We start from the raw sequence: 55,734 nt of genomic DNA, 5'->3' as shown, positions 1-55,734 counted from the left end.
AGGGAGCAAGCTCCCATCTGTCCGCTCGACTTGCATGTATTAGGCACGCCGCCAGCGTTCGTCCTGAGCCAGGATCAAACTCTCCATGAAGTAATGGAGCGCAGATTAAGTTCATCACATCCTGTGACAACATCTGCATGACCTGCATTGTGCAGGCCCCTGACTACGCACATCTCTGTGCGTTTTTTTTAAAACTGAATTAACAGGTGCGTTTTGTCTTGTTTAGTTTTCAAAGATCATTTTGTTTCGTTTGCCGACTTCGTTTGAGCGACTTTATTATTATAACTCGATGCCTAAGTGAAGTCAACAACTTTTTTGAATTTCTTTTTTTCGTTATCGCCTTGTTTAGCGGCAACGAATAATAATATACCACCTTATAAATAATAGTGCAATAGTTTTTCAAAAGAAACATTTAGAAATTTAAAAAGAGCGGATCCCTTCATTGAGAAAGGATGCGCTCTTCTTTATTAGCGTTGTCTCATTTGCGGGAATAATAGCACGTCGCGAATAGAAGGAGCGTTCGTCAGCAGCATAACCAGTCGGTCGATACCGATACCTAAGCCTCCTGTTGGCGGCATTCCGTATTCCAGTGCTTCTACAAAGTCTTCGTCCATTAGATGAGCTTCATCATTACCGGCTTCACGCTCTTTCAATTGCTCTTCAAAGCGTTCTCTTTGATCAATAGGATCATTTAGCTCTGTAAATGCATTTGCATGTTCACGGCCAACGATAAACAGTTCAAAACGGTCTGTAAAACGCGGGTCCTCTGGATTTTTCTTCGCTAGAGGAGAAATTTCTACAGGATGACCATAAATAAATGTCGGTTGAATAAGCGTTTCTTCAATTTTTTGTTCGAAGAATTCATTGATAATATGACCTACTGTCATAGAGTCTTTAATCTCGACGCCATGCTCTTTTGCATACTCACGCGCCTGCTCAACCGTAATCTCTTCCCAGAAATCCACACCGGTTGTTTCTTTAACTGCGTCAACCATATGAATTCTTTTCCACTCAGGTTTAAGGTTGATTTGTTCTTCACCATATTGGATTGTAGTTGTTCCAAGAACTTCTTGGGCGATATGAGCAACAAGGTTTTCAGTTAAGCTCATAATATCTTTATAGTCCGCATATGCTTCATATAACTCAATCATCGTGAATTCAGGGTTATGGCGTGTAGAGACACCCTCATTACGGAAAACACGGCCGATTTCATAAACTTTTTCTAAGCCGCCGACGATCAGGCGCTTTAGGTGCAATTCGATTGCAATACGCATGTAGAGCGGAATATCTAACGCATTGTGGTGCGTAATAAATGGACGGGCAGAAGCTCCCCCAGGAATGCTGTGCATAGTCGGTGTTTCTACTTCTAAGTATCCATGATCATCAAGGTATCTTCTCATAGCTTGAATAATCTTGCTTCGTGTGATGAACGTATGTTTGCTCTCCGGATTTACGATAAGATCCAGATAACGCTGACGATAGCGCTGCTCAACGTCTTTTAGACCATGGTATTTATCAGGGAGCGGACGAAGTGCTTTTGTCAGCAATTCAAAAGAAGTTGCTTTAACAGACAATTCGCCTACATTTGTTTTGAAGACTTTTCCAGTCACTCCAATAAGATCGCCGAGGTCTGAAGACTTGAAGATTTCGTATTGTTCGTCACCAACACTGTCTTTTCTTACATAGATTTGGATTTGACCCTCTAAATCTTGAAGATGCGCAAAGCCAGCTTTTCCCTTGCCGCGTTTTGTCATCATACGGCCTGCGATTATGACTTCAATCGCTTTTTCTTCTAACTCTTCTTTTGTTAGCTCTTGATATGCTGAAATAACTTCCTGAGACTGGTGAGTTCTTTCAAAACGCGCGCCGAATGGATCGATGCCGTTATCTCTCAGCTGATTCATTTTTTCTCGTCTGACTTGCAGCTGGTCGTTTAATTCTTCATGGTTATGCTCTTCTTGACTCATTATTATCACTCCATTACAGATATTGTACATAAAAAAAGCAGAAAAACTGCCAGCGCAAAAACTGGCAGTGAGCAGCAAACAGAGATGAGTATTAACCTACTTTTGCTTCTTGAAGCTCTTTTGCCTCAGCTTCAACCACAAATGCATCTAATAGCTGTACAAGCTCTTCTCTTGTCTCGCAATGATTGATTCCATTACGAACCTCCGCATTGCCTCTAACGCCTTTCAGATACCATGCAGCATGCTTTCTCATTTCTCTTACCGCTACGTTTTCACCTTTTAAGTTAATCAGGCGGTCAAGGTGCAGTTTACATACCGCCATTTTTTCGCGTACTTGCGGCTCTTCTTTTAATTCACCTGTTTCCAGGTATTGAACCGTACGGTAAATCATCCACGGGTTGCCCAGTGCGGCGCGTCCGATCATGACACCGTCTACTCCTGTTTCATCGAGCATACGTTTAGCATCCTGCGGCGTCTTGACATCGCCGTTTCCGATAACCGGAATCGATACTGATTGTTTTACTTCTTTAATAATGTCCCAGTTTGCCGTTCCTTCGTACATCTGAACTCTTGTACGGCCGTGAAGCGCCACTGCTTTTCCGCCCGCGCGCTCTACAGCCTGTGCATTTTTCACTGCGAAAACATGGTCTTCGTCCCAACCCATTCTCATTTTCACTGTAACTGGTTTATCAACGGCATCCACTACTGCAGAAACCATTTCGTAAATTTTATCAGGATCGAGAAGCCATCTGGCACCCGCGTCACATTTTGTAATCTTCGGCACAGGACATCCCATATTAATATCAATAATATCAGCAGTTGTGTTTTGATCTACAAACTTGGCCGCTTCCACAAGGGTATCTTTCTTCCCTCCAAAAATTTGAAGGCTGAGCGGTTTTTCACGTTCATCAATGTAAAGCATGCCCATGGTTTTTGCATTGTTGTAAAGGATTGCTTTATCACTGACCATTTCAGCGCATACCAATCCGGCTCCAAATTCCTTTACAGTCAATCTGAATGCTGAATTGCAGACACCAGCCATAGGGGCAAGCACAACCCTGTTTTTCAATTGAATATCCCCGATTTTAAACATCTTTGACCTCCCTTCATTTATTATCTTTTTCTGGCGGCGCAAATTCGTCCGCGCTTATATTTAAAACATCTGCTGCACCTTGAATGATGGCAGCTGACGGCAATCGGTTTCCGCGTTCAATTTCGCCGAGAATAGAAACTGATATACCTAACGCTTTTGCAAATCCTTCTTGAGTATAACCTTTCAGCTTTCTGAATGCACGAATTCGTCTACCCCAGATTTCTGCCTCCATACTCTTACACCTTCTTGGTTTGTTTCCGCGCTCGTTGCCTCTGCTTCAACCTGCGGGCATATCTCCGCAAGCGGCGCAAGGACAAACAAACGCTCATACATTCTCGGATGCGGAACTATTAGTTGCTCTGTTTCAATATTTTCACGATTAAACAGCAAAATGTCAAGGTCTGCCGTCCGCGGTCCCCATCTTACTTCTCTTGTTCTGCCTAGTTCATTTTCTATATGCTGGGTCAGTTCAAGAAGTTCAAAAGGGTTCAGCGATGTCTTGATTTCAACAGCCATATTTAAGAATTCATCTTGGTCTTCGTATCCGACCGGGTCAGTTTCGTAAATGGACGACACTTTAGTGACTGTCACTGCATCATGCTGATGCAGCAATGCCACCGCTTGCCTTAAATACGTTTCTCTATTTCCAATGTTGGATCCAAGTGCAATATAAGCTATGTTGTTCATGATTTTTTTCTCGTGATTTCAATTGCTACTGATTTATAGTGTCCGGGAATCGGCGGGTCTGGCTTAATCACTTTCACAGTACATTGCTGCACTGGCTGAAATTTTTTGAGCACCGTGTCTGCAATGCGTTCTGCCAGCGTTTCTACTAATTTTACAGGCTCCCCTTCTACGATATCCTTACATACGTGATAGAGCTCAGCGTAGTTAATTGTTTGTTCAAGGTCATCTGTTTGTCCGGCTTTGCTTAAATCCAGCTCAGCAGTTAAATCCACTTTAAATCGCTGCCCTAGCTTATTTTCTTCTTTGAATACACCGTGGTATCCGTAAAACTCCATGCCTTCTACGTAGACTTTATCCATGGTGCACCCCTCCCTTATTCAGCATTACGTCCATCATTTTCGCCATTCTGGCAATTTGTTTCACATCATGGACCCTGACAATGTCGCAGCCTTTTTGAATGCCGAGACACACAGTTGCACCCGTTCCCTCAGCCCTCTCCTCGGGCGGAAGATCAAGAACATGCCCAATGAACCTTTTTCGGGAGGTTGCCAGAAGAACTGGATACCCCAGTCCGCTCAAAATCTCGAGCTTGTTCATCACTGCCAGGTTATCATGATAGGTTTTCGCAAACCCAATGCCCGGATCAAGGATAATGTTTTTCTCCTCTACTCCCGCCTCAACAGCGATTTTTACACTCTCCATTAAGTCCGACAGCATATCCGGTAATAAGTCATCGTAATTTCTTTTAGGGCGGTTATGCATGAGTACAATGGGAACATTGTGTGCGGCTGCAACGGAAGCCATTTTCGGATCATGTTTCGCACCCCAAATATCATTGATGATGGATGCGCCGGCTTTCACAGCTTCATCTGCGACAGAAGCCTTGTACGTATCTATAGAAATCGGCACGCCCAGTTCTTTTGTGATCCGCTCAATCACCGGGATGACTCTGGACATCTCTTCATCCTCAGTCACGAATTCAGCGCCAGGCCTTGTCGACTCTCCTCCAATATCAATAATATGAGCACCGTCATCGATCATCTCTTGCGCGTGCAAGACTGCCTTGTCCAAGCTGTCATATTTTCCGCCGTCCGAGAAAGAGTCAGGCGTTACGTTTAAAATCCCCATCACCAGTGTCTTCTCTTTATATGATAAAGCGCTGGGTCTTGTCTGGATTACTTGTGTTTGGTCTATCGTTTGCTGCGCCATTCTCTTCCTCCCTTTTCATAAATCATGTTCTTTATTTCTTTTTTATATAGCGTTTGAAGAGCAGAGACTGCTTCTCCGCTTTGGCCCGCATAATTTGCTTCGTCTATTTTAGTGAACGGGATGATTTCAAGAACCGAGTTCGTCATCCACGCTTCATCAGCTGCCAAAAGAGATTCTTGCTCATATCGTCCCGTTTTGAGATCGAGCCCTATCTTCTTAGCATTTCCCATAACAAAACGTCTTGTGACACCGTCCAGAATACCTGTATCAAGTGACGGGGTATAAATACAGCTGTCTTTCCGCCAGAAAACATTTGATATGATGCCCTCGGCAACAGCTCCATCCTCCGTTAAGAAAATCCCTTCAATACGAGGATCATTTCCGATTTCTCTTTTCGCATACATATTATTTAAATAATGATGAGATTTTAACCGAAATGGCCCCTCTGGTGTGTTTCTCCGTAACGATAAAATCTTTCCTTCTTTTTGCGAAGGAAGGCTTTCTGGTTTCAGCTGGTTCATAAAGCATAAAACGGTGGGCTTATCATATGTCTGGGAGACAAAGCCTTTGTCACTGATCCCGGCTGATATGTCCAGTCTTACGCGGGCATTGCCATCCTTGATATCATTCAGTCGAAGCAGCTTGTCCAGCATCTCATGAATCTCATGCTTCGAAACAGTATATTCAATTTGCAGATCGTTAAGCGCCCGCTCAAGCCTTTTTATATGCCAATCAAATAAAAATGGACAGCCCTCGTAGAGCCTGAAGGTTTCGAAAACACCGATCCCATATAAAAATCCATGGTCAAAAGGAGAAAGAACTGCATCTTTCTCCTCTATATACCGGCCGTTCATATATATCATCACGCAATAACATCCTTGCGGTATGTCTCAATGAAATTTCTGAGCATTTCTTTCCCAAAAGAAGTCATAATAGACTCCGGGTGAAATTGCACACCCTCAATCGGGAGATCATTGTGGCGAATCGCCATAATTTCTCCTTCTTTCGTTTCGGCTGTTACTGTAAAGCAGCTTGGCAGGGTCTCAGGTTTTACGATCAGCGAGTGATAGCGAGTCGCGACAAGAGGGTTTTTTAAACCTTCAAAAATCGTCTTGCCATCATGCTTAATATCAGAGGTTTTCCCGTGCATAAGCCGTTCTGCCCTAATCACGTCACCGCCAAACACTTGGGCGATGGACTGATGTCCGAGGCATACACCAAAAACGGGAATTTTCCCTGCAAAGTGTTTAATAGCTTCAAGGCTGATCCCCGCCTCATCAGGACTGCACGGACCAGGTGAAATCATTAGAAAGTCCGGAGACAGTTCTTCAATTTCTTCGATTGTGATTTCGTCATTGCGTTTCACAATCAATTCTTCCCCGAGCTCGCCCAAATACTGTACCAAGTTGTACGTGAATGAATCGTAGTTATCAATCATTAAAATCATTTCTCCGCTCACCTCATCTAATTTTTGTCTCTTCTTTGCTCAGCTTTAACGCCTTTTGCATCGCAAAAGCTTTTTTGAACGATTCTCTGTATTCATGCTTTGGAACGGAATCAATCACTACTCCTGCGCCGGACTGCATAAAAGCCTTTCCTCCGGTTGCGTAAATGGTTCGAATGACGATATTAAACTGCAAATCATGATTATATCCGAACCACCCTATAGATCCAGTATAAAGCCCTCGGCGTGTCGGCTCAAGTTCTTCTATAATTTCCATCGTTCTTACTTTGGGAGCACCTGTAATGGTCCCGCCGGGAAATACGGCGTGAATAATGTCTACAGCATCGTATCCGTCCTGCAGTTCGCCTTGGACGTTAGATACAATGTGCATCACATGCGAATATTTTTCAATCGCCATGAACTCGTTCACACGCACAGACCCGTAACGTGATACTCGTCCCAAATCATTTCGCTCAAGATCAACCAGCATGACATGTTCAGCACGTTCTTTTTCATTATGGATTAATTCATTTGCCAGTGCTTCATCTTCTTCATCCGTTACCCCTCTGGAACGGGTGCCCGCAATCGGCCTCGTCTCTAATAGCTTGCCTTTTTTGCTGACAAGCAGTTCAGGCGATCCGCAAATAATTTGGAAATCAGGTGTTTCTAAATAGGCCATGTAAGGAGAAGGGTTTACTGCTCGCAGGGTCTTGTAAATTTGATATGGATGGGCAGACAGTGACTGGGACTGCCTTATTGATAAATTGACTTGAAAGACATCTCCGCTGGCAATGTACTGTTTGATTTTCTCTACAGCTTGTGAAAATCCTTCCTCAGTAAATGGCGCTGCAAAGGAGCCATCTATTTCATTGTTCCTCTCTCGCGAAGAGACAGCAGGAATCTCAGACAGCCACATTCGTTCCAACTCGTTTAACTTCACATCAGCAGAGTTGTTATCAGTGCCATTCATATGAGTAATCAGCCATAGAGTCTCTTCTTGATGGTCATAAACTGCTATATCATCAAAAACAAGAAAATAAATATCGGGTGTTTCAAGATCATCTAATGAAAGCATTTTAAAATTTTCAATGTAACGCGCGTAATCATAGCTGAGAAACCCGATTGCCCCGCCTTGAAAATCCGGAAGCTCGTGATCTGTTTCTGTTTCCAGCGTTTGAAACCATTTGTGGAAGGCGCGTAATGGATCACCTTCTTCAAAAAGCACTTCGCCTCCATGCTTAATAGTGGTCATTCCATCTTTACCTTTTACAGTTGCAATTGGATCAAGACCGGCTATGCTGTATCTGCCGCCTCTTGCGCTTTCAAGAAGCACATGCTGTTTTCTGGATTGTGCAAGTTTTTCAAATTGTTGTAAGAATGAGTCTTTTTGAAAGGTAATTTTTTTGCCTGCCGGTCTGCGTTGTGCCATTTATATCATTCCTCTATTTTCTTTTTTCTTGTTTTTTATTGTAAAGCAATCTTGTTAGTGAAAAAAGTGAATTTCTTTTCCAAGAATAACATTCGTCGCAAACAGGACATATTTGATGCACAAATATAAAAAAACTCCCGGCGGGCCGGGAGTTTGCTTTTTAATCGAATTGATACAGCGGCGTGCTTAGATAACGTTCGCCGTTACTTGGAAGGATGGCTAAAACCTTTTTGCCTTTTCCGAGTTTTTTCGCTACTTGAAGAGCCGCATAAATTGCTGCACCTGATGAGATGCCTCCGAGAATTCCTTCTTCACGTGCAGCTCTGCGTGCATACTCGAATGCTTCTTCATTTTTCACAGGGAAGATTTCATCATATACTTCAGTGTTTAAGATGTCCGGCACAAATCCAGCTCCGATTCCCTGAATTTTATGAGGGCCCGGCTTTCCTCCTGAAAGCACTGGCGAGTCTGACGGTTCAACAGCGTAAATTTTGATGGAAGGATATGCTTCCTTGAGAACTTCGCCCGCTCCCGTAATCGTTCCGCCTGTGCCGATACCTGCCACAAATGCGTCAAGCTGGTCATCACCGAATTGCTCAACGATTTCTTTACCTGTGGTTTGGCGGTGAACTTCTGGGTTAGAAGGGTTATTAAACTGCTGAGGCACAAAGTATCCGTGCTTTTCAGCAAGCTCTTCAGCTTTCTGAATCGCGCCTTTCATGCCTTCCGCTCCAGGAGTCAGCACAAGCTCGGCACCGTATGCGCGAAGAAGGTTGCGGCGCTCCATGCTCATTGTATCAGGCATAACCAAAATGGCTTTTAATCCTTTAGCAGCAGCAACCATCGCAAGCCCAATTCCTGTATTTCCGCTTGTCGGTTCAATGATTGTATCACCGGCTTTTAATTTTCCTTCTTTTTCAGCGGCTTCAATCATAGCTAATCCGATACGGTCTTTTACGCTGCTTCCAGGGTTCATGTATTCAAGCTTTAGGTATACATCCGCACTGTTTTCGTCTGCTAGGCGATTTAATTTAACGATTGGTGTATTCCCAATTAATTCAGTAATGGAGTTTGCTACACGTACCATTCTCGACACCTCAATTTCCGACTATTTGTATTGGTATTATGTATATAATCTATCAATTTCAAAATTTTTTGTCAATCACTTAGTACTTTTTTCCCCATAAAACCATGATACATCGGCTTCTTTCCAAAGAGTTTTGACGGTCGCCTTATCGCCTAGCTGATCCATTGCGATTTGCCTTCTAATCTGATCCTTTACTTCATCATATGAGAATGTTCTTGCCTTTAGTTTTTCTTTCAGCTGAATCACAGCATATCCGTTACTGACTTTTATCGGTTTTTCGGACCATTCATCCGCTTTGAGTGTTTTTGCTTCTTCAATATATGCTGATGGAATGTTGTCTGATGCTTCTGTGACAAAGCCTAAGTCTCCGCCGTATGATGAGGTATACCTATCTGTAGACCTTTCTGCCGCGATAGCTTCAAAGCTTGATCCGCCTTTCAGCTCTTTCAAAACCTCACTCGCTTCTTCTTCATTTTTCACAACAATATGCCGAATTCGATACGAATCATCAAACTGATACAGTTCTTTATTTTTATTATAGAATGATTTCAATTCTTTGTTTGAGATATCAATATCCCTTGTTAACAATTCTTCAAGGAGGATATTATAACGAATTTGGTCTTTCCACTCTTTTCCGGTTGTGTGTTCGTCTTCGTAAAAGGAATTGTTGACTGCTTTAACCAACAAAAACTCACGATCAATTTCATTTTTAGATACTTTAAGGTTGTTCTTTTTGGCTAGCTGCTCAACGACTCGGACATTAATCATATCTTCAAGCGTCGACTTTCCATATTGGTCTTCCATTTCTTTCAGCCATTCTTCTCTTGTCACGCTTTTGTCTCCGATCGTCGCAATAGACTCACCGGACGGCGATGCGCCAGTTTGGGATTTCGTCAGCGTGTATGCAACTGAAATACAGCAAACTAACAGCACCCCTAAAATAATGGTCCAGATTGTTCTTGATTTCAAACCTGCTCTCAGCCCCTTCTCTTCATTTCAAAAAAACCCGCTAATGAGCTTAGCGGGTAGTTTGGTCACAAAGCCCTTCCAGCTCTTCTTTTGTAAATAAGTACTTTTCATTACAAAAATGGCATACTGCTTCGGCTTGTCCATCTTCTTCTATCATATCTTGAATTTCTTTTTTGCCTAGTCCTAAAATGGCTGTTTCGAAACGTTCTTTTGAACAAGGACAATGGAATGAAACAGGCATCGTTTCCAAAATCTCAGGCTTCTCGCCTAGAACCTCTTCTAAAATTTCTTCCGGTGTCAGCCCTTTTTGGATGAGCTTTGAAATTGGCTCTACTTGAGATAGGCGCTGTTCAATTCTTGTGATGGTTTCATCGTCAGTTCCCGGCATAAGCTGAATAATAAAGCCTCCTGCCGCAAGAATCGAGTTATCAGGATTTACGAGCACACCTACACCCACTGATGAAGGAACCTGTTCAGATGACACAAGATAGTAAGTGAAATCATCTCCTAGTTCTCCTGAAACGATTTCTACCTGTCCTGTGAAGAACTCGCGCAAGCCTAAATCTTTTACAACGCTTAATGTGCCGCTAGTTCCAACTGCACGTCTGACATCAAGCTTACCCTGTTCATTTAAATCAAAATGAACTTGCGGGTTAGAGACGTATGCTCTGACTTCCCCTTTTGCATTGGCATCAGCTACAATGGCTCCGATCGGTCCTCCGCCCTCGATTTTCACTGTCAGCTTATCTTCGCCCTTCAGCATAGCACCGAGCATAAGTGAAGCTGTCATTGTCCGTCCCAGAGCAGCGGATGCTGTCGGCCACGTACCGTGGCGTCTTTGTCCCTCATTTACCATATCTGTTGTTTTCGCTGCATAAGCGCGGATTTTTCCGTCATACGCAAGTGCTTTTACTAAATAATCCATTACAAAACCTCCTATACACTTCCTACGCGGTTTCGTTCGTAAATCAATTCCAGCCCTTTTAAGGTTAAGAAAGGATCCACGATGTCTATACAATCTGATTCGTTTGCAATGAGCGGCGCAAGTCCTCCCGTCGCAATAACCTTTGGTTCCTGCTTTACCTGCCATTTCATCCGCTTGACGATTCCTTCTACTTGACCGACATAGCCAAATAAAATCCCAGATTGCATCGCGCTTACAGTGTTTTTTCCGATAATATTGTCAGGCCGGGTGATTTCGATGCGCGGAAGCTTTGCCGCACGTGAATAAAGCGCCTCTGTCGAAATCGTAATCCCAGGAGCAATCGCCCCGCCCATGTATTGTTTGTTTTCATCAATATAGCAGTACGTTGTGGCAGTTCCGAAATCGACAACAATTAACGGATTGCCGTATAAATGTATCGCCGCAACTGCATTTACGATTCTGTCCGCTCCCACTTCTTTGGGATTATCATATTTTATGTTTAAACCTGTTTTCACACCCGGACCGACAATTTGCGGTTCGATATGAAAGTATTTTGTGCACATTCTTTCTAAAGCAAACATAATCGGCGGCACTACTGACGAAATGATAATGCCATCTATCTGTTCAAACATAAGCCCGGAATGCTCAAATAAGGAGCGCAAAACCATTCCAAACTCGTCCTCTGTTTTATGCCTGCTTGTTTCTATACGCCAGTGATATTCTAATTTTCCATCATGATATACACCAAGTACAGTATTGGTGTTCCCCACATCGATAACCAGCAACAATCTCTATCACCACTTTTGAATAGTTTCTCTCTTTACTTTTTACAAACATTCTACAATACAATACACGATCAGCGGCTCTTTTGTAAACAAATCGATACCAGAATTGGATGATTGTAAAAGGCGCAGCCAACCGCATAATTCGCATAAAAAAACTGCCAGCGTCAGCCGGCAGTTTTTACAAGGAAAACAGATTACTCTTTTGTATCTTCTTTCTTTTCTTCTGTTTTTGTCAGAATGTTTACTTTTACCTCATCGTTCTTTTCATCATCAGAGAAATTGCGTTCAGGCAATGCTCCATGATCGACAAGGTGTTTGATTTGTTCAGCGTCAAGCGTTTCAACTTTTAGTAGCGTTTGAGCAATCAATTCAAGCTTATCACGATTTTCAGTCAGAATTTGTTTCGCACGCACATAACATTCTTTAATGATACGCTGAATTTCCTGATCAATTTCGTAAGCGATTTGATCACTGTAATTTTGCTCGTTGTTGAAATCACGGCCTAAGAATACCTGACCGCCCTGAGACTGTCCAAATTGAAGAGGTCCCAGTTTTTCTGACATACCGAATTCTGTAACCATTCGTCTAGCAATATTCGTCGCACGCTGGAAGTCATTGTGCGCTCCTGTGCTGACTTCACCAAAGATAATTTCTTCAGCGACACGTCCGCCCAAGAGACCGACAATTTTATCAAGCAGCTCCGGCTTTGTCTGGAAGTAACGATCTTCTCTTGGAAGCATAACCGCATAACCGCCAGCTTGACCCCGAGGAACAATCGTCACTTTATGAACCATATCAGCCTCATCTAAAACGAGTCCGATCACGGTGTGTCCGCCTTCGTGATAAGCCACGATATTGCGTTCTTTCTTGGAGATGACACGGCTCTTCTTAGCAGGTCCGGCAATGACACGGTCCGTCGCTTCGTCAATATCACGCGCATCGATTTTTTTCTTGTTTTGACGAGCCGCCACAAGTGCAGCTTCATTCAATAGATTTTCTAAATCTGCGCCTGAGAAACCTGGTGTTCTCATAGCAATTGATTTCAAGTTAACCGTTTCATCCAGCGGTTTATTTCTCGCATGGACTTTCAATACAGCTTCACGGCCAATAACATCTGGTCGATCTACTGTAATCTGACGGTCAAAACGTCCCGGACGGAGTAAGGCTGGGTCCAAGATGTCCGCACGGTTCGTCGCGGCAATGATGATGATTCCTTCATTGGCGCTGAATCCGTCCATCTCAACAAGCAATTGGTTAAGCGTTTGTTCACGTTCATCGTGTCCTCCGCCAAGGCCCGCGCCACGTTGGCGTCCGACCGCGTCAATTTCATCGATGAAAATCAAACAAGGCGCATTCTTCTTCGCATTTTCAAACAAATCACGCACACGGGAAGCACCGACACCTACAAACATTTCAACGAAATCAGATCCGCTGATGCTGAAGAAAGGTACGCCAGCTTCACCCGCACAAGCTTTTGCAAGCAATGTTTTACCGGTACCCGGAGGTCCGACTAAAAGTACACCTTTTGGAATTCTCGCACCAAGCTCAGCAAACTTGCGAGGGTCTTTTAGAAAATCAACAACTTCAACGAGCTCTTGTTTTTCTTCGTCAGCCCCTGCAACGTCTTTAAATTTGACGCGTTTCTTTTCCTCTGTATACAGCTTCGCCTTGCTCTTACCAAAGTTCATGACACGGCTGCCGCCGCCTTGAGCCTGATTAAGCAGGAAGAAAAACAGAATGAAGATAATGACAAACGGGATAATGGTCGTCAGGAATGTCACCCATCCGCTTGTTTCTTGAGCGGGCTCAACCTTTACGTCTGTCTTTTTCAAAGCATCAAAAATCTGGTCTGACCCCTTTCCTTCAGGAACATGAGTCAAAAAGTATTGATCTTTGTCGTATTTTTTCAGCTGTCCTTTTACCTCATAAACACCTCTGACAGGCTGAACCGATACGCTATCAACTTTCCCGTCATCCAGGTTTTTGATAAACGTACTGTACGACATATTTTCTGTTTTCGGATTTGAGGTCTGGAAGTAGCTCACAACCCCGATTACTACTAATAAAATAAGTAAATAAAAAATGGTATTACGGAAGACCCGATTCATTCCTTACCTCCTCCCACAGTAAGCACAACTATGTTCAATAGTACCATAGAAAATCATTCCAATACAAACAATAACCATCTCGGAAGCAGGCTGCCGATCAGCTTTCATAAACTACCGGTTTTAACACTCCGATGTAAGGCAGATTGCGATAGCGCTCAGCATAATCAAGTCCGTAACCCACTACAAACGCGTCGGGAACTTCAAAACCTACAAAGTCTGCTTTGATGTCCGCTTTTCTTCCGCTCGGTTTATCCAAAAGGGTAACAATCTTAATTGATTTTGCTTTACGGTATCGGAAGAGCTCTACTAGATAACTTAAGGTTAACCCACTGTCGATAATATCTTCAATAATTAAGATGTCCCGGCCCTCTACAGATGTATCCAAATCTTTAATGATTTTTACTTCTCCAGAAGAAACCGTAGAATTTCCATAGCTTGATACATCCATGAAATCCATTTCCAAATATGTATCAATATGCTTGATAAGATCCGCCATAAAAGGAAGCGCTCCTTTTAACACACCGATTGCCAACGGAAATGTATCTTGATACTCGCTCGTTAACTCTGTGCCTAACTCTTTTACTTTCTCCTGTATCTCTTCCTCTGAGATCAGTACTTTTTCGATATCATGTTTCATCATGATTTTGCTTGCCCCCTACACTTTTCATGCTGTCTATATTGTAATACAATGCGGTCGCTGTTTGGAATCACAAGATCTTCAAAAATTGATTTTTTCAAGCCCGGTATCCAGATAATTTCACCGCTTGCATCCGTTACAATCGGCCAGTTGTCTCTTTCTCGGAGAGGCACTTTCTTATCAATAAATATATCCTTTACCTTTTTTGAGCCGTTCATCCCTTTTAGTTTGATCCGGTCTCCAGCTTTTCTCATCCGGATCGTTAAGGGAAATCGCACCTTTTTTTCACTTGTAATAAAAACAGCATTCCCATGTTCTTCAGGCGGATCCGCATAACGCTTAGCCTCTATAAGAAATCCATTGGGGAGCACTGCCGTTTCATCAGCAGCTCCGCTTAATTGGTATTCAAAGGGAACATTTTCACACTGCCATTGTTCAAATGTAAACAAACATGTCTGATATGATTTGACCACCTTCAGTCCTTTCGGAAAGTCTAATACTCCTGAAGGACCGCCTTTTTCCGCCCAATCGAGAAACTGCTGAATGTGATGAGCCGAAAAGGATGATGGAATGTTTTCATAAAGATAGTTTAATATTAGTTGAACTCCTCTTCTTTGTAAAGGCATCGGGAGGGCAAGCAATTGAGAGGAATTGATTTCAACTGATGTATTAGACTGGCTTGTGATTACTTTATTCATTTCATCTTTCGTTAATGACTGTAAGAATTGCTCATCTTCCGTCAGTGCTTCACTCACTTTTTGAAACCTTTTATGCACATCCGGCGATTCCTGTTTTAAAAACGGGAGCACGGTTTTTCTGAATCTGTTTCTTGTGTAGTCATCTTTGGCGTTGCTTTCATCTGTCCGGTAGCTCAAGCCGTTAACACGGCAGTAGTGAAGGATTTCTTCTTTTGTAATGGTTAAGAACGGCCTCATGATCTGCCCCGGCCCAAAACGTCTGACAGGCTGCATTCCCGCAAGCCCTGCTCCAAGCGTGCCCTTAGCCACTCTCATAAGCATCGTTTCAACCTGGTCATCACCATGATGCGCAAGCGCCAAATAGTCGGCTTGATGCATCAACATGATGTCCTCAAAAAACTGATAGCGGCAATCACGTGCCGCTGCCTGCTTATTGAGGCCTTTTTCCCGCGCGTATTCGGTTACATTGATTTGAGCCGTTTCGCACGTGAGCTGTTCAGCCTTACAATAAGCTTGGACGAAACGCATGTCTTCCTCGGATTCTGCGCCCCTGAACCGGTGGTCGACATGAGCCGCAATGATATTTGCTGAATCGCCGCATAACGTATGCAGTACGTGAAGAAGAGCCATTGAGTCCGGACCGCCGGAAACGCCTACAATAATTGTCGCCCCTTTTAACGTAAGATTGTGTTTGTTTAAAAAATCTTTGACACTTTTCACAATGTCCTCCTCACAATGAGCAGGTTTTTTAAAGATATTCATATCCTATCACTTTCAATCCTTCCAAGCAAAGAAGAAGCATAGGTCTTGCAGATTGCGCGATTCAGATTAAGAAAAAGATAATATAGGCAAAATAAAGCGCCAAAACGCTGATTACGATAAGTGTTGTTTCAAATACCCCCCCCGATTTAGCCTGCTTCTGTTTAGGGGTGTACCGCGTCTTCGCTGCTTTCCCTTGGCGCGGCTTTTGCGGCCTGTGTCTGGTGGCGGGCTGTGGGGCTGCTTTCACACCTTGTTTTCTCTGTGCTGGCATTTGTCCCGCGTCAAGCATATCCTTCTTCATTTCATCCGCGGATTGATAATCTCCCTTCAGTGCTGAAAAAAGCACTTTTTTATACTTTTTCAGAAGCGGATGTCCTTCGATTAGGGAGCTAAGTTGTTCCTTAGGCTGGTTTGTTTTCTTGAATTCTTTTTTATGCACACTGTTAATCATAATCATAGCAACTGCAAACAGATCGTAGGAAGGCGCTGCTTTTCTTGTTCCATACCCCCAATAGCCTCTGTCGTAAAACTCGGTATACTCTTTTATCGCTCGGCCTTCCTTTGTCGTCCCGCCTACATCAACACAGCGAATTCTTGCGGGCGGCCCGGTTACGATCAGATTGTCAGGTTTAAGATCACCAAATATCCATCCTTGCTGGTGAAGCACCGATAAGCTGGACAACAGCTGAACCATCAATACCGGTATCCATTCTGCTCCTTTCTCATTCACATAATCCAAAAGCAGCGGTCCTTTTATGTATTCCATTGCATAAAATGAAACTTTTATATTGGCACTCGGGATATAAGCATCATCCGTATCAAAAAAAGAAGGCCCCATCGTGACAGACTGGGCCTTCGAGAAAGATTTCAAGACATTCACTTCAGACGTAATAGACAAGCTGTCATCACTCACCTTTAAGGCAACATGTCCATCTGACGCTTCTGCCAAATACACAATTCCATTGGCCCCTTTTCCAAGCTGTTTACGCAATGTATATGTGTTACCGTTCCATTTGCCTTTGAGTGTCACACCCGGCTTGAGGCTATATGCCAAACTCGTCAAAGCGTCGTTCATCATCTGCCAGCATGCTCCTTCTTGAGCGAATTTTTTCAAATTGCATTGTCGCTTCACGTATCGCCGGACCTGTTGGCGTGATGCCGCCTGTCGAAAGCTTTGCAAAGAGTGTGGAAAGAGATTGCAGCTTCGGTGTCCAGTTCAGCACAAGTTCAACTTCTTGTTTTTTCCCGGGAAATATACACATCGCAAATTCGTTATTCCCGATTCGGGAATTGAGACTGACAGACAAATCAATCAGTGCCTCTTTTACTGTAGGAAGCTTAGGCGCCATACTTGCACTTGTATCAACAAGAACTAAAACCTGAAGATGCACCGTTTCTCCAAGCTCATCTACCACTTCCATGACTTCACCGCGTTTTTCTGGCGAAAGCTCTTCCATTTCCATATTCTTTCCAAGAATTTGTTTCAGTTCTTGATTGACTACACCTTGCAAGGTTTGCGTCATCGCTTTTTTTGTTACCATTTGAACGGTTTGCGAGAGCTGAGATGCATACACGACCTGATGCACGCCGCCTCCTGCCAGGGCAATCCCTTCGACTTCCTTGATTGCTTCAGAGTCAATTTGGTTTTCTTCCATTATCCCTATAACATTTACCGTAATCCCCTGCTCTTTAGCAAAAGCAGCCATTGCAAGAGGGTCTTCCCCATGGTTCGAGCAGCCATCCGTTATCAGTAAAATTTGATTTAAATGTCCGTTATTCACATTCATTCCTCCTGGAGAATACGAGGATTCTCAGATTCATATATTCCCATCTTCGCCAGAAGGAATTTGATTTATACGAATGCGTTATGAAATTTCTTGTTTGTTTTGAAAGATGGCTGGAACAGGAATGGATGCCCACTTTGGTGTATTATGGTCAATCCGGACTGCAACCACTGTCATATCATCCTCAATTTGGCCTGATCTTGTACGAATGACTTCCTCCATGAGCAAATCAGCAATCTCCTGCGGGTCATTTGTTTTTAACCCTTTCATTTTGCGTTTCATCCATAAATCATGATTTTCTACATGCTTAGGACCCTCAAAAATGCCGTCACTCATCATAATCAAAAGATCGCCCGCTTTCAGCTGCTCGCTCACAACCTCCACATCAAACTCATTAATAATACCGATCGGCAGATTGCTCGCCTGAACTTTCATTATCTGATCGCCCCGCTTGATAAAGCTTGGCGTCGATCCGACCTTCAAAAATTTACAGCTGGCATCTTGAAGATCGATAATAGATAGGTCAAGTGTGGAATATATCTCGTCAGTTGTCCTCAAGGACAGTATGCTGTTGATCGTTTTAATAGCTATTTTTTCATCAATGCCGGATTCAAGGATTTTTTCAAGAAGCTTGATCGTTTCATTGCTTTCAAAATGCGCTCTTGCGCCATTACCCATTCCGTCACTGATTGCCGCTGCATATTTTCTGGCTCCTAGCTCCATCATGCTGTAGCTGTCGCCGGAGACAAGGCCGCCGCCCTTCGCAGCGTGGGCCGCACCTGTAGATACCCTGTATGATTTTGTTGATCCAAAAGCGACATGACTGTATCCATTCGGATGCGGAGAGTGCTGTTCGGCTTTCACAAGAATTTGCTCCTCCAAAATATCAGAAAGCATAGGCGCGATGATTTTTTCACTTTCTCCATGTCCGCTAAATGGTATGGTCATTTCGATATCGATATTTCCTTGTTCGAGACTATAGATCTCCACGTGCTGAATCTCGATTCCAAAATGCTGAAGCGCCTCTATGATTTGTTCTTCTTGAAGAAAGTGCTGTTCACGCTCTCTTTTTATTTCCCGAGAAAAGTCTGCCATGACCTCAGAAACACCTAAAAGCTGTTCAGCTACCAGACGCCTGCTGTCCTGCACTTTTTTCTTAAGCGTCAAATGGGCATGGTGATGCGCGAGTTCATCCTCAATCAGCTCTTCAACCTGCTTTGATTTAGAGCAATGCTGATGAAACTCTTTTTTCAGCCTTCGGTTTGATGCATATCCTTTTTCTTCTGTTTCAAGCATAACTTGTTTCATTAAGTCATATGTTTTATCAAAGTTCTGTACCCAGCACTTGTTTTTCTTGTAGCACGTCTGACAGGAGTGCTCCGTGATCTTGCTTAAAAACAAATCAACTTCACCATCACCTGTCTGTTCGTCTGATGCTTGATAAAAGGTTGCAAAGCTTTCAGACAACGCGTGGAATACATTGGAGAACTGATCTACCTTTTGAGCAGTAACGTCTCTGATTTTTCTAGCATATTGCTGCTGCTCTTGAAGATGTTCCACAGTTCCCGGGATATATCTCGCCACTTTTTTTGTGATTGATTGAGGTGTAAGCAAAAACAGGCCGACTGCGATTAATGACTCATAAAGTGTGGTCATCAAACCGGCAGAGCCTTCACCATATAAGGAAATAAGAAGTGATCCAACGATCAGCCCGATTGCCGCGCCCGCTTTTTTCCCTTCCTTCAGCAATCCGCCTAATAAACCGGAGAAAGCAAGGAGGCTCATTTGATAGAGGTTTCCGATATTTGCCAAACCAAGAATTAGACCAGTCACGACACCAACCGTACAGCCAATGCTCGCTCCGCCAATAAAGGAAAAACTCAATACAACATAACGCGCCAGTATGTGTTCTGCCTGCATTCCTTGGTAGGACAAGCCGGCAAGCCCTGTCAAAACGGAAGCAATAAGGATCATAAAGCAAATGATTTCTTCTATTTTTAATGACTGTTTTACCTTTTTGACAGTGAAAATCGGAAGACTCTGAAGAAAAATAAGCGTTAAAATAAAGGATAATCCAGCTTCAACGACAGCCATCACATAGTCATATGTAGTAAACGCGCCATTTTGAGCGTAAACAAACCCAGCTCTTGCTGATGTCATGGAGAAGAATACGACAATCGGAAGTGCCTTCACGCGATCGTCGGTGATGAAGGCGGCTACTTTGGAAAATATGAAGAATGCCAACAATGCCGCTAATATGAGCAATGAGTGTTTAGGAGAAATAGTAAGTGCACCTGTAAGCACAGCCAGCACTGCATAAAGCGCCTTATCTCTTCTGATTAGAAGCATCGCGCCAAAGAAAGGCAGCGCAAAAGGAAGCACCTCGGATAGTATGAATGCCCGTCCAAGCAAAAAACCGATGACAACATAAATGAACCCTTTATAGAAAAACAGCGAATGCGAATATTGAGTCACCAGCTTCGCGCTCCTGTTGAAAAACGATTGGAGTTTTTCCAAAGCTTGTCCCGCCATTGGCCCGTTCACTCTTCTTTCTGCTTTTTCCATTCCTCTCATCTCCTACCTGTTATATTCGTTGCCTGTCATTATAGCGAAAGTACAGATAGGATTTTGTCAAAAGAAGGTAACAATACTAAAGAAATCTTCGACGGTTTCTGCCTAGATATTCATTTATCAAAAGAATTTCTGGAATACTGTCTAAAAATGAAAAAATCGGTTTCTGCAAGAGAAACCGATTTTTTCTAGATGACCCGTACGGGATTCGAACCCGTGTTACCGCCGTGAAAGGGCGGTGTCTTAACCGCTTGACCAACGGGCCAAACAAATATGGTAGCGGCGGAGGGGATCGAACCCCCGACCTCACGGGTATGAACCGTACGCTCTAGCCAGCTGAGCTACACCGCCATAATGTTTGGTGCTTTTAAGCACAAGATATATAATACAAAGGTTTGTCCCTTTCGTCAACAGAAACTTTAATGTTATAATATTCTGATTTTTTCTTAGGTGAGGATAATAAAAAAAGCACCCGTCGGGATGAGCGGATGCTTCATTTATTTATAGAAAGCAGCAAGTTATCCTCTTCTTGCTCCGCGCCCTCCACGTTTTGATTCCGTATTGCGTTTTAAAGATGACAAGCGATCTTCGCTGTCTTTTAAAAACTTATTCATTTTCTGTTCAAAAGATTCTTTCGGACGGAAATCATTTCTAGGTCTGGCTTGCGGACGGTCTTTAGCTTTTTTAATTGATAAACCAATTTTCCCGTCTTTTTCAACGTTGATGACTTTCACTTCAACTTGGTCGCCGACTTTTAAGTGATCATTAATGTCTTTGACATAGTTATCAGCTACCTCACTGATGTGAACGAGACCGGTTGAGCCTCCAGGCAATTCAACAAATGCTCCAAAATTTGTAATACCTGTAATTTTCCCTTGCAACTTGCTGCCAACTTCAATCGACATAAAAAAAGTGCTCCTCCTTAGGCTTATAAAAAGATCGTTTGCTTAATTATACCTAAATAAAAATTTAAGTGTCAACAAGGCTACTTGCTCTTCTTCTCCACATTGAAGATAATTTCCCCATCTCCAGACATGAATAAGTCTCTTCTGGCAAGCTCTGTGACGTAATCTTCATCTTTCAATTTGGATATTTCTTCTTTTAAATCTATTTGTTTTGTCTTTACATTTTTCAGCTCTTTTTCAAGCTTTTCTTTCTTTTCTTCTTTTGCGCTAAGGGAAGATGTTTGGGACCATACAGAGCTTGCGAGCACAATTGCCGTCAGGAATACTAGAGCGCCGAATACGGTCAACCGTCTGTACAGCCCTTTTCGTCTTCTTTTCTTCAGCTGATTCTGCCGCTCTACTTGTTCTTTATAGTCGTTTTGTATTTCAGTTATCGTTCGTTCTCTGGAAAAATTCAAACTAGACGGTCCTCCTTTCATCTCTTCAAAAAACGTGTAATGGTCGTTCTTATGGTTACCAATACTTTCTTCTTCTTTTTGAGAAATCCTGCACCTTTTTCAAAATAACGTCTGAATATTAGACGCAATCTCACAGGAAGAAGTTTCAGACACTGTTTTACGATAAACAGAATTGGAAAACACAGAATCTTGGCTATTTTATATAGACACAACAGGAGAAAAACGATTAGGCGGTTTGTTTTCTTTAATACAAATAACGTCAGCCACATGATCACTCCGCATGTCCACACAATAGGACGAAATAACACGTGCTGAATGAGTTTTTTAAAGAATTGATAAACAGAAACAGCAAGGTAAATGACGAATTTAAGTATTTTTATATAGATTCGTTTGCAAAGACTCTGATACGTCGCAACGCCAAGCAGAACTGCCAAAAAGATATACAGCCTAAATTCTCCCTCATTTACATGAAGCAAGACATAAAAGAAAAGCAGCCCCTGCACAATCCAGAAAAGAATATCATGAATGAATAATAGCCATCTGGCTGTCTTGGCACGAATGACAAAGAGCCGGTATGTATCCAGCGATGCCCCAAGCCAGAGGCCCATACCGGACATCGCCAGCATTGTATAGAATTGTGTCGTCAGCGTCATTTAAACAACTTGCTAAAAAACCCTTTAGCTTTATCCCCTTGTTGTTCGTCTAAGTACACTAAATCAAATACCCTGCCTTTAATAGAAACATGCCCTTTTTCAACATCTAGATTTTTCATCTGAAGATTTTGGCCTCTGACTGAGAGCATTCCCATCACCGTTTCGAGCAGGAACTCTTCATTATCAAAGCTCTCCACATGCTTCACTCCAGAAATATCTAAATGCTTCCGGCCTTTCATTGTCACATCATGCTGTTCCGGAACAGACGAAGAACCTTTTTGATCATAGTTTGAATTCATCTATTCAGCCCCCATATCCTCGATACTTTTAGCATTATTACTGCATTGTATGAGGCGGGGGATTTTTTTAGAACAAGCCTATTCGCCGAGTTTCTCTTCTTTTAGGATTGTATACATATTTGCTGCTTCTTCTTTTTTTGTCGTGTCTTTCAACTCATTTACTTGAACCGTTACAAGCTTTTGGCCGAAACGGACCGTTAATTCATCACCCGGTTTTACGTCAGAGCTTGCTTTTGCCTGGTTACCGTTAATAGCGATGCGTCCCTGATCAGCTACTTCTTTTGCTAGTGTACGTCTCTTAATCAGCCGTGATACTTTCAAAAATTTATCTAATCTCATATTGATGATCTCCTCTCAGTTTCTTTTGCTTCATTCCACAGGTTGTCCATGTCCTCAAGAGACATATCAGCCAGCTCGATTCCCTTTTCCTTCGCTGTTTCCTCAATGTATGAGAAGCGCCTCCGGAATTTGTCATTGGTCATGGTCAGCGCTTCCTCAGGTTCTATTTTATAGAAGCGGGCCACATTAACCAACGCGAACAAAATGTCGCCAAACTCAGCCTTGAGATTGTGTCCATGAGGATCTTCAGAAATCTCAGATGAAAACTCCTTCATTTCCTCGCTTACCTTTTCCCAAATATCGCTGACGTCTTCCCAATCAAAACCAACCTTTGCGGCTTTTTTCTGCAGTTTAGCAGCTTTTGAAAGAGCTGGGAGGGTTTTCGGCACGCTGTCTAACAAGGATGCTTCGGATGTGTTTTTTTCGGTCTTTTTTATATCTTCCCAATTCGTCAAAACATCGTTTTCATCCTGAACCTTAACATCTTTAAACACATGGGGATGTCTTCGGACCATTTTTTCACTGATTCCTTTTATGACATCATCGATTGTGAAATAACCTTCATCTTCACCGATTTGCGCGTGAAGCAAGACCTGAAGCAAAACGTCACCAAGCTCTTCGATCACATGATCTGTGTCTTCTTCGTCAATTGCTTCGAGAAGTTCGTAACATTCTTCAATCATGTATTGTTTTAATGATTGATGTGTCTGCTTTTTATCCCACGGACATCCATTAGGTCCGCGAAGCTCTCTAATGATGCTTCGGAACGCGGAAAATTCGTGATAAAGCAGCTTCTCTTCTTTAATCGGCGGAATATACACACTTGTTAAGTTATTCAAGGCGACATTGCGGTCCAGCTCAAATAAAGGCACTGTCCGGATGTCCTCGTCACGGCTTCCGGCCGCAGTTACAATCACAACTTCATACTCATCAGGCAGCTTCTCCATCAACGTCAGCTTGACTTCAGAGGCGGTCATTTGGTCGTAAACCTGACAAATGATCAGATGATGTCTGAGCTCAAGCTCATCCACGGTCAAAGTGCCGGCATCCACAAATTGAAAACCTTCTATCGGATCGATTTGCAAGGCATTAAATGTGGCATCAAGAAAGCTTTGGCCTCCCACAACTTTTACGTGAATGTTTTTCTCTTTCTGCCGCTCCGTCAGCAGCTGTATTGTTTTTTCCGCGACAAAAGGGTGTCCCGGCACAGCATAAACCACGTCCTCATGCTGCGCCTCTTCAAAGAGAATCTCAGCAATTTCTTCATATACGGCGTCAAACTGGTCATGCTTTTCATATATATCGTCAAAGAAACGGATAGCCTTCGTCTCTTTCTCAAGCTCTTGAATTAAAGGATGATCCTTTGTTCTGACGTACAACATATCTGCTTTTGTCAGCAGCTTGTGTATACCGATTGTCAACTGGTCCATGTCTCCGGCACCAAGTCCCACGACTGTAATATTACCCGCCATTTTTTTCTCCCCTTCTCATGATTTTGCTTAATTTGCTGCCAAATGGCACACTGTCCAGCTCCTCGTCTGTAAATATCTCCAATTTTATCACACAATAAATAAACACAGCACCGCCAATGGCGACTGCGGAAAGACTTTCAATCGCAGCCGCTCCTCTTCCTGTTTCAGGAAACAAGAAAGTCCAGAGACGCATATACGCAAACAAGACAGCTGACATCAAAAGAGAAGATCCAATAGTTGGAGCCAAAATGACACTCAGCTTATCGAGCCAATTCTTTTTCCAAAGCCGATAAAAGTTAAGCCCGGCGACAGCCGCAAAAGAAGCAGCTGTTGCAAACGATGCACCTTCAATTCCATAGCGCGGAACCAAAAGAGTATTTAACACCCATTTCATCACAACACCGGCGCCTACCGCTATCGCAGGAAAAATGGTGTATCCCGCGCCCTGCAAAACTGCAGCTGCTGTAACTGCCAAGGATACAAACAAAATGGAGCAGCTGAATACTTGTAAAGCAGCTGTCCCTTCGCCATTTTGGAACAGCATGATATTGACCGGCTCAAGAATGCAAATCAATCCAGCCGACGCCCCCGCCCCTAATACAAGGCATAGTTTTAAAGAAGATGTGACTTTTTCTTTCATGATCTTCAGCTCATTATTTTTTACGGCCTTAGAAATATACGGAACGAGTGACGTCGCAATGCTTACCGCGAAAACTGAACCGAGCTGCAGCAAGGGCTGTCCTCGATCATAAACCCCCTTTAGGCGTTTCGCTTCTTCGCTTGCCTCACCGTCTGAAAGCAAAGCATATAAATTCAAAGCATCAACAAGCTGCATAAACAAAAGCAGCAAACTGCTTACACAAATGGTAACCGAATAGAGAAGCAGTTTTTTCATCAATTCTTTTATTGTAATGACATTTTCATTTTTCCAGTCTGTTTGATTGCCTCTTTTCACTTTGAACCAAAAAAACCCGAGTATCATCAACGCAGCGAAGCCCCCGGCAAGAGACCCAGAAGCGGCTGCAGCACCTGCAGTATAAAGTGAGGCTCCCTTTTTGACGAGCCAAAGCGATAAGCCCAAGAGGACTGCAACACGCAGAAGCTGCTCTGTCATCTGTGATAAGGCTGACGGGAGCATATTTTGCCGCCCTTGAAAACCGCCTCTAAGCAACGCGACAAACGGGAACAGCAGAAATGCAAACGCAGTCACTTGAATTAACACAGAGAGGTGAGAATCCCCCATAAAAAGTGCGATTGGAGCAGCACCCACGTATAAAGAAAGAAATAAAAAAACACCGATCAAAGATAAGAACAACGCTGATATTTTTAATATGGTATGATGGCTTTTTTCACTATAATCATTCATCAGTTTTGAAATAATGACCGGAAATCCCGATGTGGACAGCATGACGGCAATACCTAGAAAGGGATACACCTGCTGATATATATAAAATCCAACATCGCCAACAATGTTTTGAAACGGGACCCTGTAAACGGCGCTTAATATTTTAGAGATGATGCCTGCCAGGATTAAAACAAAAGCCCCCTGCCAAGCCCAATGCCGTTTAACGCCTATTGAATCATCCATCCAAGAGCTCCTTCCGAACGCTAGAGGCAATACAGTTCGTATTACCGCGGCACAAATAAAAACGAGGTTATTATACCACATCCCAGCCCTTGGATTCCTTTTTGGGCATGCATGAAAAAAGAACAGCATCCCAAGGAGAGCTGTTCTTTTTCGCACCTATTTTCAATAAAAGAAATAAGACCTATTGTTCCATTTGACGAGCCAAAAATCCAGCTGCTGTCTCAACGGCTTTATGCTCTACTTCGCCCATTGTCTGATCCTTAGAAAAAATCACCACAGCGCCTATCGGATCGCCATTCGCCACAATCGGCCCTACAGTATAAGAATTCATGTCCTCATCTATGCCATTCACAAGCTGTACTGATTTCACATCACTCTCAAGCGCGGAGCTGCGTTGATCCATTGTTTTTTCAAGCATTTCGCTGATTGGCTTGTTTAAGTAGTCTTTTTTCGAACTGCCAGATACGGCGATATATACATCACGATCACAAATCAGAACGGAATGACCGAGACTGTCGTAAAGCGCGTCTGCATACTCCTTTGCAAAGTCTCCAAGCTCACTGATCGGAGAGTACTTTTTCAAAATCACTTCTCCGTCACGATCCACAAAAATCTCAAGCGGATCGCCTTCCCTGATTCTAAGAGTTCTGCGAATTTCTTTAGGAATTACGACCCGACCTAAGTCATCAATACGACGTACGATACCGGTTGCTTTCATCTCTGGTGCCTCTCTTTCATTTGATGGTATATACATGTAGGAAAGACCTAAAGCAGTTACTTTATGTACCTTCCGCCTCGCTTGAAATTAGTATCCGTCACATCAAATGTAATATACACCAGAGAGTAACAAAAATTAGGTTGATGAAATGGTTTGCTTTTTCACATCTTTTAAGCCCTTCAGCATGCCCAGCACGGTGTCGAGCCATTCATCAGCACTGCGGCCTTTCGTCTGTATGGAAATTTTGAGCTTTTTCCCTTCCATTCCCAGTCCGATTTGTCTGCCGTATTTATTGCCAAGCTCAAATAGCTTTTGGCCGTCAATTTCTGCACTTGCTTCTTCAGAAATTGTTAACCTGACCGCATCTTTATCCTGTTTAACCAGTTCAACACGCTCATGTTTCGCATAAACTTTCATTTCAGCAACAATAAATAAGTACTCAACTTCTTTTGGATAGTTTCCAAATCGGTCAATCATTTCGTCTTGAAGTTCATTCTTTTCTTCGATTGTAGCCACAGACCTGAAGCGTTTATACATATCAATTTTCTGTTTGCCGTCTTGAATATAGGTTTCAGGAATATACGCATCAAGCTCGACATCAATTTCTGTTTCAAACTGGACTGTCGTCGCTGTATCTCCTTTACGCTCTTCAATGGCCTCCTTCAGCATTTGTGAATAGAGGTCAAACCCGACCGAATCGATGAAGCCGTGTTGCTGGGCGCCAAGAAGATTCCCAGCCCCGCGAATCGTTAAGTCGCGCATTGCGATTTTAAACCCGGAACCAAGCTCTGTGAACTCTTTAATAGCCTGCAGCCTTTTTTCAGCCACTTCTGTCAGCACTTTATCCCGGCGATACGAAAAGTACGCATACGCCACACGGTTAGAACGGCCGACACGCCCCCGCAGCTGGTAAAGCTGTGATAGACCCATCTTGTCGGCGTCAAATACAATCAGCGTATTGACGTTCGGAATGTCTACGCCTGTTTCAATAATGGTTGTACTGACGAGAACGTCTGATTCTCCTTCAAGGAAATTCAGCATGACGGATTCTAATTCATTTTCTGTCATTTTCCCGTGCGCATACGCTACCTTCGCGTCAGGGACAAGCATTGAGATCTCATCCGCTTTTCTCTCGATATCCTCTACCCGGTTGTACAAGAAATAGACCTGTCCTCCGCGTGCAAGCTCACGTTCAATCGCCTCCCTGACAAGGGCGCCGTTGTATTCCACCACATACGTCTGTACGGGGAAGCGATTTTCCGGCGGAGTCTCGATAACTGAAAGATCCCTTACGCCAAGCATGGACATGTGCAGCGTACGCGGAATAGGTGTTGCTGTTAATGTTAATACATCAACATTGGCTTTGATTTGCTTGATCTTTTCTTTATGAGTGACACCAAAACGCTGCTCTTCATCAATGATAAGAAGTCCTAAGTCTTTATATACGACATCTTTTGATAGCAGCCTGTGCGTTCCGATGACGATATCAACAGTGCCGTTTTTCAACCCTTTGATCGTTTCGTTCGCTTCTTTTCTCGTTCTGAATCTGCTAAGAAGTCCGATATTAATCGGATAGTCTTGAAAGCGTTCGGTAATGGTTTCATAGTGCTGCTGTGCCAAAATAGTTGTCGGTACGAGCAGCGCTACCTGCTTTCCGTCACCGATCGCCTTAAATGCGGCACGTATGGCAACCTCTGTTTTCCCATAGCCTACATCTCCGCACAGTAAGCGGTCCATCGGTCGTTCTCTTTCCATGTCCTTTTTGATTTCGTGAATGGAACGGAGCTGATCCTCAGTCTCTTGATACGGGAACGCCGACTCGAATTCACGCTGCATCTCATGATCAGGAGAAAACGCATAGCCCTTGCTTGCTTCCCTTTCGGCATACAGCTTAATCAAATCATCAGCAATATCCTGAACGGATGTTTCTACTTTTTTCTTGACCCGCTTCCATTCACTTCCGCCTAATTTATACAGCTTCGGCTCTTTTCCTTCGGAGCCAACATATTTTTGCACCTGATCAATTTGTTCTACAGGGACGTACAGCTTGTCGCTTCCCTGATAATGAATATTTAAATAGTCTTTATGGATTCCATTGATTTCAAGAGTTTCGATCCCTAAGTACTTCCCGATCCCGTGATTAATATGAACGACATAATCACCGATTTGAAGCTCGGAATAGCTCTTAATACGCTCTGCATTCGTAAGCTTCTGTTTTCGAGGCTTCTTTTTCACACGATTTTTGAACAACTCTTCTTCCGTAATAACGGCGATCTTCATTAACGGAAGCTCGAATCCCGATTGAAGTTCACCTTCCATGATGTAGACCTGTCCTTGCACAAGCGCTTTTTTGCTGTCTGTCATGGCGGCTTCAATTTCATAATCAGCCAGAACTGAAGACAGTCTCTGCGTGCGTTCCTTATTTGCTCCTAAGAATACAACGGTGAAGTTGGATTTTTTAAAACGCTCTATTTCACCTGCAAGTACATTCATTTGGCCATGGAAACTTTGCATTTGTCTGCTTGATACATTAACGATATTTTGCGGGCTCGTATGGTGTACATGCCGCAAAAATAAAGAATAGTACAGCAGAGGACGTTTTTGTTCAACCACTATTTTTTGGAAGCTGAATGACAAACTGATGTCATGCAAAATCTTCCCTTCCTCAAGAAGGTTTGTTATGAACTCCGCTTCTTCTTTTTGAAGCTGTTCTTCCATCTCATGAATTCGGCTCACTTCGTCCAAAATCAGAAGTGTATCCTCAGGTGTATAATCTAGTAAACTAGCAGGTTTTTCATAGAAATAGGAGAGGTACTTCACCAGCTCCTGATCTGTTTGACCTTCAGACAAGCGTTCTTTATCGTGAGAAATATTCGCATGCAGAATTTCTTTTTGGTTATCAGCCTTTAATTTCTTCAGGCTTGCGGCAAGACCTTTGTCGATTTTCTCCATCGCCCGCGCTTTTTCTTCAGGTCTGATAATTAATTCTTTTGCAGGACCGATATTAATCGATGTAAGTGTCTCAATTGACCGCTGATCATCTGAGTTAAAGCTGCGGATTGAATCCACTTCAGTATCAAAAAGCTCAATTCTCACCGGATGCTCTGAAGTCAGCGGATAAACGTCAATGATTCCTCCGCGAATGCTGAATTCCCCGGGTGATGAAACCATATCAGTCCGCTCATAGCCTACCTCTACCAGCCGTGATGCAAGCTGGTCAGGTTCGATGTCATGACCTACTTGAATGGACATTTGGCTGTTTTTCCAGATCGCTACAGGCGGCAGCATTCTTCTGATTGCCGCTACAGGAGCAACAACAATTGGTGCTTCTCCATTCGTTAATCTATTAATGACATCTAATCGCTGCGCCCTCAACTCCGGGCTTGCGACTGCAATTTCTGATGAAATGAGTTCATTGACGGGGTACAAAAGGACAGACCGATCCTCAAGAAGTGAAGTCAGGTCATCCGTTACTTTTTGGGCTTGATATAAGTTATGGGTGATGAGAAAGATTGGCTTATTCGTTTCATTAGCCAGGGCAGAAGTAAAAACAGAACGTGCAGAACCCGACAGACCCGCAAGCAGCTGTTCCTTCAGTCCCTCGTGTAAACCATTGATGATGGATTTAAAGTCATCACTTTCTTTTATAAAGGTTTGAATGTTGTCCATACGGCCCCCTCCTCTCTGTTTCCTGTAAGAACAGAAAAACGCTTTGGTCTAGTCTCTACACCAAAGCTTTTTATTGAATAAATGTGTGATGTTCGTGGTAATGCGGATTTCGGTCAAGCGCCTCTTGGCAATCTTCACATATCGTCGAAACATGGACATCTCCATTTTCTTTATAAGAAATCATATCGTTTCTTTCCTCGTTTGTTAAGTGCTGAAATCCAAGTGAACCAGTCGATACCGCAGAAGATTCGAGACTGCCTACTTTCACTCCGCAATGACGACAATAATAATGTAAAGCCATACAAGGGACCTCCTGATGAAAAAGTCTTTTGGTGTAGTATGGACTTTGTTGATTCATTTTATACCTTCGCGTTAAATTCGTTCATGACTTCTAAAAACGGCTTGCTCAGAGAAGCTTCACAAGCTTTCACAGATTTATCGATCGCTCCGCTAATGTCTGGCGCTTCCTCCTTGGTGAATGAACCCAGTACATAATCAACGACCTTCATGCCGTTTACAGGCCGGCCGATTCCGATGCGGATGCGGTCAAACTCGGATGTTCCAAGATGCTGAATCAGCGATTTAATGCCATTATGCCCTCCAGCGCTTCCTTTCGTTCTTAAACGGATCTTGCCAGTCGGAAGATCAAGATCGTCGTAAATGACGGTTAAATCTTCGTTATCGATATCATAATAGTCCATTAAAGGCCGCAAACATTCTCCTGATAAATTCATATATGTAAGCGGTTTAACTAGTAGAACCTTTTTGCCGGAAACAAATCCGGTTCCGTATAATCCGTTAAATTTATTTTGGTTCAGCTCAATATTCCATTCCTTTGCAAGCTGATCTATCACCATAAACCCGACATTATGCCGTGTATTTTCATAGTTCTTCCCCGGGTTTCCGAGACCGGCGATCACAAGCATGGCGAATCCTCCCTTAGTTACAATAACTCCCGCCTGCGTATGCGGGCTATAATTCTTCTCATTCTAGCACAAAAGACGTAACCGCGGGAGGGTTACGTCTTAAGCTATTATCGTTCTTTGTTTTAACCTTCAGGCTGAGCATCGGCAGATTCTTCTTCATCCACCTCAGCTTCTTTCTGCTGCTGCGGAGGAAGGATAGAAGCTACGACCTCATCTGACTCATGATTAAAGGAGTAGTCACCGCCAGCAGGCAAATCCGCAATCGTCAGCACTTCATTTACATCAAGGTTTGATATATCTGCCTCAATCGTTTGCGGAATGGCTTTTGGCTTAGCCTTTACAGTAAGTTCATACAGCGGCTGCTGCAATACGCCTCCGTTTTTCACTCCTATGGCTTCTCCGGTCAGATGAATCGGAACTTCCGCTTCAATGTCTTCGCTCATATTGACTACTTGAAAGTCAGCATGAGTGATTTCATTTTTCAGCGGATCCGTTTGCAGGTCCGTTACCATGACAGAATGCTGCTCCCCGCCAATATCAAGCGTGAGGACTGTATTTTTCCCTTCGTCTCTCAGCGTTTTGATCAGCTCCACACTGTCTAATGATACAGGTTTATTTTCCGTGTCTTTCCCATAAATGATACCTGGAACATGTCCTGAAGTACGGATATTCCGAAGAGACGAACGAGTAAAGTCCGTTCTTTCTTTTGCCGTTAAAGTTGCCATATTCAGCACCATCCTATTATCGTTTTATCGTCCTATTACAAACAATACCCATAACGATAAGGATTTAAACCTCAAAAATCGATTTAGCTGAACAAATAGCTGACTGATTGCTGCTCATGAACGCGAATAATCGCTTCAGCCAAAAGCGGTCCGACAGAAAGCTGCTTGAACCGATCAATTTTCTTTTCTTCAGGAAGCTTGATGCTGTTTGTCACAACAAGCTCTTTAATTTTAGAATTATTAATACGATCAACTGCTGGCCCTGAAAGCACAGGATGTGTACAGCATGCATATACTTCTTTCGCTCCATTTTCAACTAGCGCATTAGCAGCAAGAGTAATGGTGCCTGCAGTATCGATAATGTCATCGATAAGGATAGCGGTCTTCCCTTCAATATTACCTACAATATTCATGACTTCCGCCACGTTTGGACGCGGACGGCGTTTGTCGATAATGGCAATCGGTGCTTTTAGTCGGTCAGCCAATTTGCGGGCGCGTGTTACACCGCCGTGGTCTGGCGAAACAATGACGATATCTTCAAGGTTTTTGCCTTCAAAATATTCTCCTAAAATCGGAACACCCATTAAATGGTCAATCGGTATATCAAAGAATCCTTGAATTTGAGGCGCATGCAGATCAAGCGCAATCACACGAGTTGCACCGGCTGTTTCAAGCAGGTTAGCGAAGAGCTTTGCTGTAATCGGCTCACGGGATCTTGCTTTTCTGTCTTGTCGCGCATAACCGTAATAAGGAATCACAATGTTAATCGTTTTTGCAGAAGCGCGTTTTAACGCATCTACCATAATCAGCAGCTCCATAATATGCTCGTTAACAGGATCACTTGTAGACTGGATGATATAACAGTCACATCCGCGAATACTTTCTTCGATATTAATTTGGACTTCCCCGTCACTAAACCTTGTGACTGAACATTTCCCTAATTGAACTCCAACGATATCTGCGATTTCTTTTGCAAGCTCTGGATTCGAATTCAAAGAAAAAATCTTTAAATTCTTATCTCCGTATTGATTAGACATGGATAAACCTCCGAATTTAGGATTATTTTTTATGAATGTTTTTCACATAATCGTCTTTATTTACTTGTCTCGCTCTGGCAATAGCAAGCGCTTTTCCAGGTACATCTTCTGTAACAGTTGAACCTGCAGCTACATAAGCGCCTTCTCCGACTGTGACAGGCGCAACCAAGTTGGAATTGCAGCCGATAAACGCACCGTCTTCAATTTTCGTCAAATATTTATTCTTTCCATCATAATTGACAGTTATTGAACCGCAGCCCAGGTTTACATCTGTACCTACCTCAGCATCACCGACATAGCTTAAATGAGAAGCCTTGCTTCGGTCTCCGAATTGAGTCTTTTTGATTTCAACAAAATTTCCGATCTTCACTTCATTCCCGATGACAGAATCAGGTCTGATGTGAGCAAAAGGTCCTATGTTTACATCATTCCCCACTTCACTGTGATTGACTACCGATTGTTTAATAACCGTACGGCTGCCAATGGAACTATTCATAATCTCTGTATGAGGGCCGATAATCGTATCTTCTCCGATTTGCACCTCACCTTTCAACACAGTTCCAGGATAAATCACAGTATCGCTTCCGATAACAGCGTCAGGAGAAATATATGTGTTCATCGGATCAATCAGCGTTACGCCATTTTGCATATGCCGTTTATTAATACGCTCCTTCATAAATCGTTCTGCCTGAGAAAGAGCAACTCTATCATTAACTCCGAGCGTTTCTTGGAAATTACCAGTCTGGTAAGCGGCAACAGTTTCGCCTTCGTTTTTAAGTATTTCTATGACATCCGGCAAATAATACTCGCCCTGCACATTATCATTGGACACCTGATCAATAGCCCGGAACAGCGCTTCGTTGTCAAAACAATACGTGCCGGTATTAATTTCAGTTACAAGACGTTCTTCTTCCGAGGCGTCCTTATGCTCAACGATTTTTTGAACCGCTCCGTTACCGCCGCGAATAATACGGCCGTATCCGGTTGGATCTTCTGCAACCGCAGTTAAAATCGTAGCTTTCGCTTCTCTCTGTGTATGTTCTTTCAGCATCTGTTCCATTGTCTCTGCTGTTAAAAGCGGCGTATCTCCGCAAATGACGATTGTGACACCTTTTTCGTCAGCAAGAAATGGCTGTGCTTGTTTTACAGCATGAGCAGTGCCAAGCTGTTCAGCTTGAAGCGCGTACTCACTTTTATCACCAAGTTGCTTTTTCACTTCTTCCGCACCATGTCCGACAATCGTGACAAGCTTTGATAAAGTTAACTTTAAGGCTTCGTCTACGACGTGCTCTACCATAGGCTTACCGCAAACTGGATGAAGGACTTTATAAAGCTTTGATTTCATTCTCGTTCCTTGTCCAGCTGCTAAAACAACTGCAAACCGCTTATCCATTTATTGGCCTCCAATATCCCTTTTATCCATAGAAAAATATATCCTAAATATCTTCTGATTTCAAGGAGACTTGATCAAGTGCAAGAATTTTCTATTGAGTGCAATTAAGTTTGAAAAATCAGAATTAAAAAAGGACTGCCGGCAAAAGGCTTGTGTCAGCCCTTCCAGCAGTCCTTGCTATTTGGTTATTTTTTAAGAAGCCCCAGCTTCTTCAAATTCTAATGCTTCAGTGTCACCCAAACGATGATACTCATTTAACACGGCATCTTGAATCTTTCCTCGTGTGCTTGAATTAATCGGATGAGCAATATCGCGGAACTCTCCATCAGGGGTGCGCTTACTCGGCATCGCAACGAAAAGACCATTGTTTCCATCAATCACACGAATATCATGAACAACAAATTCGTGATCCAGCGTGATGGATGCAATCGCTCTCATGCGACCATCGGTATTCACGCGGCGTAATCTTACGTCAGTAACTTCCACAGTAGTTCACCACCTTTTCCCTATATAAAAGCATTAGTGTATCAATTCCACGATTTTCTCTGGAATCCTGCTCGTTTTCAAAATATTTTTTGAAAAAATAGGATATAGTTACACAATTAGGTCATAATGCTTTTGTTTCAGGCATAAGGTAAATAAAAAAGTGATTCCGGTTTCTCCCAGAATCACTTTTTCTTATTATTTTACTAATGCAATTACTTCGATCTCGACTAGCGCATCCTTCGGGAGTCTCGCGACTTCCACACAAGATCTCGCTGGTTTATGAGTGTCGAAATATTGTCCGTACACTTCATTCACTTCCGCAAACTGCTCCATATCCGCGATAAATACAGTTGCTTTTACAACTGTTTCAAAAGAAGCACCCGCTTCTTCCAGCACCGCTTTTAAGTTGCTGAATACTTGATGAGTCTGCTCCTTGATATCACCTTTCACCATTTCGCCTGAAGGAGTCAAAGGAATTTGGCCTGAGCTGTAAAACATATTATTTACGATAATCCCTTGTGAATAAGGTCCAATTGCCGCTGGCGCATGTTTTGTGTGAACTGCTTTTGTCACGATTCCATCTCTCCATTCTTTAAAAGATCGTCTTTAAAAAAACGCAGAAAATTGCCATTCTGAATTTCAATGGACTTCTCTTTCATGTTGATGGTTGAAAGAGTAAGCAGGGACATATATTCATCAACAAGACGTTCATTTACTCCTTCGGCTTCAACCAAGACGCCGATTCCCGCCACATTTGCGTTAAACTCATCCAACAGGTTAATCATACCATTAATTGTGCCGCCCGCTTTCATAAAATCATCAATAATGAGTACATTTGAACCCGTTTTCATGCTTCTTTTCGCAAGTGACATCGTTTGAATGCGGTTTGAGGAGCCTGAGACGTAATTAATACTGACTGTAGAGCCTTCTGTCACCTTGTTATCTTTTCGAACGATGACGACAGGAACATCCAGATAGCTCGCAGCTGCGTACGCCAGAGGAATTCCTTTCGTAGCAACGGTCATGACAACATCAATTTCGCGCTCTGCAAACACAGAAGCAAACAGCTTCCCTACCTTGGAGAGTACAGATGGCATTCCTAAGATATCCGTTAAGTATACATAACCGCCCGGAAGGATACGCTCAGGATTTGCCAGCGACTGCCCAAGTGTCTGCACAAACTCTTCAGCTTCAGCCTGCTTCATTTTCGGAATATATTTGACGCCTCCTGCAGCTCCGGGAACAGTTAGCAATGTGCCAATCCCCTGCTGCTCAAAGGTTTGTTTAATAATTGTTAAATCTTCACTGATCGATGATTTTGCAGATTCATACCGCTCAGAAAAAAAGGTTAGCGGTATCAACTCGTGCGGATGGGTTAACAAGTAATTTGTTAAGTCCACCAATCTGCCGCTGCGACGAAACTTCATGAACTTACCCCCAAAATCCGAATATTTTAAGATCAATATAACTTAACATACGGATTTAATCAAGGATGTTCTGTTCGCCGATCATTCTCACTGCATAAACCTGATCACAGAAGCCTCTCAACCCGTTATAAATTCTCTGCACCTTCGACTCATACTGAACCAAGCCAAACACGGTCGGGCCGCTCCCGCTCATTAACACGGCATCTGCGCCAAAGCGTTTCATCTGGTTTTTGATCATTGCGACTTCAGGATGCATATCAAGCGTTACAGATTCAAGCACATTGCCTAAGCGGCTGCACATCTTTTGAAAACTCTTTTCTTCTATAGCTTCAATCATGCCATGAACGTCAGGATGCTCTACATCATTCACCTTCAGCTGTCTATACACTTCTGCAGTTGAAACGCCGATTGTCGGCTTTGCTAAAATGACCCAGCAATGCGGAGGCGTGCTAATGTGTTTAATTTTCTCGCCGCGTCCTGTTGCTAATGCAGTTCCGCCATAGACACAAAATGAAACGTCAGAGCCAATTTCTGCTCCAAGCTCAGCAAGCGTTTCTGCAGAAAGATTTAAATCCCACAGTCTGTTCAGCCCTCTAAGAGTCGCCGCCGCATCACTGCTTCCGCCAGCGAGACCGGCAGCCACCGGAATCACCTTCGTAATCATGATGGAAACTCCCTTTTTCACATTGTATCTGTCTTTGATCAGCTTAGCCGCCTGATAAGCTAAGTTTCTTTGGTCATCAGGCACAAAACGATTGTGGGAGGAAACCCTCACTTCATCCTTTGCCAGTTCCGTCAGCTCAATCCGATCCGCTAAATCAATCGTCGTCATGATCATTTCGACTTCATGATAGCCATCTGGGCGTTTTCGGGTGACGTCAAGTGACAGATTGATCTTTGCTGGCGCTTTTTCTAAAATACGCATAGCTTCACCTACTTCTCCATCTAAACATAAGTATGAACATTGTATCACATTTGAAGTACAGGATGAACATATCCATATTGCAGCCCATTATGTATTTATATCCAACACAAAAACCGGGGAACGGCATGTCCCCCGGGTCACATTATCGGTTATTTTGATTCTGAGCCATCTGCTGTTCGGCGATTTCAATGGCGCGCTTCACCATGTTACCGGCATCGCGAGCCCGAATTTCACCCCAGCCGCCATTTTTGACCGTGTCATAAAAACCAAGGTCTTTAGCGAGCTCATATTTAAACTCATCTGACATAACTCCACGACGTCTGCCCAAACGAAACAACCCCTTTTTAGAAGTGATAGCCATTCGTGCACGTCACGATAAGATGTGACCGTTTTATCTTTTGTTAAATCAGATGGAACTTTCGCTAAAATTACTGGAAACCAAAAAAAGGCAAAACAAAAAGCAGTAAACAAAAGGTTCACTGCCCGTTAAAACGCTACTGAGCTTGCGGTGTCATCATTAAATGTCAGTTCAACAGTCTCAGTCAAAATATCAGCATAACTGTATGAAACTCTTTCAAACGAGTTCTCGTCTTGATCTAGTTGTATCACAAAAACAGAAGGGTACGTCTCAGCTAAAATGCCCGAACGCTCAATCGTTTTTCGGCGGCCACCGTTTGCTTTTAACGTCAGCCTTTTACCTAAATTCCCATCAAGCGATCTTTTAATATCGGACAACGTCTTCGCCATTGCATCCACCTCACTACATTTATTGTACAACACGAGCCCATTTTTGTCAAATAAAATTTAAATTATATCAACGTTAATCAGACGTTGTCAACAAAATTATTTTGACAAAATTCTACGATCCCTCAATTATTTTCTTCATGTTTCGGTAAATTATGTATCATTATGCAAAAATAAAAAACCTGCATAGGTCTTCTATGCAGGTTTTCAGCCGTTAATTAGACTTATAAGGCATTCCAATTCTCAGCACTCCTCTTGTTTCAATACCGCCAAGCCCTTTCTCTCTTGTCAGCGTATTACGGAGCACTTCCCATACATTGATTCGTTCCATAAACGGCGTGAAGCTGATTTTCGCTACGATATATACCGGATCAAGCGCATGAATATTGACTCTTGATGGTGAGCTCGCGAAATTTGCTCCTGCTCTTATGAGTGATTCAAAATGAGATTGGCAGGCCCCTGCAAAAATAACAAGCTGATCTAAGTGAGGGATCTTTTTCCGAGCATTTTGAACTGTTTCTACAAAGTGCTTTGAATGTCTGTACGCGTTCAAATCATCAACGTTTCCCTTTTGCTTCGAATATGCATCATGCCCCGTTATCACTAGAATATCGGGTCGATATTTGTCGAGCAATTCTTCGATTGAAGCAGACATTTTCTTTTCATGGCAATGAATCCCGTAGACAGGCACTCCGATTTTTTTATAGACATTCAGGCATTTTTTGAGATATGCTTCATCACCATCCAGATGAAGCACCTTGCCTGGCATATGAAAATAATGCTCCTCATGCTGATATTGGCTAGTCGCATAGTATTCCTGCTTTTCTCTGAGCAATTTATAATCCTGGCGAAGCAGTTCAAGCGATTCGTTCATTCTGCTCTCATCTTTCTTTTTTCTCATCATCTGCTCATCTTTTTTCACTGCTACCAGATCAGAAAAATCCGAATCAGCAATCAGCCTGACTGCATCACCATGCAAAATAGCGATTGTATTTCCTTTGCTTGTTTGCTCTATTCCTATAATGCGAAACAAAACATCCATTTGATAGGATTTCCTGGCTACCATATCCCCTATTTGAAATTGCACGTTCCTCACTCCACACATAGACTAAGCCTCATCATGAAAGAAAGAGCCTTGAGAAAGCGCCTTTTTTCGCTGAGTCCAAGTTTTTCTTATCATTGAATGAAAGGTCCTTTTCTAGCCTATGTAGCGGCAGTCCAAGTGGTGCGCAAAACAAAAAGCCCTTTTCAAAAAGGGCTTTCCGATTGTTAAAAAAGCGATAACGCCGATTTTATTTTTAGAAAAGAGTTTTATACAATCCGTTAGACAGCGTTGCAAACTCCTCGATTGACAGGGATTCACCCCGGCGCTTGCCGTCAATATTTGTTTCTTCCAGCACTTGCTCAATTTTTGGCTTTCGCGCTTTTCCTTCAGGCAGGTTGTTGACTAAGTTATTAAGCAGTGTTTTCCGGCGCTGAGCAAAGCTTGCCTTAATTAACTGAAAGAAAAAGGCTTCGTTCTCCACGTCCACTGCTGGGCCGTCGCGAAGCATCAGCCGAATGACTGCGGAGTCTACATTAGGCTGAGGAACAAACACGGTTTTCGGAACAATCATTACTGTTTTCGCTTCTGTATAAAATTGCACCGCGATTGAAAGCGAACCGTATTCCTTAGATGATGGGTCTGCCGCCATACGCTCAGCCACTTCTTTTTGCAGCATGACCACAATCCCTTTCAGCGGAAGGTGTTCTTCAAGCAGTTTCATGATAATCGGGGTTGTCACGTAATAAGGAAGGTTAGCTACAACCATGATCTCATCGCAATCTTGAAATTGTTCTTCAATAACCGATTTGACATCAGCTTTTAATACATCCTGATGAATGACAGCGACATTGTCGTAAGGAGACAGCGTATCATTCAGGATCGGCAATAATCGCTGATCAATTTCAAATGCCACGACCTTTTTTGCCCGTTTGGCAAGCTGTTCAGTCAACGCCCCGATTCCCGGGCCAATTTCAATGACACCTGTTTTCTCCGTCACTTCCGCATGATCAACGATTCTGTTTAAAATGTTCGTATCAATTAAGAAATTCTGCCCTAAGCTCTTCTTAAAAGAAAAACCGTATTTCTTCAGTATCTCTTTCGTTCTAATCGGTGTCGCAATATCTTTATTCATTCTGTTCCTCCCGCATAACGGTATCGAGTGCGCTCATAAAATCACTTTTTTTAATTTGAAACATTTGAAGCCGTTTTTGAAGCTGCTTGCCGTTTGTATAGCCGATTTTCAATAGATCACCCAACCGTTCGCGGCGGCGTTTGGCCGCAGGTCCGCCGATCAGTCCGGCATAAATCAGATCATCAGCGGAGATGTCACTCGGCTGCGCTTCCATCTCTTCATGTATGTTTTCTAAACATGCCCTAATGCTTTCAATTGATGCGTGCTCCACACCAATTCCCCGTTTGTTTTTAGGTTTGGCAAGATGCTTTGGCAAAAATGCATGCTTACACCCGGGTACAGCCTCTGAAATGGTTTTGCGGATCTTCTCTCCCGGGAAGTCCGGATCCGTTAAAATGATAACCCCTCTGGTTTTCTGTGCTAAACGGATTTGATCAATCACATGATTATCGATGGCTGAACCATTTGTTTCGATTGTGTCTGCATCAACAGCCAATTTGATGCGGGCCGTATCGTCACGTCCCTCGACCACAATGATCTCTTTAATTTTCATTATTTCCTCCAAGACAAAATAAAAACTTTTGCATATTTATGAAACTTTTTTCTTATGTCGAGCGTCTAATAAGCAGAAAATACACTTTGTTTATTATAACGAAAAAAACAGAGGGCGCAAAACCCTCTGAATACTTAAGCATATATTAATTTAGAATTTTAATTTTAACTGTCTTATTTCCCCATCGGTACGCTGATGACTTTTCCGGGAAAAAGACGTCTATTTTGTTCCCTTTAATCGCTGAACCAGTATCTGCAGCAACGGCATATCCATAGCCCTCAACATGGACTTTGGAGCCTAGCGGAATAACATTTGGATCTACAGCGATCACTTTGGCATTCGGATTACTTTTCAAGTTAACGCCAGTAGCTGTATGTCCTGAACAACCTCTGCAGCTTGCTGTATAAGCCGTAGAGGCTACAGTCATGGCTTTTCCTGTTGATTCATTGCTGCGGGACACAACTGTTTTTGAATCACCGGATGCACTGACTTTTTCAATCTTTGGACTGCTTTGCTTTGTGCCGACAGCAACCACTTTGTTTTTGCTTTGTTCAGATGTTTCTTCTTTCACAAGCTCTCTGACCACTTCTTTGCCGTTTTCTTTAATAACCTTGAAGTGTTTTTTAAGCTTGCCTTCTTTTCCTTTTTGGACGACCTTTTCCTTCCCTTCTTCAAGAGAAGCGTCTTCTTGCTTTTTCACATCGAACGCAATTTTCTCTTCAACTACATCGGTGACCTTTTCGATACGAGTAATTCTAATATCAGCCTTTCCTTTCGTCAGCTTTGCATCTAACGCAGGCTTGATTTTATCATCGTCTTTTATGTTTATCTTTTGCTGTTTTAAAAAGTCAGCGACCGTAGTCGAAGTCGTCCAGGTCTTCTTTTGTTTTCCTGCATCCTCCACAGTAACCTGAAACGCGGGTTCTATGTTAATCTTCATGTCTTTCGAAATATCTGTATCTATTGCGGGATCAATTTGATCGTGTTCTTTCACATCAACATCTTGTTCGTCCAGTAATGCACCGACTGTTTTTGCTGTTGACCATAATGTCTTTTCTTTCCCGTTTATTGTAAGCTTCACAGGTTTCGCAGCCTCATACACAACGTCCATATCTGCTGTTATATTTGTCTGCTTAGCAGGTGTGATCTTGTCTTCGCCTCTTGTTTTTATATCAAGCGTATCTAAAAGATCACCGACTGTTTTGGCATGTGTGCGTATATGTTTCTTTTCGCCATTGATAGAAACTGAGACTGATTGTTTTGTCAGCTCATGAGCTGCGTACGCGGTCCCGCTTCCTGCCAAAAGCAAACAAGCAGCAATCAGAATGACTTTGCTTTTGCTAAGCTTTACGGAAAACAGCTTTTTCATTTTTTGTGTGATGAAAAACGCCTCCTTCTCCTCGGAGAGATTATATAGAGTATATAAAAGGCTGTCAACCCTCCCCTCTTTTTCTCTCAAAAGCGCAGTGTCTTTCTTCATTATCCTGAATTACACTGGGAAACGGAAGAAAGACTTGTCGACAAACCTATCCTATGAGGAGAAGAAAGCATGTAGAACTTTTAAAGAAAAACGCTATAAGGGACAAGCTCTTACAAAACCCGCCAGCATTTTTTGTCAGTTTATACGGAAAAGTCTTTTTGCATTTTCGGTTGTGATTGATGCAATCTCTTCAAAAGTCATTTCTTTTAATTCAGCGATTTGCTCTGCCACATATTTCACATAGCTTGGTTCATTTCTTTTCCCGCGATAAGGATGAGGTGTGAGAAACGGGCAGTCCGTTTCAATCAGCAAACGGTCATTCGGGATTTCCTTTACAACTTCCTTCGGCTTCTTCGCATTTTTGAATGTCACCGGTCCGCCAAATGATAAATAAAAATTCATTTTCATGCATTCTCTTGCCACTTCCGCACTTCCTGTAAAGCAGTGCATAATTCCGCCCACAGCTTCTGCGCCTTCCTCTTTTAAAATTGTCATAACATCCTCTGTTGCATCACGATTGTGAATAATAATAGGAAGATTGACCTCTTTTGCTACGGCGATTTGTTTTCTAAACACCTCTTTTTGAATATCTTTAGGAGATTTATCCCAATGATAATCCAATCCCATTTCACCTATTGCTACCACTTTTTCATGGGCAGAAAGCTCTTTAATCCACGCTAAATCTTCCTCTGTCATATCAATTGCATCAACAGGATGCCAGCCAATGGCTGCATAAATAAATTCATATTCCTCAATCATTTCCATCGCACGGGTAATGGTTGGACGGTCAAATCCAACTACGACAATTCGCTCTACCTTTTCAGCTTTTGCCCGTTCAATCACCTCTTCTAAATCAGTATCATATTGTTCTGCATTTAAATGCGCGTGTGTGTCAAATAACATATGTGAAAAACTCCCTTCTTGTCGAAACACAAAAGGTGTTCGACGAATTGTTACACGTGAAACACCTTTTGTCTGTTATTATTTAATTCTTGTTCCTTTTGGTAATGACTGATCGATAGACACGACTTGTAATACACCGTCTGCTTCCCCGGCAAGAATCATTCCTTGAGAAAGCTCGCCTCTCAGTTTAACCGGTTTTAAATTTGTTACACAAACGAGTTTTTTCCCAACAAGCTCTTCAGGCGTGTAATGCTTCGCAATACCGGATACGACTTGGCGTTTTTCAAAACCAAGATCCAGCTGCAGCTTCAATAAGCGGTCCGCTTTTTTTACAGGCTCTGCTTTAATGACTTCCGCCACCCGAAGTTCTACATCCATGAACTGATCAATCATAATTTCAGGCAAACGATCAACCTCTTGCGGCTCTGCTTCTTTTGTTTCTTCTTTAGCCGGTACTGAACCCTGCATCTTGCCTTTGATGTAAGCAATTTCTTCTTCTGCTTCTAAGCGAGGGAATAGCGGCTCACCTTTTTGTACGTTAGTATCTTTCAGCTGGCCGAAAGCTGTAATACTCTCCCATGCTTTTAGCGCTTCATCAGTAATGCCCAGCTGCTCGAACATTTTTTCTGGTGTCTTTGTTAAGAACGGCTGAAGAAGCACAGCTGAAATACGCAATGATTCAGCAAGGTGGTACATAACGGAACGCAGCTCTTCTTCTTTTTCCGGATTTTTGGCAAGCACCCATGGAGCTGTCTCGTCAATATATTTATTTGTGCGGCTGATCAGCTGCCACAATGTCGAAAGAGCTACCGAAAATTCCATGTTTTCCATCGCTTTCTCGTAAGCCTTCACGGTTTCTTCAGCGACTGAAGTGAGTGGCTGGTCAAATTCAGTTACAGAACCTTTGTAAGAACTGATTTGTCCGTCAAAATACTTATTGATCATCGCAACCGTACGATTCAATAGGTTTCCTAAATCATTAGCCAAATCATAGTTAACCCGCTCAACAAACCCTTCAGGCGTGAATACCCCATCAGATCCGAACGGCACTTCGCGGAGCAGGTAATAACGAAGCGCGTCTAAACCGTAACGTTCAATTAAAGTAACAGGATCTACAACGTTTCCTTTTGATTTCGACATTTTTCCGTCTTTCATCAAAAGCCAGCCATGTGCAAATACTTGCTTCGGCAGCGGAAGATCCAGCGCCATCAGCATAATCGGCCAGTAGATGGTATGGAAACGCACAATCTCCTTACCGACTAAATGAACATCGGCAGGCCAATATTTTTGATAAAGCTTATCATTTTCTGTATCATAACCGAGTGCTGTTAAATAGTTAAATAGCGCGTCAATCCAAACATATACAACATGCTTTGGGTTTTCCGGCACCTTTACACCCCAATCAAACGTGGTGCGTGATACAGCCAAATCTTCAAGTCCAGGCTTGATAAAGTTATTAATCATTTCGTTTTTGCGTGATTCCGGCTGGATGAATGTCGGGTTCTCTTCATAGTATTTCAGAAGACGATCTGCGTATTTCCCCATGCGGAAGAAATAAGATTCCTCTTTTATCAATTCAACCGGGTGACCGCTGTCAGGGCTTTTTCCGCCGATGACCTCTCCCTTTTCATTCCGCTCGATATCAACCAGCTGCGTTTCCGTGTAGAATGTTTCATCCGGGATACTGTACCAGCCTTCATACTCATCAAGATAGATGTCCCCGTTATCAAGAAGTTTTTGGAACACCTTTTCAATCACAACTTTATGTCGCTTTTCTGTCGTACGGATAAAGTCATCGTTTGAGATTTCAAGCTGTTTCCATAGCTTCTGAATATCTGCGGCTGCACGATCCACATACGCCTGAGGTGTAATGTTTTCCTGTTCAGCTTTTTGCTGGATCTTTTGTCCATGCTCGTCCGTTCCTGTTAAGTAGCGAACATCGTACCCTTTTAATCTTTTGTAGCGTGCCATTGCATCTCCCGCGACTGTCGTGTATGCATGGCCGATATGTAATTTTCCGCTCGGATAATAAATCGGTGTTGTAATATAAAACGTATTGTTTTCTTGCGGCATCTTGAAACCTCCCAATCAGAATGTCAAAAAGCTCCCGCCCAAAGGACGAGAGCGGCGATAAGTGCAAATCATATATGAATATTATTTATATTTATCCTTTATCTATGATACCATCTTAGCCTTTAAGATCAAGAATATATACGTATACCCTGCAAAAGAATAAACAAATTAAAAATATTTAATGAAAGTAAAAAAAGTCTGTTCATGTCGAATTTTGTCGTATATAATCAAATAAAATTAAAAACCTTAGTTCGAAAGTCTTGATTTAAAAGGATTTTTAATAGGATAATAGCTTTATTGTTTATTTATAAAATGCTGTTATCTCAGTAGTTTCTAAGGCTTTACTGACTATAAGAACTAATTCTTACAATCAATAGTAAACAAAAGGATTGACGATTATTGGAAACCTTGTTATGCTAGGAAGGTAAGGATTTTGTCGAATAATGACGAAGAAAAATATAATTCAAACAAATAATTATCTCTCGGGAGGAGAAAGTTTATGAAATCTACTGGTATTGTACGTAAAGTTGATGAATTAGGACGTGTAGTTATTCCTATCGAATTGCGTCGTACTCTTGGAATCGCAGAGAAAGATGCTCTTGAAATTTATGTTGATGATGAAAAAATCATCCTTAAAAAATATAAACCAAACATGACTTGCCAAGTAACTGGTGAGGTTTCTGATGATAACCTTAAACTTGCAGGCGGCAAATTGGTTCTTAGTAAAGAAGGCGCTGAGCTAATCATCAACGAAATCCAAAGCCAGCTTCAAAACAATAAATAATCATTTCATGCACAAAAAACGTTCTTGTTATGACACAAGAACGTTTTTTTTATTGCTGAATATGGTAAGCATCGTACACTTCACGTTTTGGAACATTGCGATCGACAGCTGCTTTTTTTATGGCTTCTTTAGAAGTAGCGCCTTTCGAGATGTAAAGCTCGACATGTTCTTTCGCAGTGAGTGTTTCCCACCATTGTGCTTCTTCATCTGATTCTTCATTTTTACTGCCTTCTACAACGAGGCAAAACTCACCGCGTATCTGATCCTCGTTTGCCCATTCAATGACCTCGGATATCGTGCCTCTGATGAATTCTTCATATTTCTTAGTCAGTTCACGTGTAACAGCAATTTCCCGATCTCCTAATATCTCTGCCATCACTGACAAAGTTTCCTTTAATCTGTGTGGCGCTTCATAAAAAATGATGGTTTCCTTCCGTTTTTTAAGATCTTCAAGTTCCTTCTTCTTTTCTTTTTTCTGTCTGTTGAGAAAACCGTAAAAGAAGAAGGGCTGTGGTACAAGCCCTGAAGCGATCAAAGCTGTTAATGCGGCATTGGCTCCCGGCAGCGGAACAACATAACCGCCTATCGCTGTAAAGTCTTTCACAATTTCTGCCCCAGGATCGGAAATCGTCGGCAGGCCGGCATCACTGACAAGAGCGATGTTTTTTCCCGATTTGAGCCATTCAATGATTTTGTGCCCGCTGCTTTCTTTATTATGTTCGTGATAACTAACGAGCGGTGTGTCAATTTCATATACATGACAAAGTTTTTTCGTTTGTCTCGTATCTTCCGCAGCAATCGAATCCACTGATTTCAACGTTTCAATCGCCCGGAATGTCATATCCTCTAAATTTCCGATTGGGGTTGGGACCAAATAAAGAATCCCCATGTCCGACTTTCCATTAAAACTCTTTTGGCGCCTTAACATATACAGCCTCCTCGCTGTTCCGCTTTTCTTCTATATAAAGCTCTTTTTTCTTTCGAGTCAGTTTCTTGAAATAATATTCTGCCTGCATGGCTTCTCGTTTTGTAGTGAAAGCTTCAGCAAAAATTAATTCAACCGGACGTCTTACTTTAGTATACTTTGCGCCCTTTCCATCATTGTGTGTTTTTACCCGTTTTTGCAAATCGTTAGTATACCCGGCATACCAGCTGTTGTCCTTACATTGAACGACGTAAAAAAAATGGTTATTTGTCTCCATATAAAATGGTCCTGATCTCTTTTGTATATTCATTTTTTTCGTCATAAACGAACAGCGGGGGAAGAACTTTCAAATCTGGACGTCCGCCTTTCATGCCTTCAACCAGAATGGTATTAGCTTCTTTCCCTTGTTTCGGATAAACGAATTGCACACGCTTTGGCTCAATTTGATGTGCTTTCATCAGTTCGAAAATCTCCAAAAGACGTCCCGGCCGGTGAACAAGAACTGCCTTACCTCCTTGCTTAAGCAACTTGCTGCTGACTGAAATGACATCTTCCAATGTGCAGTGGATTTCATGTCTTGCGATTCTGAGGTGTTCATTCATGTTTTGTTCAGTTTGTTTCGGCGTTTTAAAATAGGGCGGATTGCAGGTGACAACATCGTATCGATTATGTCCCAGCTTTTCTGGCATATTTTTCAGATCATCATGTATGATCTGAATATGATCCTGCAGTTCATTATACTCAACACTGCGAACAGCCATATCATGAAGTCTTTCTTGAATTTCGACTCCAAGAATATCTGCTTTTGATCTTGTAGTAAGCAGCAGCGGCACAATGCCGTTGCCAGTGCACAAATCAACGATTTTTCCTTTTTGAATTGGAACGTATGCAAATTTGGACAGAAGCACAGCGTCCAACGAAAAAGCAAATACCGTTGGGCTTTGTATGATTTTCATATCCTCTGCCAGCAAATAATCTAATCTTTCGTCATCACGTAATGAAACCATCTTCTTATCCTTTCAGCACCTTTGAAAAAGGCTCCCGTCGTATGCGGAAGCCTTTTTCCTTATTTTTTATTTAAGAAGGACAGACAGAAAAGACAATCTTCTTTTCGAACACTTCCATAGTGGACATTGCAGATATGAAATCCTTCTTGGTACAGGCGTGCCAGATTATCATACCCTTCTCCTATATCAGTTTGCTCTGTCTTCTGTGTTTTTGATTCTTTTTTATCGGCCTTGAACTTTTCAATCTGCTCCGTCGTATTGTCGAGCCGTTTGCGCAAATGTTTGTTTTCAAGCTGTAAATGATGATTTTCCTCAATCATCTCACCGATATGCTGCTTCAAATCTCCCAGCTGCCGGTACAGTGAGCCAATTTGTTCTTCTAAGTTAATGACTGTATCAAATAACTCTTTTTTATCCAAGGTTCCACACCTCGTTAATCTGTGGTTTGTGCGGATACGACGCCCTCTTCCAAGAGCTCTTCCCAAGTATATTCTATCACTTTTTCACGGTTTATCAGTTCCACCTGAAGCACCCGTTCCAGAATATTAAGTCCAACGACTTTTGCAGGACCGCTTGCTGTCGTAATCATTTCTCCAATGTCCGGAAGCTGTTCTTTTGCCGTCTCATATTCATCGTTCTCATATTTTAGACAGCACATCAAGCGTCCGCAAAGACCTGAAATCTTCGTAGGATTTAAAGACAAGTTTTGATCCTTGGCCATTTTAATGGAAACGGGTTCAAAATCTCCAAGGAACGTTGAACAGCAAAGCATTCTTCCGCAAGGACCAATTCCTCCGAGCATTTTTGCTTCATCCCTTACGCCGATTTGGCGCAGTTCAATTCTTGTTTTAAAGATAGAAGCCAAATCCTTTACAAGCTCTCTAAAGTCTACTCGGCCGTCAGCAGTGAAGTAAAAAATGACTTTATTGCGGTCAAACGTAAATTCAACGTCGACCAGCTTCATATCCAAGCCATGTTCAACTACTTTCTTTTGGCAGACGTCAAACGCTGATAAAGCTTCCTGTTTATTTTCTTCTACGATGAGAAGATCGCGCTCTTCAGCCACACGTATCACTTTTCGAAGGGGCAGCACAACATCATGCTCATCCACCTGTTTATTTACAATCACGACCTGACCGTACTCAACGCCTCTGACAGTTTCTACAATTACGCAGCTGTCATGTTCTATATGAAATCCATTCGGATCAAAATAATATATTTTACCCGCTTTCTTAAAGCGGACACCAATTACATTGTACAAGCTTATCCCTCCTGCAACATTAACACCAAGTGCTCCATTAATCCTTGTACATTCACATTGGAATGAAGCCGTTTCTTTGCTTCTAAAACAGCAAGTATCTGATTCGTAACGCTTTGTTGTGTTGATTGTAGCGCATGCTGTTTTATTGATTGGAATAAGTCTTGATAAATCAATTTATCTTCATTTCCTATTTGGATGGACAACACATCGCGATATATCAATAAGAGCATATCAAGACCCATTTCTTGATGGGTTTTTTCTTTGAAAAAGGGCATCCATTGATCTTGAATAAAGAAAAAAGCATGTCCTTTCCGCTGGTGTAGGACTTCATATAATTTTATCACTTTCGCTCTAGACTCTGCAAACTCATCATTTCGACTTAATTCGACTGCTTCTGATACATTGTTAGTCATGTTGGCCAGAAGTCTTGCCATATGAGCCGAAACGTCCTGTTCGATCAATCTGTCTTCAATTGCTTTCGGCTGCAACGGCTGGAAAGGAAGGGTTTGGCATCTTGAAATGATGGTGTCCAATAACCTTTGGGGCTGCTCTGTGATGAGGATGGCCATTGTATCTTTATTCGGTTCTTCTAAAAATTTCAGCAGGCTGTTCGCCGCATTTGCTGTCATTTGATCTGCATGCGAAATAATATACAGCTTTTTATGCGATTCTAGCCCTGTCTTAGAAAACTCCTCTTGCAACGCTTGAATTTGCGCCTTTTTGATCGATAAACCATCAGGCTGAACAAGATGGAGATCAGGATGGTTCCCCGACTCTATCCGTTTGCAATTTCGGCAGCGCTCACAAGGCTCCGCGCCCTCCTCCAGGCAAAAAAAACTTTTCGCAAGAAGCAGCGCGGCATCAAGCTTACCTGTCCCTTTTTTCCCCTCAAACAAATACGCGTGTGATAGTCTGTCCTTCTCAATACTATTATATAGAAGCTTCATCACTCTTGGTTGAAGCTCATTCATTTCCTTCCAGGATATTGCCATTGTATCACTCTCTATGTGTAAAGGTTAATCAATAAACCTTTTATTTCGCCAATACGCTCCAGCAAATTAATTGCCGGTTTTTCCTGATCCATCATATCTTCGGTAAGCTGTAGCAATTTGTCATCTATTTCTTTAACAAGCCCCAATGTTTTGCTGTTTCCATACAGGTCAAAAGTTTGCGACGTTTCATGTGAAAGACCGCTGTCTACAGCTTCCTTCACAAACCGTTTCACAAGTCCTTTAAATCTCGCTAAGTCCTTAAAATTCCGAGATTTTGTCAGTCTTTTTCCAAATGCTTCTATATCCGATAACAGCCTTGTAAGCTGATCAAATTTCAATTTACTGCTTTGATGTTCCATTGACGATTTAAACGACGCTGTGGTCTCAGACGTTTTCACAGCAGGAAGCTGTTTATTATCTATAAATGTACGTATATCTTTATTAATTTTCACAGTTTCAAATCCTTAAAATTGATGAAATTCATCGACTGGAAGGACAAATACTGTCGCTCCGCCAACTTCAACTTCGACTGGATAAGGGACATATGAATCGGCATTTCCGCCCATTGGAGATACAGGGGCGATCATCTGATCCCGTTTCTGTCCGTTTTCTTTAATAAGGCTCAATGCTTTATCAACGCGTATATCCTCGACACCAATCATAAACGTTGTATTGCCTGATTTAAGAAATCCTCCCGTCGTCGCAAGCTTTGTCACTCTAAAGTTATGATCTGTTAAAGTTTTCAAAAGTCGGTTGCTGTCCTGATCTTGTACAACTGCCACTATCAATTTCATGTGTGTAGGCCTCCTTTAGATTGGAAACAACAATGATCTCGTTTACATTATTATATCAATTATTGGGAAACTGGTCACAATTGAATTTTTTTCAACGCTTCATTGACCACTTTTAGGACATTATGAACAACTATGTCTTTGGATTGGCTGGCATCAACCGAGTGAAATCTTTTTGGGAACCGCTTCATCAGCTCTTGATACCCTTCCTGTACCTTTGAATGGAAGTCTAATTTTTCTAAATCGAGCCTATTTTTTTCCCGTGAGCCATTTGCGTAAATACGTTTCAGCCCTTCTTCCGGATCAATTGAAAAATAAATCGTTACATGGGGCATCAAATCTCCGATGGCAAACTCATTAATTGACAAAACCTCATCAATCCCAAGCCCTCTTGCGTATCCTTGGTATGCAAGCGAACTGTCTATGAATCTGTCACAAAGAACAACTTGCCCCTGTTCTAAGGCTGGTTTTACTTTTTCGACTAAATGCTGGCGCCTTGCAGCCGCATATAAGAGAGCTTCTGTTTTTGGGTCCATTAATGTGTTGTTCTCATTCAGAATAACCTTTCGAATTTGTTCAGCAATATCTATACCGCCTGGCTCTCGGGTTGCCGTAACTTGAAGACCCTCTGCTGCCAATATGTTTTTGATTTCCTGGAGAACAGTCGTTTTTCCCGCACCTTCCGGGCCTTCGAATGTAATAAATAAACCGCTCATGATTTCTCCTCTTCTATATAAACAAGTAATTGTTTCTGTTTGATTTTCATATTCCCTTGAACATGCGTTTTCATGCTGATCAAGCGGCTGAGCTTTTGCACACTTTCTGCCGTTATTCTTTCTCCCGCCATAATCAACGGGATACCCGGGGGATAAGGAATGATATCCTCTGCGTTCACCCGGCCTGCTGCTGCGTCAAAGTCCACATATTCTTTCTTAAACGTTTGTAAAACCTTTTTTCGAAATGGTAAGACAGTAACAGGCTGCGCACTCCATTCTGCAGAAGTAAACATCTGATCCGGAGGTGTTTTTTCAATCTCTTCATCAATGCTTTTTATCGTTTCAATATTAATGCCACGTTTTCCTCCCAGCGGAAGAACGAGCAGCACTTGATTTTCATCAGCAAGCTCAGTGAATACGTTGACACGCTCTAGTATGTTTTGCAGCGTATACCCAGAATGTCCACGTTTTGATCGAATACAGAGTTTCAGCGGATCCATTATCATCCGCGGGTCGTCCGGTTTTACAGCTTCAACATGTAAAAGTGAATCAAACGTTTGTTTAAGTGATTGTATTCGTCTCAGAATGTCAGAAAGCTTTTGTTCTTCTATAATATGCTGTATATAAGCGCGGGCAATGTCTAAGGAAGCCATAATAGGATAAGACGGGCTGCTGCTCTGTAATCGATTTAAATACTCTGCCACCAGATTCCGTTCAATTCTGCAACTGCTGTTAAGATGCAAATAAGAGCCCATCGTCATGGCAGGCAGCGTTTTGTGAGCCGACTGAACAACAATATCTGCTCCCATTTCTAAAGCTGAGACCGGAAAAGGCTTCCCTAAAACAAAATGGGCCCCGTGCGCTTCATCCACCAAAACAGGGATCCCATAATGATGAGCCTCTGAAATGATTTCAGTCAAATCAGCACTATGTCCGTAATACGTCGGATTGGTCAGCACTAAGCCTTTTGCATCTGGATAAGCTGCCAAGGCTTTTTTAATAGTATCAAGCGGAACATGCGTAGGCACGTGCATCGCTTTATCAATGTCAGGTGTGAGATAAACCGGCTCTGCTCCAGCCAAATCAACAGCATGAAATACAGATTTATGACAGTTTCTTTGAACCAGGATTGTTTCACCCTGTTCACAAACAGATAAAATCATCGCTAAGTTCCCTACAGTCGTTCCATTCACCAGAAAAAAACTTTCCGCTGATCCATATAATTGACTGACAAGCTCTTGGGCTTCTTTAATCACCCCTGAAGGATGATGGAGATCATCCAATCCTGCCAGTTCAGTAACATCAATGGTGAGAAGTGGATCAAATATCGACTTAGCGTCATCAAAAAAGACATCTCCATTGTGATGTCCCGGAACATGAAATGAATGAGAATTTCTTTTCGCGTGTTGAATCAATGCTTTATATAAAGGTGTGTTCATGAAAACAATCCTTTGAATGTGGCTTCTTACCTTTATTATATCGTGCATCTGACAGAACTTAAAGCGCGACTTACTGGTAACTAGACTTACTGGTAACTATCCTTTATGGTGAGCAGTTTCTGCTTCAGATCGCCTTCCATTGCCATAAGCTCTTCTTCTGCCTGACGGCGTTTGATTCGGCCTTCTTCTTGTATGGTCAGCGTTTCTTCGAGCGTGCTGATTAAGCTTTCCTGCACCTTTTTTAACGTATCGATATCAACGAGACCTCGTTCATTTGCCCGCACTGTCTCAATTGTATTGGTTTTCAAAAGCTCCGCATTTTTCAATAATAGCTCGTTGGTGGTATCAGATACTTTCTGTTGTGCATCCACTGCATTGCGTTGCCTTAAAAGCGTTAGCGCAATCGCCACTTGGTTTTTCCAAAGGGGAATCGCTGTCACAATAGATGACTGGATTTTTTCAGCTAATGCTTGGTTTGTATTCTGAATCAGCCTGATTTGCGGAGCGCTTTGAATGGTAATTTGCCTGCTCAGCAGCAAATCGTGCACCCTTTTATCTAAACGATCAGCAAATTGAACCAGATCGTTCACTTCTTGAACGGCCATTTGGTTATGTTCACTTGATTCGGCCTGCTGCTTCAGTTCAGGAATCGTTTTTGTTTTCAATTCCTCTAGTTTCAGTTCTCCTGCAGCAATATAAATATTCAGCGCTTCGAAATACTCTTTGTTTTTTTCATATAATTGCTCTAATAGCTTATTATCACTGATTAAAGCATTTTTGGCATGCTCCAACTTCAAGCTGATTCTGTCTATCTGCACACTGGTCTTCTGATATTTAGACAGCACCTCCTGAAGAGAATTCGCTACTCTTCCAAACACGCGTGCCAAAAAACCCTTTTTCTTAGAATGCAGCTCATCGGGGTTTATCTGATCAAGCTTTTTCATCAGCTCTCCAAGAATTTCGCCGATCTCACCGACATCCTTCTTTTGAACATGATCAATCATCGTATGAGAGAAATTTAACAATTTAGACTGAGCTTGCGAACCATATAAAACAATACTTTGCATACTTTTATGATCAATCTGTCCAGCAAGCTGAATGGCTTTTTCCTTGTTGTCCTCAGGAAGAACATCAACAAGACGTACTTGCTTCTTCTCTTCTTTTACAGCCCCCGCCCTGGGTATCTCTATATCACCAAAAGGGTCAGCCAATAAATCATCTATATGAAGATCGCTTTGATCTCGGTTCATCGCTCGTCCCCTCTTCCGTTATTTCTTTAATGAATGCTTTACTGCATCCAATTCAAAGTTCAATTCATTAATTTCATTACCCATAGCTTGAGTTAAGTCTTCCTCTAAACGCTTAGTTAATTCAGCAAGCGTAATACGAGCCTCACTCAGCGACATCGATAGTTCTTTGCTTTTTTTCGGATGGGATGATAGAAAGGCATACTTCTCTGACAATTCAACGACCGAATCGAGAGTTTGATAAAAAAAACGCTCGGCCTGATAAAAACGCTTTGGCTCTTTTTTGGTGAGGATATAAATCCTTCTGATTAATCTCAGCATTTCTGCATTTTGTTTGAACATTTGTATGCTTTTTGCCTGAAACAAATCTTTCCGAAGACGAATGATTTTCTGCCTTGCTTCCTCGAGATTTTTCTTAATGTAAGCATATTCTCTTCCTGTCAGTGCATGCCTTTTAAGAAATAACCGTCTGGTATTCCAAATGCCGGCTGTATATACCGTTGCTCCTGAAGCAAGCCCATAAACCAAAGACATGAAAAACGACTGATTTAAACCGAAAAAGCTCAATACCCCTATAAAAACAAAAGCCGAACTGCTTGTAAAACTCCATATTAAATAGTGAAGAAATTTCTGCATGAGAAAATCGACTCCTGTGTATATACTCAGTTTTAATATTATTATCTCCTACGTTCAATTCCTAAACAAGTTTCATCTTCTTTTCCTTACCCTATTCCTTATGAAAACATATAAAAAAAGACCTTTTCAGGTCTAAGAATATAATGGCGGTGTATGAATGCTCTTTAGCTTTTTTACATAAAAGGCATAGTCAGGGTCAGATGTTGATGTAGAAATTACTTTTCTCTCACAATCTAAGCATATGAATTTTTTATAAAGATGAATGCCTCTATTTTTCTCTTGATCACAAATCACACATGTATGATTAGGTTTAACAGTTACGTCCATTATCCCCACCTCCGTACAATTAGCCTTCCCTTAAACCAGATATTGTATACACTATTTAGATCTTTTCGAAACTTGGAATCAGTATATGGGCTATATAAGCTATCGGTGTTTGTATTTATTTGATTTCAACGACTTTGGATAAACAAAAAACCCAGCTCATTGAGCTGGGTTTTACCTTGCTTGGCGGCGTCCTACTCTCACAGGGGGAGACCCCCGACTACCATCGGCGCTGAAGAGCTTAACTTCCGTGTTCGGCATGGGAACGGGTGTGACCTCTTCGCTATCGCCACCAAACAAATGCCTTCAGGATGAAGGTACTGGGCGTTTCTCACAGGATGTGAGAGCCCTTAGCGGAGTTTCCTTGCTTTTCCGCCTAGAGAGATGTTCTCTCAAAACTAGATAACAGATGTAACATCATTCAAATGTGGTTAAGTCCTCGATCGATTAGTATCTGTCAGCTCCATGTGTCGCCACACTTCCACCTCAGACCTATCAACCTGATCA

The 55,734-nt window shown here is 42.3% G+C and carries 59 protein-coding genes, 2 tRNA genes and 2 rRNA genes; 1 reads left to right on the top strand and 62 read right to left on the bottom strand.

Going from position 1 to position 55,734, the window contains the following annotated elements:
- The 48 genes from AAGG74_RS23240 to metG form a co-directional block, all read right to left on the bottom strand.
- Positions 1-90, bottom strand: a 16S ribosomal RNA gene (locus AAGG74_RS23240); the annotation flags it as partial.
- A 377-nt stretch (positions 91-467) separates the two neighbouring features.
- On the bottom strand, positions 468-1,967 hold the full coding sequence (lysS, locus tag AAGG74_RS23235; protein WP_429677366.1) for a lysine--tRNA ligase: 1,500 nt from the start codon (positions 1,965-1,967) through the stop codon (positions 468-470).
- 91 nt (positions 1,968-2,058) lie between these two features.
- The gene (gene dusB / locus AAGG74_RS23230; RefSeq protein WP_225493096.1) at positions 2,059-3,060 is read right to left on the bottom strand and encodes a tRNA dihydrouridine synthase DusB; all 1,002 of its coding nucleotides are present in this window, start codon (positions 3,058-3,060) and stop codon (positions 2,059-2,061) included.
- Between the two features lie 13 nt (positions 3,061-3,073).
- Positions 3,074-3,292, bottom strand: coding sequence for a helix-turn-helix domain-containing protein (locus AAGG74_RS23225; protein WP_162103325.1), 219 nt, complete (start codon positions 3,290-3,292; stop codon positions 3,074-3,076).
- Positions 3,244-3,747 (bottom strand): 2-amino-4-hydroxy-6-hydroxymethyldihydropteridine diphosphokinase, encoded by a 504-nt coding sequence (gene folK / locus AAGG74_RS23220; RefSeq protein ID WP_162103324.1) that lies wholly within the window; start codon positions 3,745-3,747, stop codon positions 3,244-3,246. The genes AAGG74_RS23225 and folK overlap by 49 nt, the downstream gene beginning before the upstream one ends.
- Positions 3,744-4,106 (bottom strand): dihydroneopterin aldolase, encoded by a 363-nt coding sequence (folB, locus tag AAGG74_RS23215; protein ID WP_003242079.1) that lies wholly within the window; start codon positions 4,104-4,106, stop codon positions 3,744-3,746. Before folB ends, folK begins: the two co-directional genes overlap by 4 nt.
- Positions 4,099-4,956 carry a dihydropteroate synthase gene (gene folP / locus AAGG74_RS23210; RefSeq protein WP_162103323.1) on the bottom strand — a complete coding sequence of 286 codons (858 nt, stop codon included), beginning with the start codon at positions 4,954-4,956 and terminating at the stop codon, positions 4,099-4,101. Before folP ends, folB begins: the two co-directional genes overlap by 8 nt.
- On the bottom strand, positions 4,938-5,819 hold the full coding sequence (pabC, locus tag AAGG74_RS23205; RefSeq protein WP_225493097.1) for an aminodeoxychorismate lyase: 882 nt from the start codon (positions 5,817-5,819) through the stop codon (positions 4,938-4,940). The genes folP and pabC overlap by 19 nt, the downstream gene beginning before the upstream one ends.
- Entirely contained in the window at positions 5,819-6,403 is a 585-nt protein-coding gene (pabA, locus tag AAGG74_RS23200; protein WP_162103322.1) for an aminodeoxychorismate/anthranilate synthase component II, read from the bottom strand. The genes pabC and pabA overlap by 1 nt, the downstream gene beginning before the upstream one ends.
- A gap of 13 nt (positions 6,404-6,416) precedes the next feature.
- The gene (locus AAGG74_RS23195) at positions 6,417-7,829 is read right to left on the bottom strand and encodes an anthranilate synthase component I family protein (RefSeq protein ID WP_429677364.1); all 1,413 of its coding nucleotides are present in this window, start codon (positions 7,827-7,829) and stop codon (positions 6,417-6,419) included.
- Positions 7,830-7,989: 160 nt separating this feature from the next.
- Entirely contained in the window at positions 7,990-8,916 is a 927-nt protein-coding gene (cysK, locus tag AAGG74_RS23190; protein ID WP_162103320.1) for a cysteine synthase A, read from the bottom strand.
- A 75-nt stretch (positions 8,917-8,991) separates the two neighbouring features.
- Entirely contained in the window at positions 8,992-9,885 is an 894-nt protein-coding gene (locus tag AAGG74_RS23185) for a peptidyl-prolyl cis-trans isomerase (RefSeq protein WP_429677362.1), read from the bottom strand.
- 49 nt (positions 9,886-9,934) lie between these two features.
- Positions 9,935-10,810, bottom strand: a complete 876-nt coding sequence (gene hslO, locus AAGG74_RS23180) for a redox-regulated molecular chaperone HslO (protein ID WP_162103318.1) — start codon at positions 10,808-10,810, stop codon at positions 9,935-9,937.
- A gap of 11 nt (positions 10,811-10,821) precedes the next feature.
- On the bottom strand, positions 10,822-11,598 hold the full coding sequence (locus AAGG74_RS23175) for a type III pantothenate kinase (protein ID WP_225493091.1): 777 nt from the start codon (positions 11,596-11,598) through the stop codon (positions 10,822-10,824).
- A 191-nt stretch (positions 11,599-11,789) separates the two neighbouring features.
- The gene (gene ftsH / locus AAGG74_RS23170) at positions 11,790-13,703 is read right to left on the bottom strand and encodes an ATP-dependent zinc metalloprotease FtsH (protein ID WP_162103316.1); all 1,914 of its coding nucleotides are present in this window, start codon (positions 13,701-13,703) and stop codon (positions 11,790-11,792) included.
- 97 nt (positions 13,704-13,800) lie between these two features.
- Positions 13,801-14,343: a hypoxanthine phosphoribosyltransferase gene (gene hpt / locus AAGG74_RS23165; RefSeq protein ID WP_429677360.1), complete on the bottom strand. Its 543-nt coding sequence runs from the start codon at positions 14,341-14,343 to the stop codon at positions 13,801-13,803.
- Positions 14,340-15,758, bottom strand: a complete 1,419-nt coding sequence (gene tilS / locus AAGG74_RS23160) for a tRNA lysidine(34) synthetase TilS (protein WP_429677359.1) — start codon at positions 15,756-15,758, stop codon at positions 14,340-14,342. The genes hpt and tilS overlap by 4 nt, the downstream gene beginning before the upstream one ends.
- A gap of 103 nt (positions 15,759-15,861) precedes the next feature.
- Positions 15,862-16,878 (bottom strand): protein kinase domain-containing protein, encoded by a 1,017-nt coding sequence (locus AAGG74_RS23155; protein ID WP_429677358.1) that lies wholly within the window; start codon positions 16,876-16,878, stop codon positions 15,862-15,864.
- Positions 16,844-17,581, bottom strand: a complete 738-nt coding sequence (locus AAGG74_RS23150) for a vWA domain-containing protein (RefSeq protein ID WP_429677357.1) — start codon at positions 17,579-17,581, stop codon at positions 16,844-16,846. The genes AAGG74_RS23155 and AAGG74_RS23150 overlap by 35 nt, the downstream gene beginning before the upstream one ends.
- 84 nt (positions 17,582-17,665) lie before the next feature.
- Entirely contained in the window at positions 17,666-20,149 is a 2,484-nt protein-coding gene (gene spoIIE / locus AAGG74_RS23145; protein WP_429677356.1) for a stage II sporulation protein E, read from the bottom strand.
- A gap of 199 nt (positions 20,150-20,348) precedes the next feature.
- Positions 20,349-20,420, bottom strand: a tRNA-Glu gene (locus tag AAGG74_RS23140).
- A 9-nt stretch (positions 20,421-20,429) separates the two neighbouring features.
- Positions 20,430-20,506, bottom strand: a tRNA-Met gene (locus AAGG74_RS23135).
- Between the two features lie 167 nt (positions 20,507-20,673).
- On the bottom strand, positions 20,674-21,060 hold the full coding sequence (locus tag AAGG74_RS23130) for a S1 domain-containing RNA-binding protein (protein ID WP_003218379.1): 387 nt from the start codon (positions 21,058-21,060) through the stop codon (positions 20,674-20,676).
- Positions 21,061-21,140: 80 nt separating this feature from the next.
- Positions 21,141-21,518, bottom strand: coding sequence for a cell division protein DivIC (gene divIC, locus AAGG74_RS23125; RefSeq protein WP_162103311.1), 378 nt, complete (start codon positions 21,516-21,518; stop codon positions 21,141-21,143).
- A 17-nt stretch (positions 21,519-21,535) separates the two neighbouring features.
- The gene (gene yabQ / locus AAGG74_RS23120) at positions 21,536-22,171 is read right to left on the bottom strand and encodes a spore cortex biosynthesis protein YabQ (protein WP_162103310.1); all 636 of its coding nucleotides are present in this window, start codon (positions 22,169-22,171) and stop codon (positions 21,536-21,538) included.
- Positions 22,168-22,470 (bottom strand): sporulation protein YabP, encoded by a 303-nt coding sequence (yabP, locus tag AAGG74_RS23115; RefSeq protein WP_162103309.1) that lies wholly within the window; start codon positions 22,468-22,470, stop codon positions 22,168-22,170. Before yabP ends, yabQ begins: the two co-directional genes overlap by 4 nt.
- Before the next feature lie 78 nt (positions 22,471-22,548).
- Positions 22,549-22,809 carry an RNA-binding S4 domain-containing protein gene (locus AAGG74_RS23110; RefSeq protein WP_003218370.1) on the bottom strand — a complete coding sequence of 87 codons (261 nt, stop codon included), beginning with the start codon at positions 22,807-22,809 and terminating at the stop codon, positions 22,549-22,551.
- On the bottom strand, positions 22,806-24,281 hold the full coding sequence (yabN, locus tag AAGG74_RS23105) for a bifunctional methyltransferase/pyrophosphohydrolase YabN (RefSeq protein WP_429677355.1): 1,476 nt from the start codon (positions 24,279-24,281) through the stop codon (positions 22,806-22,808). The genes AAGG74_RS23110 and yabN overlap by 4 nt, the downstream gene beginning before the upstream one ends.
- A complete protein-coding gene (locus AAGG74_RS23100) occupies positions 24,271-25,869 on the bottom strand; it encodes a putative polysaccharide biosynthesis protein (protein WP_429677354.1) in 1,599 nt (532 codons plus the stop codon). The genes yabN and AAGG74_RS23100 overlap by 11 nt, the downstream gene beginning before the upstream one ends.
- Positions 25,870-26,050: 181 nt before the next feature.
- Positions 26,051-26,587, bottom strand: coding sequence for a stage V sporulation protein T (gene spoVT / locus AAGG74_RS23095; RefSeq protein WP_162103306.1), 537 nt, complete (start codon positions 26,585-26,587; stop codon positions 26,051-26,053).
- Between the two features lie 135 nt (positions 26,588-26,722).
- Positions 26,723-30,256 (bottom strand): transcription-repair coupling factor, encoded by a 3,534-nt coding sequence (gene mfd / locus AAGG74_RS23090; protein WP_429677353.1) that lies wholly within the window; start codon positions 30,254-30,256, stop codon positions 26,723-26,725.
- A 70-nt stretch (positions 30,257-30,326) separates the two neighbouring features.
- Entirely contained in the window at positions 30,327-30,557 is a 231-nt protein-coding gene (fin, locus tag AAGG74_RS23085; protein WP_162103304.1) for an anti-sigma-F factor Fin, read from the bottom strand.
- Positions 30,558-30,615: 58 nt separating this feature from the next.
- Complete coding sequence (gene pth, locus AAGG74_RS23080; RefSeq protein WP_162103303.1) at positions 30,616-31,182, bottom strand: aminoacyl-tRNA hydrolase; 567 nt, start codon at positions 31,180-31,182, stop codon at positions 30,616-30,618.
- Between the two features lie 122 nt (positions 31,183-31,304).
- Complete coding sequence (locus AAGG74_RS23075; RefSeq protein ID WP_162103302.1) at positions 31,305-31,907, bottom strand: 50S ribosomal protein L25/general stress protein Ctc; 603 nt, start codon at positions 31,905-31,907, stop codon at positions 31,305-31,307.
- Positions 31,908-31,990: 83 nt separating this feature from the next.
- Positions 31,991-32,944 (bottom strand): ribose-phosphate diphosphokinase, encoded by a 954-nt coding sequence (locus tag AAGG74_RS23070; protein ID WP_162103301.1) that lies wholly within the window; start codon positions 32,942-32,944, stop codon positions 31,991-31,993.
- Positions 32,945-32,966: 22 nt separating this feature from the next.
- Positions 32,967-34,337 carry a bifunctional UDP-N-acetylglucosamine diphosphorylase/glucosamine-1-phosphate N-acetyltransferase GlmU gene (gene glmU / locus AAGG74_RS23065; RefSeq protein ID WP_162103300.1) on the bottom strand — a complete coding sequence of 457 codons (1,371 nt, stop codon included), beginning with the start codon at positions 34,335-34,337 and terminating at the stop codon, positions 32,967-32,969.
- A 192-nt stretch (positions 34,338-34,529) separates the two neighbouring features.
- On the bottom strand, positions 34,530-34,823 hold the full coding sequence (gene spoVG, locus AAGG74_RS23060; protein WP_003218346.1) for a septation regulator SpoVG: 294 nt from the start codon (positions 34,821-34,823) through the stop codon (positions 34,530-34,532).
- A gap of 195 nt (positions 34,824-35,018) precedes the next feature.
- Entirely contained in the window at positions 35,019-35,396 is a 378-nt protein-coding gene (gene ridA / locus AAGG74_RS23055; RefSeq protein ID WP_429677351.1) for a 2-iminobutanoate/2-iminopropanoate deaminase, read from the bottom strand.
- Positions 35,393-36,250 carry a pur operon repressor gene (gene purR, locus AAGG74_RS23050; RefSeq protein WP_429677350.1) on the bottom strand — a complete coding sequence of 286 codons (858 nt, stop codon included), beginning with the start codon at positions 36,248-36,250 and terminating at the stop codon, positions 35,393-35,395. Before purR ends, ridA begins: the two co-directional genes overlap by 4 nt.
- 55 nt (positions 36,251-36,305) lie before the next feature.
- Positions 36,306-37,175 carry a 4-(cytidine 5'-diphospho)-2-C-methyl-D-erythritol kinase gene (gene ispE / locus AAGG74_RS23045; protein WP_429677349.1) on the bottom strand — a complete coding sequence of 290 codons (870 nt, stop codon included), beginning with the start codon at positions 37,173-37,175 and terminating at the stop codon, positions 36,306-36,308.
- A 142-nt stretch (positions 37,176-37,317) separates the two neighbouring features.
- Positions 37,318-37,503, bottom strand: coding sequence for a small, acid-soluble spore protein, alpha/beta type (locus AAGG74_RS23040; protein ID WP_003218333.1), 186 nt, complete (start codon positions 37,501-37,503; stop codon positions 37,318-37,320).
- A gap of 158 nt (positions 37,504-37,661) precedes the next feature.
- Positions 37,662-37,922, bottom strand: coding sequence for a biofilm formation stimulator Veg (veg, locus tag AAGG74_RS23035; RefSeq protein ID WP_007615173.1), 261 nt, complete (start codon positions 37,920-37,922; stop codon positions 37,662-37,664).
- A 211-nt stretch (positions 37,923-38,133) separates the two neighbouring features.
- The gene (gene prtG, locus AAGG74_RS23030) at positions 38,134-39,006 is read right to left on the bottom strand and encodes a sporulation-specific protease PrtG (protein ID WP_429677348.1); all 873 of its coding nucleotides are present in this window, start codon (positions 39,004-39,006) and stop codon (positions 38,134-38,136) included.
- A 211-nt stretch (positions 39,007-39,217) separates the two neighbouring features.
- Positions 39,218-40,096, bottom strand: a complete 879-nt coding sequence (gene rsmA / locus AAGG74_RS23025) for a 16S rRNA (adenine(1518)-N(6)/adenine(1519)-N(6))-dimethyltransferase RsmA (RefSeq protein WP_162103295.1) — start codon at positions 40,094-40,096, stop codon at positions 39,218-39,220.
- A complete protein-coding gene (rnmV, locus tag AAGG74_RS23020; RefSeq protein ID WP_162103294.1) occupies positions 40,089-40,649 on the bottom strand; it encodes a ribonuclease M5 in 561 nt (186 codons plus the stop codon). Before rnmV ends, rsmA begins: the two co-directional genes overlap by 8 nt.
- Before the next feature lie 145 nt (positions 40,650-40,794).
- Entirely contained in the window at positions 40,795-42,108 is a 1,314-nt protein-coding gene (locus tag AAGG74_RS23015; protein ID WP_429677368.1) for a ubiquitin-like domain-containing protein, read from the bottom strand.
- 156 nt (positions 42,109-42,264) lie between these two features.
- Positions 42,265-43,032 (bottom strand): TatD family hydrolase, encoded by a 768-nt coding sequence (locus AAGG74_RS23010; RefSeq protein WP_429677346.1) that lies wholly within the window; start codon positions 43,030-43,032, stop codon positions 42,265-42,267.
- 78 nt (positions 43,033-43,110) lie between these two features.
- Complete coding sequence (gene metG / locus AAGG74_RS23005) at positions 43,111-45,105, bottom strand: methionine--tRNA ligase (protein ID WP_429677345.1); 1,995 nt, start codon at positions 45,103-45,105, stop codon at positions 43,111-43,113.
- Positions 45,106-45,604: 499 nt separating this feature from the next.
- Here metG and abrB point away from each other — a divergent pair, with 499 nt between their 5' ends.
- Positions 45,605-45,889 carry a transition state genes transcriptional regulator AbrB gene (abrB, locus tag AAGG74_RS23000; protein WP_162103291.1) on the top strand — a complete coding sequence of 95 codons (285 nt, stop codon included), beginning with the start codon at positions 45,605-45,607 and terminating at the stop codon, positions 45,887-45,889.
- Between the two features lie 49 nt (positions 45,890-45,938).
- On the opposite strand, the gene rsmI is transcribed toward abrB, so the two are convergent.
- The 14 genes from rsmI to rrf form a co-directional block, all read right to left on the bottom strand.
- A complete protein-coding gene (rsmI, locus tag AAGG74_RS22995; RefSeq protein ID WP_162103290.1) occupies positions 45,939-46,817 on the bottom strand; it encodes a 16S rRNA (cytidine(1402)-2'-O)-methyltransferase in 879 nt (292 codons plus the stop codon).
- Positions 46,792-47,091 (bottom strand): GIY-YIG nuclease family protein, encoded by a 300-nt coding sequence (locus AAGG74_RS22990; RefSeq protein WP_162103289.1) that lies wholly within the window; start codon positions 47,089-47,091, stop codon positions 46,792-46,794. Before AAGG74_RS22990 ends, rsmI begins: the two co-directional genes overlap by 26 nt.
- A complete protein-coding gene (locus AAGG74_RS22985) occupies positions 47,078-47,821 on the bottom strand; it encodes a tRNA1(Val) (adenine(37)-N6)-methyltransferase (protein ID WP_429677342.1) in 744 nt (247 codons plus the stop codon). Before AAGG74_RS22985 ends, AAGG74_RS22990 begins: the two co-directional genes overlap by 14 nt.
- A 59-nt stretch (positions 47,822-47,880) precedes the next feature.
- Positions 47,881-48,240, bottom strand: coding sequence for a replication initiation-control protein YabA (gene yabA / locus AAGG74_RS22980; RefSeq protein ID WP_162103287.1), 360 nt, complete (start codon positions 48,238-48,240; stop codon positions 47,881-47,883).
- Positions 48,241-48,254: 14 nt separating this feature from the next.
- On the bottom strand, positions 48,255-49,082 hold the full coding sequence (ricT, locus tag AAGG74_RS22975; protein ID WP_429677341.1) for a competence/sporulation regulator complex protein RicT: 828 nt from the start codon (positions 49,080-49,082) through the stop codon (positions 48,255-48,257).
- Positions 49,083-49,084: 2 nt separating this feature from the next.
- Positions 49,085-50,074 (bottom strand): DNA polymerase III subunit delta', encoded by a 990-nt coding sequence (holB, locus tag AAGG74_RS22970; RefSeq protein ID WP_429677340.1) that lies wholly within the window; start codon positions 50,072-50,074, stop codon positions 49,085-49,087.
- An 11-nt stretch (positions 50,075-50,085) separates the two neighbouring features.
- A complete protein-coding gene (locus tag AAGG74_RS22965) occupies positions 50,086-50,526 on the bottom strand; it encodes a YaaR family protein (RefSeq protein WP_162103284.1) in 441 nt (146 codons plus the stop codon).
- Positions 50,527-50,538: 12 nt separating this feature from the next.
- Positions 50,539-50,868, bottom strand: a complete 330-nt coding sequence (gene darA, locus AAGG74_RS22960; protein WP_003218295.1) for a cyclic di-AMP receptor DarA — start codon at positions 50,866-50,868, stop codon at positions 50,539-50,541.
- Positions 50,869-50,942: 74 nt separating this feature from the next.
- Positions 50,943-51,581 carry a dTMP kinase gene (tmk, locus tag AAGG74_RS22955; protein WP_162103283.1) on the bottom strand — a complete coding sequence of 213 codons (639 nt, stop codon included), beginning with the start codon at positions 51,579-51,581 and terminating at the stop codon, positions 50,943-50,945.
- Positions 51,578-53,020 (bottom strand): aminotransferase class I/II-fold pyridoxal phosphate-dependent enzyme, encoded by a 1,443-nt coding sequence (locus tag AAGG74_RS22950; protein WP_429677338.1) that lies wholly within the window; start codon positions 53,018-53,020, stop codon positions 51,578-51,580. The genes tmk and AAGG74_RS22950 overlap by 4 nt, the downstream gene beginning before the upstream one ends.
- A gap of 86 nt (positions 53,021-53,106) precedes the next feature.
- Entirely contained in the window at positions 53,107-54,270 is a 1,164-nt protein-coding gene (locus AAGG74_RS22945) for a toxic anion resistance protein (protein WP_162103281.1), read from the bottom strand.
- An 18-nt stretch (positions 54,271-54,288) separates the two neighbouring features.
- Entirely contained in the window at positions 54,289-54,903 is a 615-nt protein-coding gene (locus AAGG74_RS22940; protein ID WP_429677336.1) for a 5-bromo-4-chloroindolyl phosphate hydrolysis family protein, read from the bottom strand.
- 132 nt (positions 54,904-55,035) lie between these two features.
- On the bottom strand, positions 55,036-55,230 hold the full coding sequence (csfB, locus tag AAGG74_RS22935; RefSeq protein WP_162103279.1) for an anti-sigma-G factor: 195 nt from the start codon (positions 55,228-55,230) through the stop codon (positions 55,036-55,038).
- A 178-nt stretch (positions 55,231-55,408) separates the two neighbouring features.
- Positions 55,409-55,524, bottom strand: a 5S ribosomal RNA gene (gene rrf / locus AAGG74_RS22930).
- Positions 55,525-55,734 lie beyond the last annotated feature (210 nt).

It is taken from the genome of Bacillus mexicanus (assembly GCF_050445615.1).
In the GTDB taxonomy this organism is placed as follows: domain Bacteria; phylum Bacillota; class Bacilli; order Bacillales; family Bacillaceae; genus Bacillus; species Bacillus mexicanus.
This window is presented reverse-complemented; position numbering and strand designations above follow the sequence as displayed.

Excerpts from the sequence above, each read along its gene's own strand:
- csfB (WP_162103279.1), bottom strand. The coding sequence starts at position 55,230 with ATGGACGTAACTGTTAAACCTAATCATACATGTGTGATTTGTGATCAA.
- pth (WP_162103303.1), bottom strand. The coding sequence starts at position 31,182 with ATGCTTGTGATCGCCGGTCTCGGAAACCCGGGGAAGAACTATGAAAAT.
- AAGG74_RS22990 (WP_162103289.1), bottom strand. The coding sequence starts at position 47,091 with ATGGAGACAAATAACCATTTTTTTTACGTCGTTCAATGTAAGGACAAC.
- mfd (WP_429677353.1), bottom strand. The coding sequence starts at position 30,256 with ATGGACAACATTCAAACCTTTATAAAAGAAAGTGATGACTTTAAATCC.
- abrB (WP_162103291.1), top strand. The coding sequence starts at position 45,605 with ATGAAATCTACTGGTATTGTACGTAAAGTTGATGAATTAGGACGTGTA.
- cysK (WP_162103320.1), bottom strand. The coding sequence starts at position 8,916 with ATGGTACGTGTAGCAAACTCCATTACTGAATTAATTGGGAATACACCA.
- folK (WP_162103324.1), bottom strand. The coding sequence starts at position 3,747 with ATGAACAACATAGCTTATATTGCACTTGGATCCAACATTGGAAATAGA.
- hpt (WP_429677360.1), bottom strand. The coding sequence starts at position 14,343 with ATGATGAAACATGATATCGAAAAAGTACTGATCTCAGAGGAAGAGATA.
- AAGG74_RS22945 (WP_162103281.1), bottom strand. The coding sequence starts at position 54,270 with ATGAACCGAGATCAAAGCGATCTTCATATAGATGATTTATTGGCTGAC.
- folP (WP_162103323.1), bottom strand. The coding sequence starts at position 4,956 with ATGGCGCAGCAAACGATAGACCAAACACAAGTAATCCAGACAAGACCC.
- ftsH (WP_162103316.1), bottom strand. The coding sequence starts at position 13,703 with ATGAATCGGGTCTTCCGTAATACCATTTTTTATTTACTTATTTTATTA.
- folB (WP_003242079.1), bottom strand. The coding sequence starts at position 4,106 with ATGGATAAAGTCTACGTAGAAGGCATGGAGTTTTACGGATACCACGGT.
- darA (WP_003218295.1), bottom strand. The coding sequence starts at position 50,868 with ATGAAATTGATAGTGGCAGTTGTACAAGATCAGGACAGCAACCGACTT.
- rsmA (WP_162103295.1), bottom strand. The coding sequence starts at position 40,096 with ATGAATAAAGATATTGCGACACCGATTAGAACGAAAGAGATACTGAAG.
- hslO (WP_162103318.1), bottom strand. The coding sequence starts at position 10,810 with ATGGATTATTTAGTAAAAGCACTTGCGTATGACGGAAAAATCCGCGCT.
- AAGG74_RS23225 (WP_162103325.1), bottom strand. The coding sequence starts at position 3,292 with ATGGAGGCAGAAATCTGGGGTAGACGAATTCGTGCATTCAGAAAGCTG.
- AAGG74_RS23075 (WP_162103302.1), bottom strand. The coding sequence starts at position 31,907 with ATGGCAACTTTAACGGCAAAAGAAAGAACGGACTTTACTCGTTCGTCT.
- AAGG74_RS23155 (WP_429677358.1), bottom strand. The coding sequence starts at position 16,878 with ATGATGAACGACGCTTTGACGAGTTTGGCATATAGCCTCAAGCCGGGT.
- yabQ (WP_162103310.1), bottom strand. The coding sequence starts at position 22,171 with ATGACGCTGACGACACAATTCTATACAATGCTGGCGATGTCCGGTATG.
- dusB (WP_225493096.1), bottom strand. The coding sequence starts at position 3,060 with ATGTTTAAAATCGGGGATATTCAATTGAAAAACAGGGTTGTGCTTGCC.
- AAGG74_RS23195 (WP_429677364.1), bottom strand. The coding sequence starts at position 7,829 with ATGGCACAACGCAGACCGGCAGGCAAAAAAATTACCTTTCAAAAAGAC.
- holB (WP_429677340.1), bottom strand. The coding sequence starts at position 50,074 with ATGGCAATATCCTGGAAGGAAATGAATGAGCTTCAACCAAGAGTGATG.
- AAGG74_RS23130 (WP_003218379.1), bottom strand. The coding sequence starts at position 21,060 with ATGTCGATTGAAGTTGGCAGCAAGTTGCAAGGGAAAATTACAGGTATT.
- spoIIE (WP_429677356.1), bottom strand. The coding sequence starts at position 20,149 with ATGGAAAAAGCAGAAAGAAGAGTGAACGGGCCAATGGCGGGACAAGCT.
- purR (WP_429677350.1), bottom strand. The coding sequence starts at position 36,250 with ATGAAGTTTCGTCGCAGCGGCAGATTGGTGGACTTAACAAATTACTTG.
- pabC (WP_225493097.1), bottom strand. The coding sequence starts at position 5,819 with ATGATATATATGAACGGCCGGTATATAGAGGAGAAAGATGCAGTTCTT.
- ispE (WP_429677349.1), bottom strand. The coding sequence starts at position 37,175 with ATGCGTATTTTAGAAAAAGCGCCAGCAAAGATCAATCTGTCACTTGAC.
- lysS (WP_429677366.1), bottom strand. The coding sequence starts at position 1,967 with ATGAGTCAAGAAGAGCATAACCATGAAGAATTAAACGACCAGCTGCAA.
- rnmV (WP_162103294.1), bottom strand. The coding sequence starts at position 40,649 with ATGAAAATTAAAGAGATCATTGTGGTCGAGGGACGTGACGATACGGCC.
- yabN (WP_429677355.1), bottom strand. The coding sequence starts at position 24,281 with ATGGCGGGTAATATTACAGTCGTGGGACTTGGTGCCGGAGACATGGAC.
- yabP (WP_162103309.1), bottom strand. The coding sequence starts at position 22,470 with ATGAATTCAAACTATGATCAAAAAGGTTCTTCGTCTGTTCCGGAACAG.
- rsmI (WP_162103290.1), bottom strand. The coding sequence starts at position 46,817 with ATGTTAAGGCGCCAAAAGAGTTTTAATGGAAAGTCGGACATGGGGATT.
- spoVT (WP_162103306.1), bottom strand. The coding sequence starts at position 26,587 with ATGAAAGCAACCGGTATCGTACGTCGTATTGATGACTTAGGTCGGGTC.
- metG (WP_429677345.1), bottom strand. The coding sequence starts at position 45,105 with ATGCCGCAAGAAAACAATACGTTTTATATTACAACACCGATTTATTAT.
- pabA (WP_162103322.1), bottom strand. The coding sequence starts at position 6,403 with ATGATTTTAATGATTGATAACTACGATTCATTCACGTACAACTTGGTA.
- fin (WP_162103304.1), bottom strand. The coding sequence starts at position 30,557 with ATGGCTTTACATTATTATTGTCGTCATTGCGGAGTGAAAGTAGGCAGT.
- AAGG74_RS23010 (WP_429677346.1), bottom strand. The coding sequence starts at position 43,032 with ATGTTATTTGACACACACGCGCATTTAAATGCAGAACAATATGATACT.
- AAGG74_RS23100 (WP_429677354.1), bottom strand. The coding sequence starts at position 25,869 with ATGGATGATTCAATAGGCGTTAAACGGCATTGGGCTTGGCAGGGGGCT.
- AAGG74_RS23070 (WP_162103301.1), bottom strand. The coding sequence starts at position 32,944 with ATGTCTAATCAATACGGAGATAAGAATTTAAAGATTTTTTCTTTGAAT.
- veg (WP_007615173.1), bottom strand. The coding sequence starts at position 37,922 with ATGGCGAAGACGTTGTCCGATATTAAAAGATCGCTTGATGGGAATTTA.
- tmk (WP_162103283.1), bottom strand. The coding sequence starts at position 51,581 with ATGAGCGGTTTATTTATTACATTCGAAGGCCCGGAAGGTGCGGGAAAA.
- AAGG74_RS22985 (WP_429677342.1), bottom strand. The coding sequence starts at position 47,821 with ATGGTTTCATTACGTGATGACGAAAGATTAGATTATTTGCTGGCAGAG.
- AAGG74_RS22940 (WP_429677336.1), bottom strand. The coding sequence starts at position 54,903 with ATGCAGAAATTTCTTCACTATTTAATATGGAGTTTTACAAGCAGTTCG.
- glmU (WP_162103300.1), bottom strand. The coding sequence starts at position 34,337 with ATGGATAAGCGGTTTGCAGTTGTTTTAGCAGCTGGACAAGGAACGAGA.
- AAGG74_RS23110 (WP_003218370.1), bottom strand. The coding sequence starts at position 22,809 with ATGAGATTAGATAAATTTTTGAAAGTATCACGGCTGATTAAGAGACGT.
- AAGG74_RS22950 (WP_429677338.1), bottom strand. The coding sequence starts at position 53,020 with ATGAACACACCTTTATATAAAGCATTGATTCAACACGCGAAAAGAAAT.